Raw genomic sequence first — 55476 nt, 5'->3', positions numbered from 1 at the left:
CAAGACCGGGACCGTGACGTCCGGGCAGATGTCGCTGGCGCGCGTCGTCGCCGCCGAAGGCGAGGACGCGACCGAGGTGCTGCGGCTGGCCGGTGCGGTCGAGGACGCCTCCGAGCATCCGATCGCCAAGGCCATCGCTGCTGGGGCCCGCGCTCAGGCCGGGGCGCTGCCGGAGGTGGCGGACTTCGCCAACCTCGAAGGGCTCGGCGTGCAGGGCGTGGTCGACGGACGCGCGATGCTGGTCGGACGGGCCGCGCTGCTGGCGGAGTGGAGCGTCGAGCTGCCCGCGGAGCTGGCCGACGCGAAGGCGGCGGCCGAGTCCGAAGGCGCGACCGCGGTCGCGGTCGCGTGGGACGGCAGGGCGCGGGCCGTGCTGGTGGTGTCGGACACCGTCAAGCCGACCTCGGCGGAAGCGGTCGCGCAGCTGCGCGGCCTGGGGCTGACGCCGATCCTGCTGACCGGTGACAACGAGGCGGCGGCCCGCGCGGTGGCGGCGAAGGTCGGCATCGACGAGGTCATCGCCGAGGTGCTGCCCGCGGACAAGGTCGACGTGGTGTCCCGGTTGCAGGGCGAGGGCCGGGTGGTCGCGATGGTCGGCGACGGGGTCAACGACGCCGCCGCGCTGGTCAGGGCCGATCTCGGGCTGGCCATGGGCACCGGCACCGACGTCGCCATCGAGGCCGGGGACCTGACCCTGGTCCGTGGCGACCTGCGGGCGGCGGCCGACGCGATCCGGCTCTCCCGGCGCACGCTGGGCACCATCAAGGGCAACCTGTTCTGGGCCTTCGCCTACAACGTGGCCGCGCTGCCGCTGGCGGCGGCCGGCCTGCTCAACCCGATGATCGCGGGTGCGGCGATGGCGTTCAGCTCGGTGTTCGTGGTGTCCAACAGCCTCCGGCTGCGCGGGTTCCGCCCGGCCTGAGCGAGTGCTACGGCGGCCCGGATGTCCACTGTGGACATCCGGGCCATCGGAGCAGGTAGGAGCCGTACCGGCCCGTACGGCGGTATCGTATGCGGGCGGCTTTCGGCGCGGATGATCCAGGAGTTGAAGCAGATGCGTGGCTACACCGAGGACAAGGACGGCTACCTCAAGCGGTTGCGCCGCATCGAGGGTCAGATCCGCGGACTGCAGCGGATGATCGACGAGGACGAGTACTGCATCGACATCCTGACCCAGGTCGGGGCGGCGACCAAGGCGCTGCAGGCGGTCTCGCTCGGGCTGATCGAGCAGCACCTCGAACACTGCGTCGCCGAGGCGGTGGCCGAGGGTGGCGCGGTCGCCGAGGAGAAGCTGCGCGAGGCCAACGACGCCATCGTCCGGCTGGTCCGGTCATAGCCGGACCGGGCCGCCGCCGGTTCCGCGCGGGATCAGCGGCGCACGCCCTTCTCTGCGCGCGCCCGGAAGGGGCGGCGGGCACCCCCAGTGAGCCCGCGCCCGGGTCATCCGCACCCGGATGACCCGGGAACATGTCTAATCGATCTTCACCCCGATACCAAGCGGAGTCGACCAAGCTCACAGTGTGGCGAACCCGGTGCTGATCCCGGGGGCGATCCCAGCGCCGATCTCAGCCGCCCAGCAGCCGCTGCCACCAGCTCGCGCCCTGCTCGCCGTCGGCTTCGGCGTAGTCGGCCGGGAGCACGTCGGCGATGACGCAGGTGATGTTGTCCGGGCCGCCGCCCGCGTTGGCCAGCGCGATCAGCTGCTCGGCCGCCTCGGCGGGGTTCGCGATGCCGGCCAGGGCCTCCTGGACCTCGCCGGGGCCGAGCACCGCGGTCACGCCGTCGGAGCACAGCAGGTAGCGGTCGAAGGGCCGGACCTCCAGGTACGCCAGGTCCGGAACCGGCGACTCGCCGCTGCGCAGGGCCTGGGTGAGCAGCGAGCGGCGCGGGTGTTCGGCGGCCTGCTCCTCGGTGATGCGGCCGGCGTCGACCAGCTCCTGGACCATCGTGTGGTCGCGGGTCAGCTGCTGGAGCCTGCCCTCCCGGAGCAGGTAGCCGCGGGAGTCGCCGACGTGGCCGAGGGCGAACCGGGCGCCGTCCCAGACCAGCGCGGTCAGCGTGCTGCCCATGCCCTTGAGATCCGGGTTGCGCAGGGCCAGGGTGGTCAACCGGTGGCCGATCTCGGTGACCGAGTCGGACAGGGCGTCGAGCAGGTCCACCCGCGGGTCCAGATCGCGGTCGAGGTCGCCGATGACCTCGACGGCGACACCGCTGGCGACCTCACCGTGGGCGTGGCCGCCCATGCCGTCGGCGACGGCGAACACGCGGGGACTGGCGTAGGCGGAATCCTCGTTCGCCTGACGGCGGCGCCCCGGATCCGATCTACTGGCGTAGCGGAGCACCAACGAGTCGTCGTGTGTCATGGCTCCAGTGAATCACTAGTGAACTCAGTTCACAAGCACTTCGGTCGTGGACCCGATCTGTGAGCTCGTCTAGAGTGGTGCCGATGAGCTCGGATGCCACCGTGAACGCCGCCGACATCGCCAGGCTGGTCGATGTCGGCCGAGCCGCGGTGAGCAACTGGCGCCGCCGCTACGACGACTTCCCCCGCCCGGTCGGCGGCACCACGTCCAGCCCGCTGTTCTCGCTGCGCGAGGTCGAGGACTGGCTGCGCCGCAACGGCAAGACCTTCGAGGTCCCGCTCACCGAGCGGGTGTGGCAGCGGCTGCGCACCACCGCCGACGACCTCCACCTCGGCAGGCTCGTCGCCGCCGCCGGGCAGTTCCTGCTCGACGGCGAACCGCTCGACGACGCCGGGCTCGCACCGCTGCTGACCGAACTCACCGACGAGCTCGGCGGCGCCGAGGCGTTCGACTTCCTCTGCGAGCGCTACCTGGAAGCGCACTCGCGCCGGGTGTCGGCGACACCGCGACCGGTCGCGGAGCTGATGGCGCGGCTGTGCGAGACCACCGGGACCGTGCTCGACCCGGCCTGCGGCCTGGGCGGGCTGCTGCTCGCCGCCCCGGCGGCCCGGGTGCTCGGCCAGGAGCTCGACGACGCGCACGCGTCGATCGCCGCCACCCGGCTTCGCCTGCACGGCAGGGAAACCGAGCTCGTCGCGGGCGATTCGCTGCGGCAGGACGCCTTCGCCGACCGGGTCGCCGACGCCGTGCTGTGCGAGCCGCCGTTCAACGAGCGGTCGTGGGGGCACGGCGAGCTGACCGGCGATCCGCGCTGGGAGTACGGCGTGCCGCCGCGCGGGGAACCGGAGCTGGCGTGGGCGCAGCACTGCCTCGCGCACGTCCGGCCCGGCGGGCTGGTCGCGATCCTGATGCCGCCCGCCGCGGCGGGCAGGCGGCCGGGCAGGCGGATCCGCGGGAACCTGCTCCGGGCAGGCGCGCTGCGCGCGGTGGTGACGCTGCCCTCCGCCGGCCCGGACCTCTGGCTGCTGCGGCGGCCGAAGCGGGGGGAACGGCCGCCGTCGCACCTCCTGCTGCTGGCCGCCGAAGATCTGTCCACTGTGGAGCAGAGCTGGCTGGCGCACCTGGCCGATCCGGAGTCGAACGGCACCCGGATCATCGACCTGCTCGACGACGACATCGACCTGACCCCGGCGCTGCGCGGCTCGGACCGCTCCGGGCGGGACCTCCGGGGGGAGTACGGCGCGACGCTGGAGCAGCTGCGCGAGCTGTCGATCCCGTTGCCGGAGCTGGAAATCCTGCCGCAGCGGCGGGCGCTGCCGGTCACCACCATCGGCGAGCTGACCAAGGCCGGACTGGTCGCGGTCCGGCACTCCCCCGCCAAGCTGACCACCGGCAGTGGTGACGTCGCGGTGCTCACCGCCGACGACGTGGCGCACAACCGGTCCGCCTCCGGCTGGACCACGTCCGCGGACGGCCTGGTCGAGGTCGAGCCGGGCGATGTCGTCGCCGCGCCGACCGGCGCCGCGCGGGTGGTCACCGGCAGCGCGGTGCTCGGCCCGTACCTCACCCGCTACCGCGTCGACCCGCAGCACCTCGACGCCGAGTTCCTGGCGGGCGTGCTGCGCTCCGCCGACCCGCGCACCGGCCCCGGTTCCAGCCGGATCGACGCGCGGCGCACCCGGATTCCTCGGCTGCCGCTGGAAGAGCAGCGCGCGCACGGCGCGGCGTTCCGGCGGCTGGCCGAGCTGGCCGATGCCGCGCGGGAGACCGCGGAGCTGGCCGCGCGGCTCGCCCGGCTGGGCTGCGCGGGGCTGCTCGACGGCCAGCTCGAACCCGAAGCCGTGCGGTGAACCCGCGATTGGGAGGGCGAATGCGCATCGCCGACCGGTACGAGCTCGACGAGCTCCCCCTCGGCAAGGGCGGGATGGGAGCCGTGCACCGCGGGCACGACCTGCACCTGGACCGGCGGGTGGCGGTGAAGTTCCTGCACCTGCCCGGCGGTCCCGACGACGAGCTGGAGCACCGCTTCATCCGCGAGGCGCGGATCCTGGCCCGGCTGGAGCACGCGGGCGCGCCGACCCTCTACGACTTCGGCACCTTCGACCAGCGGCTGTTCCAGGTCATGCAGTTCATCGACGGCGTCACGGTGTCGGACCTGATCGGCGAGCACGGGCCGGTCCCGGTGCCGTGGGCGGCGGCGATCGCGGCGCAGTCCTGCGCGGTGCTGTCGGCGGCGCACTCGCTGTCGATCTGCCACCGGGATCTCAAGCCCACCAACCTGATGCTCTGCCCGGACGGCAGCGTGAAGGTCCTCGACTTCGGCCTGGCGATGCTGCGCGACACCGACGTCGCCCAGTTCACCCGGGCCGGGCAGATCGTCGGCACCCCGGCGTACATGGCGCCCGAGCAGATCCAGCACGGGGTCGCCGGGACGCGCAGCGACCTCTACGCCCTGGGGTGCGTGCTGCACGAGATGCTGACCGGGCGGCAGCTGTTCACCGGTCCGACCGCGTACGCGGTGTTCGAGAAGCAGGTCAAGCAGCCGCCGCCGACGCTGCACGGCGTTCCGTCCGAGCTCGACCGGCTGGTCCAGGACCTGCTGGAGAAGGCGCCGGAGAACCGGCCCGCCGACGCGAACGTGCTCTACGAGCGGTTGCAGCCGTTCGCGGTGGATCTGCCGATGCTGCCCGGTTTTCTCGACCCGGAGTGCACGCCGAGCCCCGGCCGGATGTACGCGCGCGTGATCGGCCGGGTGCGCGGGAACCCCGCTTGAAGCGGGGATTTCCGGGTGTGAAAGTTGCTAAAGTCCAAGGGGATGGCACTGCGGTGGCCATGAGCGGGGGTCCGTGGCGTTGGTGGACGGCAGCAGCGATTCCGATGGGAAGAAGGGTGAGTCCGGGGACCCGCCCTGGGTTCTGATGACCACCGTCGCCGCGTCGGTCGTGGCGATCCTGGGGTTCTTCGGGTTCTCCAACATCGGGCAGTTGTCCAGCGTGTTCTCCGAGGAGGGAACGCCGAGCACTTCGCCGGCCGAACCCTCGTACTCCTATTCCGCGACCACGGAGCCGGAAACCACCGAGCCCGAAAGCACGGAACCGGTGGAGTCCTCCGAGGAGATCACGCCGACCAGTGCCGAATTCGATCCCCGCTCGCTGGACGACATCTCCACTGACGAGACGCCGTTGACCGAGGACGCCCTGCTGCCCGACAGCTTCACCGACGGCAAGGGCGTTTACTACGAGCTGGTGGCGTCGGGTGTGCACGACTGCACCAGCGCGGCCCACATGAGCAGCAACGTCAAGGAAGCGCTGGGGAACAACGGCTGTTCCAGGAGCGTGACCGGGAACTACCGCCCTGGGAACGGCAGTGTCCTGATCTCGGTCCAGGTGCACCCGTTCGAAGACGCCTCGACCGCGCAGCAGGCGTTCGACGCCTTCGACCGGATGGAGACGGCCGACTACGGGATCTTCTGCCCGAAGAGCGGCAGCGGCAGCGACGCCTGCGACCGGTCGGACTTCCTGGACTCGGCGCGTTCCCAGTACCGCAACGTCGACCACCGGTACCTGGTGATGGCGACCGCTTTCTACACGAACCTGACTTCGGACGAGAGCGCCAAGGAGTGGACCGCGCCCGCCGCGAACTCGGCTTCCAGCGAGGCAGGGCCGGAGAACTACCTGGGGAACTAGACAGCACCGCCCGGGAACCCCGCTGTCCTGGCGCGCGACTTCCTCCTGAGAACACCAGGAGGCCAACGGATGCTCAAGCACATCGCGTGGGGCGTGGTGGCGGCGGTCGTCATCGTGGTCGCGCTCGTGTGGTCGGTCGGGGACGCGGCGTACTCCGCGCTCGGCTACCCCGATCCCGGCGCGGTGACCGCGGTCGGCGTGAACCTGCTGCGGATGACCGCCGACATCGCGGCTGCGGTGTGCCTGGGCTCCCTCGTCTTCTGCGCGTTCTTCACCTCGCCCCGCAAGACCGGGGGCGTGTCCGCGGACGGGTACGCGGCGCTGCGGAGCGCCGGGGCCGCCGGGTGGGCGTGGTTCGGCTCGGCCGTCGCGATGGTTCCCTTCGAGATGGCCGATTCCGCCGGGCAGTCGCTGGCCGAAGTTCTTTCCCCAAGCGGCTTTTCCGGTCTTCTGCACGCGATGGTCGAGCCGAAGGCGTGGGTGGCGACCGCGGTCGTCGCGTTGGTGGTCTCGGTCGGCTGCCACTTCGTCCTCGCCTGGCGGCCGGTGATGCTGCTGGCGGGGGTCGCCGCCGCCGGGCTGCTCCCGCCCGCGGTGGTCAGCCACTCCGCCTCCAACGCCGGGCACGACATCGCCACCAACGCGATGCTGCTGCACGTCGTCGCTGCTGCGTTGTGGCTCGGTGTGCTGGTCGCGGTTTGCGCGCACCTGCGTCGGAACGGCGGCCAGGAAGCGTTGGTGCTCCGGCGTTATCGGAAGCTCGCGCTCGGATGCTGGGTGGTGCTCGCGGTTTCCGGCATCGTCGACTCGCTGGTGCTGATCCCGCTTCCCCAGCTTTTCGGGACTTCCTACGGTGCGCTGGTGCTGGCGAAGGTCGGCTGCCTGCTGGTGCTCGGCGCCGCCTGCGTCGTCGTCCGGCGCCGGGCCGGTCGGCGGGTGCTCGGACCGGAGCTGGCGATCATGCTGGTCACGGTCGGCGTCTCGATGGGCATGGCGCACACGCCGCCGCCGAACCTGCTGGACCGCGAGGTCGGTCCCACGGCCACGGTGATCGGCTACGACCTGCCCTCTCCCCCGACGCTGCTCGGGCTGGTCACGACCTGGCGGTTCGACCTGATCCTCGGCACCGCGGCGGTGGTCCTGGCCGTCCTGTACCTGGCAGGCGTCCGCAGGCTGCGCAGGCGTGGCGACGGCTGGCCGGTCGGCCGCACCGCGGCCTGGCTCGGCGGGTGCGCGACGCTGCTGGTGGCGACATCGTCCGGTCTCGGCGTGTACTCGTCCGGGATGTTCAGCGCGCACATGCTCGTGCACATGGTCCTGAACATGCTCGTGCCCGTGCTGCTCGCGCTGGGTGGCCCGATCACGTTGGCACTGCGGGCGATTCCGCCGAGCGGTCGCGGAAACCCGCTCGGGCCGAGGGAATGGCTGCTCGCCGTCGTCCATTCCCCGCTCGCACGAGTGCTCGCCCACCCGGCGCTCGCCACGCTGCTGTTCGTCGGCTCCTTCTACGCCCTGTACTTCACGCCGCTGTTCGAGTCGGCGATGTCCCAGCACTGGGCGCACGAGCTGATGAACGCGCACTTCCTCCTCGTCGGCTACCTGTACTACTGGGCGGTGATCGGGGTCGATCCCGCGCCCAAGCCGCTGCCGCACCTGGCCCGGTTGGCGATGGTGTTCGCGGTCATGCCCTTCCACGCCTTCTTCGGCGTGATCGTCATGGGCATGTCCGGGGTGATCGCCGAGAACTTCTACCGCACCCTGGACCTGCCGTGGTCCCCTGACCTGCTCGCCGACCAGGCGCTCGGCGGCGGGATCGCGTGGGCCGGCGGCGAGATCCCGCTGGTGCTGGTCCTGATCGCGCTGCTGACCCAGTGGTACCGGCACGACCTGCGGGAGGGCCGCCGCACCAACCGCTCCGGCGACGACGAGCTGGCCGCCTACAACGCGATGCTCGCCGAACTCGCCCGTCAGCGGCGGTGAGGCCGGTACCGCCGCAGCCGGAGGCTGTTGGAGACCACGAAGAACGACGACAGCGCCATCGCGCCGCCCGCGATCAGCGGGTTGAGCAGGCCCAGTGCGGCGAGCGGGATCGCCGCGAGGTTGTAGCCGAAGGCCCACAGCAGGTTCCCCCGGATCGTGCGCAGGGTCGCCCGGGCCAGCCGGATCGCGTCCGGCACCACGGTCAGCTCGTCGCGCACCAGGATCAGGTCGGCCGCGTTGATCGCGACGTCGGTGCCGGTGCCGACCGCGAGCCCGAGGTCGGCGGCGGCCAACGCGGGGGCGTCGTTGACGCCGTCGCCGACCACGGCAACCACCCGGCCCTGTTCCCGCAACCGCCGCACGACGGCGACCTTGTCGTCCGGGAGCACTTCGGCGATGACCTCGCTGACGCCGATCTCCGCGGCGACGGCCTCCGCTGTCGCGGCGTTGTCCCCGGTCAGCAGCACCGTGCGGAGCCCGAGCCGGTGCAGTTCGCCGACGGCCGTCGCCGCCGAGGGCTTCACCACGTCGGCCAGCGCCAGGACCGCCACGGCTCGACCGGCTTCCCCGAACAGCACGGCGGTACGCCCCTGCCGTTCCCACTCGCGGCGCCTGGCGTCGAGCGAGTCCGGCACGTCCTCGAACAGCGCGGCCCGGCCGACCAGCACGTCATGCCCGTCGACCACTCCGACCGCGCCCATCCCGGGGAGATTGCGGAAGTCCTCCACAGTGGACAATTCGCCGAGCTCTTCCCGCGCCCTGGACGCGACAGCCCGGCCGACCGCGTGTTCGGAGGCGTCCTCCAGCGCACCCGCCAGGCGCAGCACTGACTCCCGGCCGGTTCCAGGCGCGCATTCCACGTCCACCAACGACATCCGGCCTTCGGTGACGGTTCCCGTCTTGTCCAGCACAACGGTGTCGATCGCCTTGGTCGACTCCAGCGCCGAGTAGCCCTTGATGAAGATCCCCAGCAGTGCGCCCCGCCCGGACGCGACCATCAGCGCGGTCGGCGTGGCCAGCCCCAAGGCGCAGGGGCACGCGATCACCAGAACCGCCAGCGCAGCGGTGAAAGCACGCTCACCGGAGCCGCCCGCCAGCAGCCAGGCGACCAAAGTGGACACCGAAAGGACCAGCACCGCGGGGACGAACCAGGCCGACACCCGGTCGGCCAGCCGCTGCACCGCCGCCTTGCCGGACTGCGCCTGCTCGACCAGCCGGACCATCGCGGCCAGCCGAGTCTCGCGGCCGACCCTGGTCGCCTCCACCACCAGCCTGCCGGTCAGCACCACCGTCGCACCGGTCACCTCGTCGCCCGCAGCGACCGCGACCGGTAGCGATTCGCCTGTCATGGCACCGCAGTCCAGGTCGGCGCGGCCCTCGCGGACCACGCCGTCGGTGGCGACGGTCTCGCCAGGGCGGACCACGAACCGGCTGCCCGCCCGCAGCTCGTCGACGTCCACCTCCGAACCGTCGTCGAGCACGACTGTCTTCGGCCGCAACCCCGCCAGCGCCCGCAACGCGTCCCCAGCCCGGCGCTGCGCACGGGCCTCGAAGTAGCGACCGGCGAGCACGAAGGTCGTGACCCCGGCCGCGACCTCCAGGTAGATCGCGCCGTCCGCGCGCAGCAGCTGCCAGAAACCGCCGCCGTCGAAGCGGTCGTCCTGGAAGAACATCGCGTACGCCGACCAGACGGCGGAGGCGGTGATCCCGATCGAAACCAGCGTGTCCATCGAGGACATGCCGTGCCGCGCGTTCTTCACCGCGGTCCGGTGCAGCGGGAACGCGGCCCAGAGCACCACCGGCGCGGCCAGCGCCACCAGCACCCACTGCCAGCCCGGGAAGCGGGTCGCGGGCTGCGCGGTGAACAACAGCGAGAGATCGCAGAGCGGGACGAACAGCAGCACCGAGACCAGCAGCCGCCGCCACAGCGCCCTGCCGGGGTCGTCGCCGGGCTCGGGCCGGACGGTGTCGGCGCCGTATCCCGCCTGCTGGACCGTTTCCAGCAGCTTCGCGTCGTCGATGCCGGACGAGATCGCGACGTTGGCCCGCGCGGTAGCGAAGTTCACACTCGCCCGCACGCCGTCGAGCTTGTTGAGCTTGCGCTCCACCCGCGTCGCGCACGCGGCGCAGGTCATGCCGCTGACGGACAGCTCCACCTCGCGTTCGGCGGGGCGTTCCAGCGTCGGGATCGTGGACATCGGGACCTTCCTGGTCGTGCTGTCCACGTAGTCGCGCGCCGGGGGCCGCCGGTTCCCGGGGGGTTTCCCGGGGCCGCGGTTGAAGTAGTGTCCCGGGGCGTGAGTCGATCCGCGTCCGATGACGCCCGGTTGACCGAGCTCGCGATGGCGGCCGGTGCCGGAAATCGTTCCGCGCTGGAGCAGTTCGTCCGCGCCACCCAACGCGACGTGTGGCGGTTCGTCGCGCACCTGGCCTCCGTCGACCAGGCCGATGACCTGACCCAGGAGACCTACCTGCGGGCCCTCAGGAGCCTCCCGCGGTTCGCGGGCCGGGCCTCGGCCCGCACCTGGCTGCTGTCCATCGCCCGCCGCGTCGTGGTCGACCAGGTGCGCTACGTGCGCAGCCGGCCGCGCACCACCGCCGCCGTCGACTGGACCAAAGCGGCCGACCGCCCGACCACCGGGTTCGAGGACGTGGTGGAGCTGAACATCCTGCTGGCCGGGCTGGACGGCCCGCGCCGGGAAGCGCTGCTGCTGACCCAGGTCCTCGGGCTGTCGTACCAGGAAACCGCGGAGATCTGCGGTTGCCCGGTCGGCACCGTCCGCTCGCGGGTCGCGCGGGCGCGCGAGGAGCTGATCGCAGGAACCCGCGAGGAGTCCGAGGAAACGGGCTAGGCGGGGTTCAAACAGGCTTGCACGGCAGAATTTCCTCTGCCGCTGCTTGTGAAACCGCTGGTAGCCCCTACCGCTTGTCGGCAGCGTCCAACAACAGCCGAGCCATCTCCCCCGCCCGCCGAGCGGGCTCCCGCGAGCGCTCCCGCAGGGCGGTCACGGTGGCGCCGTCGATGAGCTGCATGAACTGCTCGGCCAGAGCGCGGTGCTCGCGGTACCCGGCGGACTCCAGCAGCTCGTCCAGGTAGTCGATCACCACGACCTTGTTCTCCGCCGCCACCCGGTGCGCCGCGCTGGCCGGGTCGGCGGCCTCGACCATCGCGTTGATCGACGCGCAGCCCCGGAACTCCGGTGCCGCGTGCTGGTCGGCCAGCGCGTCGAAGACCGCCATCGGTTCGCCGCCCCGCGCGGCGACCTCGTCGGCCATCCACTGCTTCCACCGCGTGCCGTAGCCGCGCACGATCGTCACGACGAGGTCGTCCTTGCTGCTGAAGTGCCGGTAGAAGGACGCGCGCCCGACGCCGGATGCCGACAGCAGCCGCTCGACGCCGACCGCCCGGATCCCTTCGCTGTAGAACAGCTCCTCCGCAGCGCGCACGAGCCGGTCACGTGCCTGGGTCGCCATGTCACCAAGGTAATGCACGTTGACTTCCTTCGGTACCAGTCGGTACCGTCTCGCCAAACGGTACCGATCGGTACCAAATTGGGGAGAGGACGACGATGCAAGACCAAGCCCGATGGGGCGTGCCGACCCTGGCGTTCGGCACCTTCGCGGTCGGGACCTGCGAGTTCGTGCTGGCCGGAGTGCTGGGTCCGGTCAGCACCTCGCTGGAGGTGACGCTGGCCGCGGCCGGGCAGGTGGTGACCGCGTTCGCGCTGACCTGCGCGGTGCTCGCGCCGGTGCTGGCCACCGCGACCGCGTCCTGGCCGCGCCGCCGGGTCCTCGCGCTCGCGGTGCTGACCTACCTGCTCGGCGTGGTCGGGACCGCGCTCGCGCCGTCGTTCGCGGCCGTGCTCGTCGCCCAGGTGATCGCGGCGGCCGGGGCCGGGCTGTTCGTGCCGACGGCGGCCGTGACCGCCGCCGCGCTGGTGCCCGCCGAGCGCAGCGGGCGGGCCATCGCGGTCGTCACCACCGGCTTCACCGCGGCGACCGCGCTGGGCGCGCCGATCGGGACGGCGCTCGGCGGGCTGCTGGGCTGGCGGGCGACCATGTGGTTCGTCGCCGCGCTCGCGGTCCTCGGGCTGGCCGGCCTGTTCGCCCTGATCCCGCGGCACGTCGCCACACCCGCTCCCGTACCGCTGGCGCAACGGCTCGCCCCGCTGCGCAGCCGCCGGGTGCTCGCGGTGCTCACCACCACGCTGCTGGCGTTCACCGCGGTCTACATCCCGTACACGTACATGTCGGCGGTGTTCGCCCCGGCGACCGGCGGCAGCGGCGTCCGGCTGGCCGTGCTGATGTTCGTGATCGGCGTGGTCGGCACCCTGGGCAACCTGGGCGCGGGAGCGCTGGCCGACCGGTTCGGCGGGCACCGGGTCGTCGGGGTCGCGCTGACCGGGCTGACCGTCGTCCTGCTGGCGATCCCGCTGATCACCGGCTCCTTCCCGCTGTCGGTCCTGCTGATCGCGCTCTACGGCGCCATGGCCTTCGCCATCACGACCCCGCAGCAGCACCGGCTGATCACGCTGGAACCGGAGTCCGCGCCGGTGCTGGTGTCGCTCAACGCGGCCGTCCTCTACCTCGCGATCTCGCTGTCCGGAATCGTCGGCGCGATCGGCATCGACACCGTCGGGGCCAACCTGATCAGCGCCGTCGCGGCGGTGGTGGCGATCGGCGCACTCGCGCTGTCGGAGATCGCGCACCGCACGCGCCGACTGGAAGGAAGCCTCCGATGAGCAGGTACGCGCAGCTGGCCTACACCGACTCCGTCCAGCGGTTCCAGGCCGAGCAGGGCAGCGCGGCGGCCAACGCCCGCAGGCTGGGCGGCGACTCCGAACGCGACCTGATCACCGCGAACGAGGCCGCGTTCATCGAGTCGCGCGACGGGTTCTACCTCGGCAGCGTCAGCGAGACCGGTTGGCCCTACGTGCAGTTCCGGGGCGGGCCGCCGGGATTCGTGCACGTCCTCGACGAGCACCGGCTGGCCTTCGCCGAGGTGCGCGGGAACCGCCAGTACATCAGCGACGGCAACATCCGGGCCGACGGCAGGGTTTCGCTGTTCTTCATGGACTACGCCCGGCAGGCAAGGCTGAAGCTGTTCGGCCGGGCGTCCCTAATGGACACCTCCGACGAGCTGCACGAGCGGCTGATGTCCACGCGCACCGACGGCCGCGTGGAGCGGCTGGTGCTCATCGAGGTGGAGGCGTTCAACTGGAACTGCCCGCAGCACATCACGCCGCGGTTCACCGCCGACGAGGTGCGGCAGTACGTTTCCGCTCTGCACGCGGAGATCGCGTCCCTGCGGGAACAGCTCAAGGGGACGTGAGCCTGCCGTGCTCGAAAGGCATCAGCAGCGCCCGGCCGTGGCGCCCGTCAGCCCGCCGAGAGCCAGTCGCGAAGCGACGCGACAGCGGCCCGCCGCTGAGAAACGCCGAGCTTCTGCTCGGACGTCATCTCCGCGTACGTCAGCACGCCGCCCTCCGGCACGAAGATCGGGTCGTACCCGAACCCGTTGTCCCCGCGAGGTTCGGTCGCCACGGTTCCGCGCAGCGATCCGGTGAACACGCGCGCGCCCTTCTCGTCGGCGTAGCCGAGCGCGGTCGTCACGGTGCACGCGCGATCGGTCACCTGGGCCGCCATCTCCAGGATGCCCTGGACTCCGACCGAGCCCAGGAACCACGTCACGAGCGCTCCCGGAAGCCCGTTCCACGCGTCGAGCGCGAGGCCGGTGTCGTCGACCATGACCGGGCCGCGCAGCTTCGAATAGGCGTCGAGGGCCTTGTGCTTCACGACCTCGACGACGTCCAGGGACTGGATCTCGACCAGGTCCTCCTTGACCGCCGCGACCTCGAAGCCGAGCAGGCCCGAGTACTCGCGGGCCTTGCTCTCGTTCCCGGTGATCAGCGAGATGCTTTCGATCATTGCAACCTTCCGTGCAGGCATGCCATCAGTACCGGCGGTCATCGGCCCAGGATCGCCGAGACCACCGACGGAAACGAGTCGGCGAGGACGTCGGCGTCCGCCAGCTGCGCGGCCGAAGCGACCCCGTAGGTCACCCCGACCGACATCATCCCGGCCGCCTTCGCCATCCCGATGTCCGCCGCGGTGTCGCCGACGACCACGCAGTCCCCCGGCCGCAGCGCCAGCTCCCGCGCCGCGCGGAGCGCGCCGTCCGGCGCGGGCTTGCCGCGGGCGACCAGGTCGTGCCCCACGACCGCGTCGAAGGAACCGGCCGTCCCGGTCGCCCGCACCGTCCGCAGCGCGCCTTCCTGGAGCTTGGACGTGGCCACTCCGAGCCGCAGGCCCGATTTCCGCAGCACCGCAAGACCTTCGGCCACCCCCGGGTACAGCCGGACCTCCCCCTCCGCCAGCCGGGAGGCGAACGCGGACTTGAAGGTCTCGATCGCGGTCGGCACCTCCGGGTGGTCGCGCGGCACGTCGAAGAACCGCGCGAACGTCCGGTCGAGCGGTTTTCCCACCGCCGCGCGGATCTCCTCCGCACCGACCTCGATCCTGCGGTCCGCCAGGATCGAGGTCGTGATCGACACGATGACCTCCACGCTGTTCACCAGCGTGCCGTCCAGGTCGAAGACCACCCCGCGGACCTCGGTCACGCAAGCACCCCTGTTCTGCCCCGCAGGGCGACCAGGTACGCCACCGACGCCAGGGTCATGTGGCGGTGCCAGCCGGGGAACGAACGGCCCTTGAAGTCCCGGAAGCCGACCTGCTCCCCGGTCTCCACCAGGTCCTTCTCCACCCGGGCCGCGCTCTTCGCCAGCTGGAGCAGGTGTTCGGGCGTCTCCCGGCCCATGTCGGTGAGCCAGAAACCGCCCGGCCGCAGCTGACCCTCCGACCAGTCCGCGAGCAGCAGCAGCGGTTGCCCCGGCCGACCGGGTTCGTCCCCGATCAGCACCCACACCGCGACCACCAGCGCCGCGTTGTTCCGGGAACCCGGACCGCTCCACTCGACCCGCCGCGCCAGCCCCTTGACGGACGCGCTCAGCTCCGAGACCCGGACCGGACCGACGCCGTACCTGGGCACCTTCGGATCGTGCGGCAGGACGCGGAAGTCCTCCGGCACCCGCACCATCCAGGAGCTCCGCTCCGCGACCAGCTCGCGCAGCACCGACCGGGCGTCGAACTCGCGGGCGTCGACCAGGACCGGGAGGTGCTGCGACGGCCCGGCCCGGACGGTGTCCAGCGCGGCCCCGGCGAGCAGCCGGTCCGCGGCCGGGTTGTTCGCCGCCTCCGCGGTCCGGCCGCGGACCCGTTCGCCGCCCCACGCCTCCGGGACGAACAGCGTCCAGTCGACCGGCGCGCTCACCTCCTCGGTCGCGACCGAGGAGCAGAACGCCCGCTGGAAGTTGACCACCTTCCCGTACTCCGACAGGAACTCCCGGTTGACGCCGACCGAGTGCTCGCCCCACTTGGGGATCGTCACCGAGGTCACCACGGACACGGTCGGGCGCAGCACCTCGTCCAGGTAACCGGCGAGCGCTTCCCGGATGGGCCGCCAGTCCCAGGTGGAACTGCTGATGAAGTGGTGCATCGCCTGCTCGGGAGCGCGCCCGCCGAGCAGCTCGGCGATGTTGCTCATCGACTTGCGGCCCTCGGCCCGCAGGATCCCGCGCACGTAGTTGACGGCCTTCTCCCGCTGGTCCTTGCGGCGCAGCGTGGCGAACAGCCTGGGGCGCAGTTCGTCGATGACGTGGTCGAAATCGGGGATGTGGGACGGCGCAAGGGTGCCCGGACGCGACATCGCGCTCTCCTCTCCCGGACCGGCTCGCAGAGTTCCGGACTCGGCCCCGGATCGCGGGCCGGGCACGCCGCGCAGCGCGGTCGCCGGAACCGGCCGGCGACCGCGCGTGCGGGGAGTCATGGTGCCGTGGCCGGCCTGCCGAGGCCGAACAGCCGCTCGGCGTTCGTCCTGCCGATCTTCAGGCGGTCGTTCTCGCTGATCGGCACCCCCTCGAACCAGGGGACCATCTCGTCCATGGACTCGTACGGGTAGTCCACGGAGAACAGGACGCGGTCGGCGCCGACCTCCAGCAGGGTGCTCAGCAGCGTCTGCGGCCGGAGCACACCGCTGGTGGTGAGGTAGAAGTTGTTGCGCAGGTACTCGGTCGGCTCCTTCTCGTGCTTGCCGTAGGTGCCGTTGCGCTGGTGGCGCACCCGGTGTTCGAGCCGGGGCAGCGTGAACGGCAGCGCCTCGCCGAGGTGCCCGAGGATGACGTTGGCGCCGGGGTGCCGGTCGAACAGTCCACTGAGGATCAGCCGGACCGCGTGCGTGGCGGTCTCGAGGCCGAATCCCCACGGCGAACCGAGGATTCCCTCGTAGCCCTGGTAGATCCGCTGCTGGCTGGGCAGCGGTCGGCGCGGGTGCAGGTAGACCGGGACGCCCAGCTCCTCGACCTTCGCCCAGAACGGCTCGACCGCGGGCTCGTCGAGGTACTGCGCGGTGTCCTCGTCACCGATGTTGCTGTAGCCGTTGACCATCACGCCGAGGAACCCGAGGTCGCGGACGGCCCGCTCCACCTCCTCGGCGGCCTTCTCCGGGTCCTGCAACGGCACGGCGGCGAAGGCGCGCAGCCGGTCCGGGTACCTGCCGACGAGCTTCTCCGCGGCGTGGTCGTTCATCCTGCGGGCCGCGTCGACGGCCTTGGCGGGGTCGAGGACGGCCTCGATCCCGGGCTGGGTCAGCGAGAGGATCGAGATCCCGATCCCGTTGCGGTCCATGTCCGCCACCCGCTGGTCGACTTCCTCCAGGCGAAGCTGGACCCGCTCCACGTAACCGGAATCGGAGTAATGGCTTGCGGTGGCGTTGAACTCCGGGGAGTCCCAGTGTTCTTCCAGGGCGATCTTGTGCTGCATGCTGACCACTTCCTTGGGCGTGTGGTACCGCTCGGGACAGTCGATTCGTGGAGGCACACTCGTTGACGCCACCGAGTGCGGGCCGATTCCGCCGGCCCCGCGGACGTGTTCGGTGGCGGCTCAGGACCGCGCGGTGCGCGGGAGTTGATCCGCTCGGCTCGCCGCCGGGAGGCTGCCCCGCACCGGCTCCTGGCGAGCTCCGCAGCACTGCCGGGTGGCGGGTTTCCGGTGCGACCGCACCGGAAACCCGCTCAGCTGCCGGTCGGCCCGGCGCCGCGGCTCAGCCCAGCGCCTTGGCCTTGGCGGCGAGCCCGGTCAGCTCCTCCTTCAGCCAGCCCTCGTAGCCGCGGCCGAGGCCGGGGCCGAGGGAGACCCGGGTGACGCCGAGCTCGGCGAGCCGCTCGATGCTCGGGGCGACCGGGGTGGCCAGCACGTTGATCGGGCCCAGCTGCTCGACCAGCGAACCGATGATCTGCTCCTCGCTGGCCAGCAGCGGGTAAACGACGTCTGCGCCCGCGGCGAGGTACTCCTTGCCGCGCGCGACGGCCTCGTCGACCGCCGACGACTCGGCCGCGCCGGTGGTGACGGCGCGCAGGAACACGTCGGTCCGCGCGTTGATCACCAGCGGAACGCCGATCTTCTCGGCGGCCTCGCGGATCCCGGCGATGCGGCGGGCCTGGTCGGCGGGGTCGGCGAGCTTGTCCGCGCGGTAGTCGGTGTCCTCGATGTTGAGACCGGCGGCGCCGATCTTGACCAGGCGGGCCACCAGTTCCGCGGGCTCCAGCCCGTAGCCGGACTCCACGTCCACGGTCACCGGGACGGACACGGCCCCGGCGATGCGGGCGGCAGCGGCCAGCATCTCGTCGGCGGGCGCGGCCTCGAAGTCCTCGTAACCGAGCGAACGGGCCACCGTCTCGCTGGTGGTCGCCACTGCCGGGAAACCCGCCTCCTCGGCGGCGCGGGCGCCGAGGGCGTCCCAGATGTTGCCGAGCACGACCGGCGCACCCGGCTTGTGCAGCTCTCGGAAGGCTGCGGACTTTTCCTGAAGCACTGTTGGAGAAACCTTTCCCAGTTTGCCGGGGTGGCGGGCGGATGCGCGGTCGCCGGCCACCGCGGCGCGCGGCGGCCGACGACCCGGGGGTTCAGTCCTTGGCGGGCTGCATCCGGGTGGTGATCGCGACCCGGTTGAGGTTGTTCATCACGATGATCACCCAGATGAGCTGGCTCAGCTCGTCCTCGCTGAACTCCTTGGCCGCGAGGTCGTAGACGTCGTCGGCGACCTGGCCGTCGTGGACCAGCGTGATCGCCTCGGTCAGCTCCAGGGCGACGCGCTCGCGCTGGGTGAAGAACGGGGCCTCCCGCCAGGCGCTGAGCACGTAGAGCCGCTGCTCGGTCTCGCCCTTGGCCCTGGCCTCCTTCGAGTGCATGTCCAGGCAGAGCGTGCAGCCGTTGATCTGCGAGGCGCGCATGTTGACGAGGTCGATGAGCAGAGGTTCGATGCCGGCCTTCGTTGCACCGGCGACCACGGTGTCCTTGAGCTTCCGCATGGCGGCGTAGTTGTCCGGCGTCACCTTGGGGAGAACGACGCGCGAAGATCCGGTCACGGGGCTAACTTCCTTTCGATCTGACGTTGGTCGGCCAGTGCGTGCACTGCCGGTTCGGCGGTTCTGCAGCCGAAGTCGGGATGCGGCGATCTCCGGACCGCGCCGGTGCCGGACCGGTGCGGTCGGGGTCGACCGGGCGGGAGCGGGCAGGTCGTCGTTGATCGCAGACTAGCGTCATCCCGGGGCCGCCCGCGGCCGGCCGAACCGACTTCCGTGCGAAGTGGTAAACAGACCGCCCGACCGGTTCCGCGCACAATCCCGGCTTTTCCCTGTGGCATTTGCGGTGGCTAATTCACATTTCCCCAGCTTGATCTCGTAAACGCGAGCTGATCATGAGTTCGATACCACCGGCAAGGAACCATCTTGAAGTGTGGTCCAAATCACTGTAAATATGACGGTGACCACTTTTGGCTTCATCCTTCCGGCGGAGCGGCAGTGGAATTCATGTCTGTAACGTTCCACTTGTTCCCCTCCGTGGAGTCGAGCACGGGGGGCTGCTATCCGCTCTGGGGGAATGCCAAGGCGTGGTCACTCGATGATGCCGGGGCCATGTATCGATGATGTTGCGGCTATAAATCGATTCGCGGCTATGGATCGATGTCACCGGGGACATAAAGACCCATCGGGAACCTTCGCGCGTCAACTGCGTAAGAGGAAGGGTGTGGAATTCCCTTGCTGAGCCAGGTGCTGCATTCGTTCGAGTTCTCGCTCGGAACGATGTTCCACGAAGCGTCCATGCGACACGGGAAAACGCCTGTCGTGCTCGACCGGCCGCTGGCTTCGTTCGACTCCACGACGGACACCTACACGTTCTCCGAACTGGCCGCGCTGGTGGACGAGTTGTGCGCCCGGCTGTGGGCGGCGGGCCTGCGGGCGGGCCAGCAGGTCGCGGTCCACAAGACGGAGAACTTCGACCTGGCCCTGCTGACCTCCGCGGCCTCCCGGATCGGCGCGACCCCGGTGCTGCTGTCCCCCGGACTGGACGGCGGCGTGGTGGCCGCGCTGCTGGAGCGGCTGGGTGACCCGTGGCTGATCACCGACACCGCGAAGCTCGCCGGAGAACTCCGCGACCAGCCGATCGACGACCTGGTGGCGCACACCTTCGTCAGCGACGCGCAACCGAACGGTTCGCGCTCCGCCGATTTCCGGCCCACCCGCATCCATCCGCGGGAAGTCGCGCTGATCACCCACACCTCCGGGACGACCGGGATTCCCAAGTTCGTCGCCCACACGCCGAACGCGATGTGGTGGCGCCTGCTGCCCCAGATGGCCCTGGCGGCGCGCATCCCGCGCAGCGAGACGGCCGCTTTCTGCACCTCCTACGCGCACTCCCGCTCGTACCACTCGCTGGGTGTCGCGCTGCGCAAGGGAATGCCGCTGGTGCTGCTGTCGGATCCGGCCACCGACAACGCCGAGGAAATCCTCGCCCGCACCAAGCCCGCGCTGCTGGAGACCTATCCGAACAACTTCGTCATGTGGGAGTCCCTTGTGGACAGCAAGCGGCGCCCGCTGGCGAACGTCCGCTACTTCACCAGCACGTTCGACGCGATTCATCCGCGCACCGTCCAGCGGCTCCTGGACGGTTCCGCGCGGCGCGGACCGATGTACGTGCAGTTGTACGGCCAGAGCGAGACCGGCCCCATCACGGCGCGCAGGTACACCCGGAAGAGCGCCGCGTCGATCGACGGCCGGTGCGTCGGCCGTCCGCTGTGGCCGCTGACCGGCGTCCGCGCCGTCGACGCGCAGGGGCGGCCGCGACCGCGCGGCGAGGTCGGCTACGTCCAGGTGTTCACCCGCGGCCGGGCCAGGACCTACGTCGGCGAGCACGCCCGGTACGCCCGCCAGGTCGACGGCCGCTGGTGGCTCATGGGCGACATGGGCCAGGTGGACCGCTGGGGACGCCTGCACCTGCTGGACCGCGAGGTCGACCAGATCGACGCCGTGGACAGCAACCTGGAGCTGGAGGACAAGCTGCTGTCGCTGCTGGACGAGCTGTCCGAGGTCGTCGTGATCCCCGACGCCGAAGGCGCGCCGGTGCCGGTCGTCTGCGTGCACGGTGACGCGCCGCTGGACGCCGACCGGTGGAAGCGCGCGGTCGCGGACATGCCGTTCCTGCGCGACCCGATCCAGCTGCCCTTCACCGCCGTCCCGCGCACCGCGACCTGGAAGGTCAAGCGGCTGGAGCTGGCGGAGCGGATCAAAGCCGATCAGAACGCGTGAGCGGACCACCCGCGCGCGGGCGCCACCGCACCCGGGGCGACGCGCACCGATGCCGGGGCACCGGTCCGCCCCGGTTCGAACCGCACTTTCGGCTGTGACCCGGCGAGCCGACCCACGTCGACCACGTGGGCGGCAGTGCTGCCTTCGGAGGAACGATGCGCACTCTGCTGATCGACAACTACGACTCGTTCACCTACAACATCGCCCACTACCTCGCCGAGATCAGTGGTGAGGAACCGGTCGTGATCACCCACGACGACCCCGGCTGGACGCCCGGCAGGCTGGCCGAGTTCGACAACGTGGTGATCTCCCCCGGACCGGGCCGCCCGCAGCGGTCGCGGGACCTCGGGCTCAGCGCCGACGTGATCCGCCGGGCCGAGATCCCGGTGCTCGGGATCTGCCTGGGACACCAGGCCCTGTGCCACCTCGACGGCGGCGCCGTGGACAACGCGCCGGAGGTGCGGCACGGGCGGCTGTCCGCGGTCAGCCACGACGGAGCCGGCCTGTTCGAGGGGCTGCCGTCGCCGTTCAAGGTCGTGCGCTACCACTCGCTCGCGGTCAGCGAGCTGCCCGACTCGCTGGAGGCGGTCGCGTGGTCGGACGACGGGGTGCTCATGGGGGTGCGGCACCGGACCCGGCCCGCCTGGGGCGTCCAGTTCCACCCGGAGTCGATCTGCACCGAGCACGGCCACGACCTCCTGCGGAACTTCAACCGCCTGACGGCCGAGTGGCAGCGGACCAGGAGCCGCGCGACGAGCGCCGCGACCGCGGTGGGTCCGCGCGCCGCGGCGGAAACCGAAAAGGAGCCAACCCAGATGGAAGTCCTGCACCGACGGCTGGACGTCGAGGTCGACGCCGAGCGGGTCTTCACCGCGTTCCACGGCACCTCGGCGGACGCCTTCTGGCTGGACAGCTCCAAAGTGGACGGTGAGTTCGGGCGCTACTCCTTCATGGGCGACGCGGCGGGCCCGCGGTCGGCGGTCGCCACCGCCGACGTCGCCAACGGCGTCGTGACGGTCCGGTCCCGGTCCGGCGTGCAGCAGCTGGAGAGCGGCTTCTTCGACTGGATCGAGCGGGACCTGGCCCGGCGGCGGGTGCGCGTCCCGGAGCTGCCGTTCGAGTTCGCGCTCGGCTGGGTCGGGTACCTGGGCTACGAGCTGAAGGCCGAGTGCGGGGCGCGCGCCGCGCACGAGGCGGAGACCCCGGACGCGGCGATGGTCTTCGCCGACCGCGGCATCGTCTTCGACCACGTCGAACAGCAGGTGCACCTGCTCGTCCTGGCCGACCGCGGCGGCGACGAACGCGCCGCCCGCTGGCTCGACGAGACCGAGTCGGCGCTGCGCGCCCTGCACGCCGACCCCGGGCCCGCGGTGCCCGAACCGGAGCCGCAGCCGATCCGCGCTCCGCTCTCGCTGCGCCACGGCCGGGACGACTACCTCAAGCTCATCCAGGACAGCAAGGACGCGATCGACGCGGGCGAGACCTACGAGGTGTGCCTGACCAACATGGTCTCCACCCCCGAACGGCTCGACTCGTGGGAGGCGTACCGGTTCCTGCGCCGGACCAGCCCGGCGCCGTTCGCGGCGTTCCTGCGGTTCGACGACGTCGCCGTGCTCAGCACCTCGCCGGAGCGGTTCCTGAGCATCGACCGGAACCGGATCGTCGAGTCCAAGCCGATCAAGGGAACCCGCCCGCGCTCGGCGGACCCGGTGGAGGACGAGCGGCTGCGCCAGGAGCTCGCCACCAACGAGAAGGACCAGGCGGAGAACCTGATGATCGTCGACCTGGTGCGCAACGACCTCGGCCGCACCGCCGAGATCGGCTCGGTCAAGGTCGACAAGCTCTTCGACGTCGAGACCTACGCCAGGGTCCACCAGCTGGTGAGCACCGTCCGCGCCACGCTGCGCACCGACCGGTCGCCGGTCGCGTGCGTGCGGTCCAGCTTCCCCGGCGGCTCCATGACGGGTGCCCCCAAGATCCGGACCATGGAGATCATCGACGAGTTCGAGGCGGGTCCGCGCGGGGTCTACTCCGGAGCCATCGGGTACTTCTCCCTGTCCGGGGCGGCCGATTTCAGCATCGTCATCCGCACCCTGACGACGACGCCCAACGGCGCCCACTTCGGCGTCGGCGGCGCGATCATCGCGCTGTCCGACCCGGACGCGGAGTACGAGGAGACCGCGGTGAAGTCCGAGGCCATGCTCCGCCTGCTCGCAACGACCTTCCCGGACCGGGCGCGGTAGTCCCGGACTCCACGGCGAAACGAGGTAAACGTGGGCAAGCATGACCAACGCCCGGTGCTGATCGTGGGAGCCGGGCCCGTGGGGCTGACCGCCGCGCTGGCGGTCCGAGCCCAGGGGCTCCCGGCGGTGGTGCTGGAGGCGGACCCGGTGGACCGCGAACGCCCCGGCAGCCGGGCGCTCTTCGTGCACCGGGAATCGCTGCGGCACCTGGAGGAGATGAGCCCCGGGCTGGGCACCGAGATCAACGAGCACGGTGTGCTGTGGACGAGCCGGAGCACGTACTTCCGCGGCAGGCAGGTGTTCAGCCGGACCTACGCGGGGGCGGAGTTCGCCGGGTTCCCGCCGTTCACCAGCCTGCGCCAGGTCGACACCGAGCGGTTCCTGCGCAAGTACTGCCACGACGCGGGGGTGGAGTTCGTCTGGGACAGCCCAGTCACGTCGGTGCGGCCCCAGGACGACGGCGTGGAGGTCACCGTCGGCGACGGCGGCACGTGGTCGGCGGAGTACGTCATCGGCGCCGACGGGGCGCGCTCGGCGGTGCGCAAGTCCTTGGGGATCAAGCTGGAAGGCGACCGGGCGGAGGGTTTCCACGTCGTCGTGGACATCCGCGACGACTCGCCGTCCAGGTCGCTGGAGCGGGTGCTGCACTACGAGCACCCTGAGCTGGGCGGGCGCACCGTCCTGTTCGTGCCGTTCGCGGGCGGCTTCCAGGTGGACCTGCAGTGCCGGGAGTCCGACTCCGCCGAGGAGTTCGCCACCACCGGCGGCGTCCGGGAGTGGCTCGGGAAGGTGCTGCCCGAACGCCACCGCGACAACGTGCTCTGGGTTTCCAAGTACACGTTCCAGCAGGTCGTCGCGAACACCTTCACCGACGAGCACCGGCGGGTCCTGCTGGTCGGCGAGGCCGCCCACCTGTTCCCGCCGTTCGGCGCGCGGGGGCTCAACAGCGGCATCGCCGACGCCGCGGCGGCTGCCGGGGCGATCAGGGCGGGCCTGGACTCCGGGCGGCGGGACGCGGTGGCCGAGTTCGACCGGGACCGCCGGGACGCGGCCCTGTTCAACCGGGACGCTGCCGCCGAAGCCCTGCGCCAGCTGCGCCCGCAGCCCGGGCGGCGGTTCAAGCAGCTGGCCGCCGCCAGGTTCGCCCCGCTGTTGCCGTCCCTGGGGCGCTGGCTGGAGAACGCGCCGTACGGTGCGAAGACCGGCCGGGCGCAGAGCTCCAGGGGCCGGTACTGATGTCCGCCCCGGTGCTCACGCCCAGCGAGGGAACCGACGAGCTGGTCCTGGAATGGGACCAGAACACCGGTCAGCTGGTCCCCGCGGCGAACGCCGGCGGGACACTGCTGGTCGCCGAGTCCTGGCTCATCGACAACGGAGCGGTCCGCGCGATCGAACGGCACTGGCAGCGGTTCGCGCACGGCTGTGCCGAAGCGACGCACTTCGCGTCCGGCGCCCTCACCAAGTTCTGGACCCAGACGCTGGCCGCGATGCCGCGGGCAGGCCGCTGGTTCCCCCGGATCGAGGTCGCGCACGGCCCGGAGCAGCGGATGCGGCTCCGGCTGCGGCCCGCCCCGACCACCGCGGGCGACCTGCGGGTGTGGATCTCGGACTCCCCCGACCCGCGGCTGTTCCCGCAGCGGAAGGGGCCGGACCTCCAGCGCCTGCTGGACCTGCGGGAGCGCGCCGCCGAGCACGGCGCGGAGGAAGCGCTGATCACGACGCTGGAGGGCACCGTCATCGAGGGGGCGCGCTCCAGCGTCATGTGGTGGGAGGGGGACCGGCTGTGCTTCCCCGCCCGCGACCTCCCGCTGCTGCCCGCGGTCACCAGCAAGCTGGTGCGCGAGATCGCGGGCGTGCACGGCCATCCCGTCGCGTACCGGCGGGTCAATGTGTCCGATTTGGACGGACGCGAAGTGTGGTTCACCAGTGCTCTCAACGGAATCCGGCCGGTGACCGAATGGGTTGGCGCCCCGATCAAGGCGGGGGCGGCCGTTCGCGCCGAGCAGTGGAGGACGATCCTGGACCGGCTCGCCCTCCCGCTCCCCGAGACCAAGGCGGTGTGGCGATGAACTTCGTGGCAAGTGCGCTCAGGCAGGTGGACGAGCACGGCTGGCGGGACCGGCCCGCCTTCCACGCGGGCGGGTCCTGGTGGACCCACGGCGAGGTCCACGACCTGGCGGCCGGGCTCGCGGGCGAGCTGGCGGCCCGGTCGGTCTCGGCCGGACAGCGGGTCGTGGTGGCCCAGCGCGACGGGATCGGCCTGGTGGCGACCTTCCTGGCCGTCGCGCGGCTGGGCGCCACCGCGGTCCTGGCCAACCCGCTGCTGACCGCACCCGAGCACGGGCACATCGCCGCGGACAGCGGGGCGGTGCTCGCGGTTGCCGACGAGGACGTCGTCGCCCACTTCCCCGGAATCGGCGTGGACGCCGGCGAGGTGCTGGACGGCGCGCGAACCCGGGAACCGTTGCCGCCCAAGGACGTTCCGCCCGACGAACCGCTCTACATCCAGTACACCTCCGGAACGACCGGAACCCCCAAGGGCGTGGTGCACGCGCACGAGGATCCGGTGCTGTACCACCGGCTCGTCGGGGAAGGCGTCTTCCACGTCGGGCCCGACGACGTGCACCTGTCGCTGTCGAAGCTGTACTTCGCCTACGGCTTCGGCAACGCGCTGGCGTTCCCGCTGATGAGCGGGTCGTCGGCGGTGCTGATCCCGGAACGGCCGACGCCAGAGGACATCCGCGCGGCGGTCGAGCGGCACCGCGTGACGCTGCTGTACGCGGTCCCGTCCGCGTACGCGAAGCTGGTCCGCCAGGGCAATCCCGAGGAGTTCCGCAGCATCCGCGCGGCGGTGTCGGCGGGCGAACCGCTGACGCCCGAGCTCGGCGAGCGGGCCGGCGCGCTGCTGTCCGCACCGGTCCTCGACCAGCTCGGGTGCACCGAGGTCGGGCACGCCTTCTGCGCGAACACGGTCACCCACAACACACCCGGCTCGCTCGGCGTCGCGGTCCCGGGCTACGAGCTCGAAGTCCGCGACGAGAACGGCGAGGACGTCGGCCCCGGCGGGGAGGGCGAGCTGTGGGTGCGCGGACCGACGCTGCTGCGCGGTTACCTGAACCGCCCCGAGGCCACGGCCGAGGTCCTGGTCGACGGGTGGTTCAACACCAGGGACCGGGTGACCACCGACGAAGGCGGCCACGTCTGGTACCTCGGGCGCACCGACGACCTGGAGATGGTCGGCGGGATCACCGTGTCCCCGGTCGAAATCGAGATGATTCTCTCCCGCCACGGGGGAATAGCCGAGTGCGCCGTGATGTCGGTACCGGATGAGGACGGGGCGAGCAAACTGCGCGCCTTCGTCGTTCCCAAGGCGGATCAGGATCTGGGGGTCCTGGAAGAAGAACTCATCTCCGCGGCGCGGGCGGAGCTCGCGCCGTACAAGGTCCCGCGGAGCGTGACCGTCCTCGCGGAGGGACTTCCCCGCACCGACAACGGAAAACTGAGCAGAACGGAGTTGCGCGACCGAGTGCTGCGGGGCCCTCTATTGCCCAACTGACACATCTCTCATGAAAAACACGGATGCAACCAGCACAACTTAGACTCGTATTACTGGCTCTCGGGGCGTTCACGGTAGGAACGGACGCCTATCTCGTCGCGGGGCTGCTGCCGCAGATCGCGGAGGACCTCTCGGTGCCCGTCGCCACCGCCGGGCAACTGGTGAGCTTCTTCGCCATCGCCTACGCGGTGGCGGCCCCGCTGATGTCTTTCGCAACCCGCAGGTTCAACGCCAGGACCGTGCTCGTCGCCGCGCTCTGCGGAGTGGCGCTGACGGACCTGGCGCTCGTCGTGGCATCGACCTACCCGATGCTGGCCGTGGGACGCCTGGTGACGGCGTGCTTCGCGGCGGCCTTCACGCCGACGGCGGCCTCGGTCGCCGCTTCGCTGGTGCCGCCGGACCGGCAGGGCCGGGCACTGGCCTACGTCCCCGGCGGGATGACCCTGGCGACCGCCCTCGGCGTTCCGCTGGGATCGCTCATCGCCAACGTGGCCGGATGGCGCGGAGCTTTCGTCTTCGTGTCCGTCCTCAGTGGAATCGTCGCGCTGGGGCTGTGGCGCACGTTCGGCCACGTGCAACCGCAACAGCGCCCGGACCGCGGCGAACGGCTCGTGGTCCTGCGCAAACCGGCGATCTGGTCGATGGTGGGCATGACCGTCCTGTGGTTCACCGGCGGTTTCATGGCCTACACCTACATCAGCCAGATCGCGGCCGAGATCGCCAACGTGCACGGCGGCTGGCTGACCGCGGTGCTGCTCACCTTCGGCGTGGCCGCGATCGTCGGCGTCCGCCTGGGCGGGGTCGGCGCGGACCTCTGGGGGCCGCGGCGAACGCTCGTGGCCAGCGTCGGCGGCAAGGGAGTCGCCTTCCTCGCGCTGGCCGTGACCGGCTGGCTGGCGCCGGGACCGCTGAACGCGGTCGTGATCCTGTTCGTCGTCGTCGCGTTCTGGAGCGTCAGCGCGTGGGCGACGAACGCGCCGCAGCAGCGGATGTTCATCACGCGCGCTCCGGAGGACCGCGTGACCGCGCTGTCGCTGGCTTCCTCGGCCAACTACGCCGGGATCACGCTCGGCGCCAGCCTCGGGGGACTCGTCATCAGCTCCTACGGAGCGGGCCCGGTGCTGACCATCGCGGCGGGCATCGAGTTCTTCGTCGCCGCCGCGCTCATCACCGGCGGCATCGCCGCGCGCAGGCGCGCGGTGCGCGAGGTCGCTGCCCGGCAGGCCGAGCTCGCCGGTCCCAGGGAACTCGTCTGACCCACCGAGTGCGCCACCTTTCCCCGCGACCGGGGGAAGGTGGCGCCACGGCTGCTACTTGCGGCCCTTCGCCTGGGCGACCACGAAGAACGACGGGACGTTCACCCGGCGCTCGCCGACCGACACGGTGCCCTGGTAGTCGATGGGCCCGGTCGAGACGATGTCGAACCCGACGGCTTCGAGCTCCCGCTGCAACGCGCCCTCCTCCCGGGACTCGGGCAGCGGAACGCGGTCGAAGACGAACCGGAACTTGTCCGGCGGGGTGACACCGCGCTCGAGCAGGTCGAGGATGAACTCCCGGCTGCTCGGCGCCAGCTCGTAGAAGAACGCGCCGCCGGTGTCGCCTGCCAGGTTCGCCAGCGAGGCCGCGGCGAGCTTGAGCTCGTCGGGCTTGAAGGCGTGCAGGACCGTGCGGACGTACAGGCCGGCGTCGCCGATCCGGTCGTGCAGCGCGGCGGCCTGCTCGGGGTGCAGCAGGTCCAGCTGCTCGTAGGTGATCCCGGGGCCGGAGTTGAACTTCCTGGCCCGGTCCAGCGCGTGCGGCGCCGCGTCCACGCCGACCACCCGGTTGAAGTGCTTGGCGATGGCCACGGTCTGCCCGCCGTCACCGCACCCGACGTCGATCACGGGCTGGGACGGGTCGAGGACGCTGCCGAACAGGTGCAGGTGGGCGTGCGCCACGTAGTTCGGGTCCACGTCCCACGGCGAGGTGCCCGCGGCGTCGGGAAGGTCGGTCCAGAAGTGGTCCCACATGCCCTCGAAACGGCTCATTTGCTCTTCCTTCCAGTCGGCCCGCGGCCGAGCGCTGTGCTTGCCGCATTCGCGGCGATTTCCGGCAGCACCAATCGATTCTGCGGCGCAATCCCCCGCAGTCCGCCTCGATCGTCGCCGGGGCGGTCGGCGGTGTAAAGAAACGAGAACGGGGTTTGTCAGGTTCCCATTCCGGTGTTCGACTTGACAAAACCAACGGGAATCGATGGGACCCGAAGGGGCGCCAACGTACGCTCCAGAGCCGTGGGCAAAATAATTTCGATCAACACCGGAAAGTGCGTGGAGACCAACTGGGGCGCCCGCCGGAACGAGTCGGCGATCGAAAAGCTCCCGGTCACCACCAGCATTGCGGTGACCAAACTGGGTCTGGCCGGTGACGAACAGGCCGACGTCATCCACGGCGGCGCGGGCCAGGCGTTGTACGCATATGCGCGAGAGGACCTCGATTGGTGGTCCGAACGGCTGAACCGGCCCTTGCGCGACGGCATGTTCGGGGAAAATCTGACCCTTCGCGGATTCGACGTCAGCGGCGCGCTGCTGGCCGAGCGGTGGCGGATCGGCAACGTCCTCGCGGAGGTCACGGCGCCGCGCATGGCGTGCGGCACGTTCGGCGCGTGGATGCGCGAGAAGCAGTGGGGGCCGACCTTCAACGCGACCCGCCGACCCGGCGCCTACCTGCGCGTTCTCGAAGAAGGAGAGCTCAGCCCCGGCGACGGCGTCGAGGTCGTGTGGCGACCGGACGAGCACGTCACGGTGGCGGAGGGGGTGGCGGGGATCCTCGGCGACGAGGACGTCCTGCGACGCATCGCGGTCCTTTCCAAGCAGGTACCGGAATGGGATTTCGAAGCAGTGATGCTGCATGCCTGGAGGCGAGCCAAATCCGCCGCTCGGCGTAAACAGGAGGCGTTGTCCGGAACCGGCGGGGAAAAGACCCATGCTTGACTTGTTCGCGGACTTCAGTTCAAGTGATCCGACCCGTTCGATGGCGAAATCAGCGCAGGGCTGCCCGTACCAGTGGGACGCGGAGAAAAACGCCGTTTACGCACTCCGCGCGGACGATGTCAGAAACATGCTGCTCGACCCCGACTTCTGGAGTCAGCGCTCGTCGGACCCGAGGATCGGGCTGCTGGACGAACAGGACGCCGAGCGCCGGTCGGCACTCAAGGATTTCTTCTCGCACTGGCCGGTCTTCTCCGATGGCGACCACCACAAGCGAATGCGGCACGCCGCGCTGCGACTGCTCCGCGGAGTCGTCACACCGGAACTGACCGAAACGTGCCGGAAACTGGCGACCAGCCGGTTGGTCGAAGCGGGGGAATCGCCGTTCGACTGGATAGCGCGGATCGCGCGCCCGCTGGCGCGGGAGGCGGTGGCGGCGCTGACCGGACGCGCCGACGCCGACCGGCTGGTGGAACTGGGCAACGTCGTCATGGACGAGCTGGCCACCCCGCGGCTGGAGATGGACCGGGTGGACGCCGCCCTGGCGGCGATCGCCGAACTGCGCGAGTGGCTGCGCGGTGCGCGGGCCGAACCCGGGTCGGCGTTCGTCGCGGGGCTGGCGAAGCTGTGGGACGACGAGAGGTTCGGCCCGGACTCCGCGACGTCCCTGCTGACGCAGATCGTCACCGGCGCCTACGAGCCGACCGTCGCGAGCCTGGCGGTCGCCGGGGAGCGGGTGACCGGGCAGGTGCTGGCGAGCGTGCCGCCGCAGGCGGTCCGCGAGGAGGTGTTCCGGCTGGCGACGCCGTTCCGGTTCGCCAGCCGCTACGTCCGCCGCCCGGCGGCCGTCGGTCCGCACCAGCTCGACACCGGCGACCGGGTGGTGCTGTGCCTCGGCACGGCGAACCTGGACCCGGACCACTTCCCCGAGCCGCTGGAGATCCGGCACCGCAAGGGGCAGGCCCGCTCGCTCAGCTTCGGCGTCGGCCCGCACCACTGCCCCGGCGCACCGCTGGCGCGCGCGGTGGTGGAGGTCCTGCTCGGTTCGATGGCCGAGCTCGGCGTCCACTTCGTCGCCGACCGGGTGGAACGCGAGCCCGAGCTGCCGATGCTGCGCTACCGCAGGCTCGAAGGCAGGCTGGTGCATTCCGAGATCCCCGCGGAGGCCCCGAGATGAAGCGGATCCTGCTCGACTGCGACCCGGGAATCGACGACGCGCTCGCGATCGGTCTGGCGCACGGCAGCCCGGAACTGGAGATCGCCGGCCTGACCACGGTGGCGGGCAACGTCGAACTGGAGCACACCACCGCGAACGCCCTGAAGCTGGCGGACTTCTACGGCATCGACGCGCCGATCGCGGCGGGAGCCGACCGCCCGCTGGTCCGGGACCGGCTGACGGCCAAGCACGTGCACGGCCCGACCGGCCTCGGCGACGCGGTCCTGCCGGAACCCGAGTCGAAGCCGATCCCCGACCACGCGGTGGACTTCATCATCGACACCCTCGCGGAGGCCCCCGGGCAGATCAGCCTGGTGGCGGTCGGCCCGCTGACCAACATCGCGCTGGCCCTGCGCAAGGAACCCAGGATCGCGCGGTGGGCCAGGGAATTCGTGGTCATGGGCGGCTCGTACACCCGCGGCAACGTCACCCCGGCCGCGGAGTTCAACGTCCACGCCGACCCGGAAGCGGCGGCGGTCGCCCTGGGAGCACCGTGGGAGACCGTCCTAATAGGACTCGACCTGACCACCCAGGCCCGTGCCACCGGGGAGGTCCGCGCCCGGTTCGCCGCCCTGGGCCGCCTCGACCGAGACCTGCTCACGCCCTGCCTCGACGCCTTCGCGGGCCCGGACGCCCGCAGGCTGGGCCCGGCCCTGCACGACGCCTGCGCCGTGGCCTACGCGATCGCCCCGCACCTGTTCACCACCCGCCCGGCTCACGTGGACGTGGAGACGACGGGCCGCTTCACCGCAGGGATGACCGTCACGGACTTCAACGCCGCTGAGAAGACCACCCGCGTAGCCACCGAACTCGACCAGGCGCCTTTCTGGGACCTCGTCACCGACGCCCTGGGGCGCGTCGCGGAGCGACTTCCGGCGGGGTGATTTCCGGGTTCCGCCTCTTGACAGGACGGACGCCGCGGACCTGAACCTTTCTCCTATCATCCCGCCGGACTCGGCGATCCCGGCACCAACTCAACGGTTTCGTCGCCAAGCAATCGCAAAAAGGTTCCCGGCGAAATCTCCCTGCCGGGCACCGTTCGTCGGCGACGACAGGTGACCTGACTCGAATGGGGATGCTCGGTGACCTCAGCGGGTGACTGCATTGTCAAACGCCAGTGCGTGGTTTTCCTTTACGGTTCAGGCACATCATGGCCCTCGTCCGTCGTTCGGCACCGTCCTCCGTGGGGTGATTACCTCAGCGAGCAATCCGAACCGATGTGACGATCCTGGCCATGAAGATTTCTGCAGCACTAGTCGCTCTGGCCCTGTTCTTTTCCGGACCGGCGGCCGTAGCCGTACCGACAGCCGCATCGACCGTCGCGGCGCCGACCTGGTCGCCGCAGATCAACGACGTCAAGGAGAAATTGAAGACAGAATGTGACCAGGCGTGGTTCTGGTCCGGCACCGTCGACGGTCAAAGTGTGCAGCCCTACGCGGAAAGGCTGGCGAGCGAGAAACATGGGTTCACGCTCGCCGCCAAGCTCGCGGAACAGCATATACCCGAGCCAGACCCAAATGATCACGAGAAATGGAGGGAATACTCGCAGTACTTCGCGGAAGGAGCGAAGTGCAGCGCGCGGACCGTGCTCGGCGATACAGTGAGACCAGACAGCGTCTGGTATAACACCGAGTTCCCAGCACTGAAAAAGAACGTCGAAATCGATTCCGTGTGGCAGGTCGCCCCGAAAACAGGAGCCGAGTGGGAGATCTGGCACCGAAGCTGGGCGCACAACTACCGGACAACACATGTTACGCAGTAGCTCAGCCCCAGAAATAACATCGCAACTGAACTGATCGCGGAGATGCCGATCGAGATTCAGGCACTCACTTTGGAATGAATTTCACACTGCCGTCCGCCGAGTAGGGCAGACTTTGTGCTTGATTCAGGTCGAGAACGAGGACAAGATCCCTTTCCGCGCATCCCCGTCGGTTGTACACGTGGGCGCGCCGATTGGTCTCGTTACGCAGTTGGTTGTTCTTGGCCCAGTCGACGGGATAGCAAGCGTAGTCGAGGGGTTCCATCAGAATCGGAACGTTGTTCACCCAAAAAGTGCCCTGGGCGGCGGCTGCCGTGGCGGGGGTGGAGAAGGCCATCACCAGGGCCGTACCCACTGCCGCCGCCCTACCGATCACGCATCGTGCGGACATCGCAGGTGCTCCTTTCGCGCGTGTGGCGCTAATTGTGTTCAACACTCCAAGACCTACCTGCCACTGCCGTCTTCCGCCCCTCCGAGCACACGGCCTTCCTTCGATGGAGGGCAAGGGTTCATCCATTCCAGGACACCTCTCTCCCGCCCGATTAACGAGGACCAGAAGACGATCTGGACGCCCGCCCAAGTCGCACCGCATCCTCGGGTCGCCCGCCGTGGTGACAAGCGTGCCGATCGGACTGTTCGGACAGCCAGTCGGTGATGCGGCAGCACGGTCAAGTTCGCAGGGAAGTCGGCCGTCGGCGGCGCTGGAGATGGTCGACCAAGTCCGTCAAGCCGTGCTGATCACGTTTCTCCGTCGCGGGCACCGTCCATCGATGTCACCGATGTCGTTGAGACATCGCAGCCAGGTAGGCGTTCTTGTTTAAGACCAGCACTCCGGGCCTTGTTACCCCGTTCGTTTGCCCTCGATTACCAACGGTGCCGCCTTCAAGGTGCTGCCACCCGGTCGCTATTACCCGTCCGCGATGGCGAGCACGAAGGACTTACCATAATTGACCAACAACGCCGGTCAACCCAATGGTTGACATTATTGCACCTTCAGCCACCCCTGGTTACCCTCATAATTGCTCCACTCGCAGCGAAATTATCATAGGAGTCGCAATGGTGGAATATCACCCCAACATCATCATTCCGCAGCCCGACGTAGATGAAATGTACAATAATAATTATTCCCTATATATGATGCGGGCCGTAGAAGCCACGAGCACCGATCAAGCGAAGCCCGCAGTTTGGCGGTCATACGACAGAAGTCATATCACGCATCAAATGGACCCGTGGTGGACGGAGACCTACAACCTCTACACTCGCCCAAAGGTGGTTCCAGAAGTGGGCCAGGGAATTGACAACTACACTCCGTACACCAAGCTGAACTTGAAGGACTTGCTGAGAATTTTCCGCGAAAACGCGACCGGAGACATCTATTCAGGACAGGCGCCGGACGGATCGCTCACCGTCGACAACGAGGTGAGGGAAAGCAAATTCTCGTGCGGCCTGTGCACGCTGGACGAGGCCGGCGAAGTTAAGCCTTACAACGCATTTCCGAGCAACGGGATCTCCGCTATCACCTTTACGCCGATCGTCAAGTTCATCGCCTTTTTCGCAACGGAGACGATAAATGAGGGAACCGTGCTGGTGACGACGAACACCGGTGGAGCGATCATCGATTTCACCGGCTCCAAAGTCACCAAGCACATCGCAAACTTCTCCCTCGGAGACGGCTGGTCGCCCGATAAGACGGATCCGGGAAACTGGCTAACGCCCATCCCGGCTGGTGACGTCACCAAGTATCTCATCGTCAGGACCAATGCAGGTTGAGATGCTCCTCCCATCTCCTTGATGGGCGTCAAGCGATGAGAAGGGTGATCCTGGATGGCATGGGTACTTGCAATCACGTCGGCACTGCTTGTGTCCTTTATGCCGATATCGACGCCCGGAGCAAACGCCGCAGATTCTCCTGGGTCATCCTTCTCCGCGCCACAAGTCGAGCCGCCTTTCCTCGGTGGAGCATGGCGAATCGAGAACGAAAGGGCGGAAGAAGTGCAGGTCGACTCGACCGATGTGACATGCGTCTACCACGACCAAGGAGGCTCCAGCGTGCCGTCAGGGACGGTCACGCCCGAAGGAAGCCTTCCGCCGGGGCCTGACGCGTGGTATTACATCGAGAAGATCGGCACAGGATCCTGCGCCCAGGTCGCCGGAACGCTTACCGTGCACTTCAGCACGCACTCCGAATCCGGTATTCGCAGGGTAATCGGTCATATTCAAGTCGAATGCAGTGCGACCGGCACTTGGACAATTCCCTTCAACAGCAATCCGAACTACATCAAGGCGAACGTGCACAACGGTAAGAGAATCAGCATCATAGTCCTTTGACTGCTTGAAGTCCCTGTAGTGTTCAGCGCGGCGGAGGTCGTGCTGTCACAACCAGCTCCGTTCGCCCCACGTGTCACCAGCTGCCACGCGCAGTTCGCTTTGTCGCCACAACATGTGCGTCGTAGCCTCGTCGAGGGTGACGATGCGCCATGCCGCAGTCTTCAACACGCGGGCAAGCTGCGATACGGAATAGGTCATAGCAGGGGGAGTCGGCGCCCCGCCTTGGCCAGGGCAGCCGCGAAAATCTCGAAACTTTCACGAGTGTGCTGCCCACACCACAGCATCTGATCAGCCAGTGGCCACGCGACGAGGTCTGCCCTTTAGCTGACCTGCACGAATCTTTGGTGCGCGATACTGGGATTGAACCAGTGACCTCTACCGTGTCAAGGTAGCGCTCTCCCACTGAGCTAATCGCGCCTGTTCTGCGCCTATTCTGCGCCTATTCAGTTGTGCCGGGCGGCGACCGCCGGCTCCGCCAAGGGTAGCGGAGCGGTGATCGCCGCCCGGCACCCGGGGTCAGGCCGGGCGCTCGAACGTCACGAGCAGGCCCTCGACGCCGCCGGGGCCGAGGCGGCCCTTGACGTCGGCGCCGGTGATCGCCTTGAGCTGCCAGCCCTGCGCGGCGTGTTCGTTGAGCACCCGTTCGAGCTTCTCGCCGGACATCTTGCCGCCGAGCCACTTCTCCCGGAGCTCCACGACCTTGTACTGGTAGGGCATCGAATTCCCCCGATTCCGCGCGGTTGGTCTTCCGCCCGGGCAAACGAACCGGGCCGGAGCGCGGTTCCGGCGGTCAGCAGCTGCTGCCCGGCGCCGGGGTGACGAACTCGTCGGACACCCAGCGGCCGCCGCCGAGGTCGCGGAAGCCGTCGACCACGGTCGCCGTGCCGGTGACCTGCTCGCCGCCGGTGAGCGAGCCGACCTGGGGCTCGCCGACCGCCGGCCCGCCGCGGACGTTGAGCACGTCGGCGGTCACCTGGAACCGGCAGGGCTCCGGCCGCTTCAGGAACCCGCCCGCGTGGCCGCTGGTCAGCCAGACGAACACCAGCACCGCGCCAATCCCGTACAACACCGGCTTTCCCAGACCGAACATGATGTTCCTCCTGGTCATGAGGCACATCCAGCTTCACCGGCCGGGATCCGCGCCGGAAGGCCCGCGCCCCCGGTTCAGCGCGTCGGGGGTCGCCCACACGCGCGGGGTGTGCGGTCGGTCAGCACCCGGTTCGAACGCACCGCCGATGTCACCTTTCGCGGCCGCGAGCCCTGTTACACGTGAAGTGCTCGCAACCGGGAAGGGAACAACGATGCAGGAGTTGGTCGAACTCTCCTCGGCGGTGGCTGCGGTGCTGGCGCTCCGCGCGGTCCTCGTGCACCACGCGCGGATCTCCTCCGAGCGCGAGCGGCGGAAAACGATCACTGCGGCACTGAACGGGATGCCGAGCGGAGGAGAGATCGTCGCGTGGGGAGCCGAGGAGCCAGTGCTCGTGGTGCGCACGGGGTGCGAGCCGCCGAGGAATCGTTCGAGCAGTTCTACCGGGACTGCCGCCCCAGGATCTGCGCGGTCCTGGCGTCGATGACCGACGACACCAGGTACGTCGAGGACGCCGCGCAGGAAGCCCTGGTGAAGACGCGCGAACTGTGGTCCAGGATCCGGGGCTACGACAAGCCCGAGGCGTGGACGATCAAGGTGGCCGTGCGGCTCATGCGAGCCTGGCAGGCACGCGACCTGCGCCAGACCGCACTCACCGAAGACGCGGGCTCGCACCGCGGCCCGGCCGAGGAGGCCGCGGGCCGCCTCGACCTGCACGCGGCGATCCGGCGGCTGTCGGACGGCAACGCCGCAGCGGTCAACCTGCACCTGCTCGGCTACTCCACAGCGGAGATCGCCGGGATCCTCTGCGTGGAGGTCGACGCGGTCAAGACTCGGCTCAGCCGGTCGCGGAAGGCACTGAAGGCCCTGCTCAGCGAGGAGGAGTGATGAGCGACGAGGTCCTGCGCCTGCTCGCCGCGGACGAGCTCGCCTACCTGGCCGGGGAGAAGTACGAACGCCTGGGCGACCTCCGCGGCGCGGCGAGCCAGTTCCGCATCGCCGCCGAGAACGGTCTCGGCGACGCCGCCGACCGGCTCGCCCGGCTCCACCGCAAGAGGCTCCCGAGCCGGGACGACGACGAGGAACGGCGCGCACAACGGCGTTTCCTCGCCCACGCCGCAGCCGCGACCATGGGCGTGCAGTTCGAGTCGGAGGGCCCGTGGCTGCCGCCCTCGGATCTGCATCCGCTGCCGGTGACCGAAGAGGACGTGGCGGATCTGGAGAAAGCGGCGTCGCTGCTGGCCGAAGTGGTCGCGGCCGACGGCTGGCGGGCGGTCGTCGTGGCCGAGGTCAGCTGGGGCGAGCACCTGATCGGATCCGACGGCGCGGACGAACACGGCCGTCGCCTGCTCGCCGTGGTGGGGGAACTGCACAACCTCGCCGGGTGGGCGGCCTTCGACGACGGGGAGCTGGCTTCCACTCGGGCGCACTTCCTGCGAGCGATCAGCCTGGCCCACCAGAGCGGTTACTCCTACCTGCTCCTCAGCGTGCTCTACCGGATGGGCCGGGTGTACTTGTACGTGCAAGTCCCGCACGAGTCGCTCAAGTGCTTCCAGCTCGCGCAGATCATCGGCCAGGAGCTGGACTGCCCGGTCGAGCTGGCCATAATCAACTGCAACGAGGCATGGGCCTACGGTCAGCTCGGACATCCCGACCAGGTCACCAAGATGATCCGGCGCATGCACGACGAGTTGGAGCGCCTGGCGTTCGACGGCGACGCGTTCCGCACAGCGTTGCGCCGTCTCTCACCTGGCGAACACACCGACGCCGGCTCCCTGGCCGAGCTGCTGGCCTGCTCCTGAAACGCGAAAACGCCGCCCCCAGCGGGTGGGAGCGGCGTCAGCGTCGGCTTGGACCGGGGTCAGCGGTCGGCCATCTTCTTCTGCAGGTTCTCGTCCAGCGTGGCCAGGAACTCCTCGGTGGTCTGGAAGCCCTGGTCGCCACCGACCAGCAGCGCGAGGTCCTTGGTCATCCTGCCGCTCTCGACGGTCTCGATGACGACCTGCTCCAGCGCCTCGGCGAAGCCGACGACCTCGGGGGTCGAGTCCAGCTTGCCGCGGTGCTGCAGACCGCGGGTCCAGGCGAAGATCGAGGCGATCGGGTTGGTCGAGGTCGGCTTGCCCTGCTGGTGCTGGCGGTAGTGCCGGGTGACCGTGCCGTGCGCGGCCTCGGCCTCCACCTTGCCGTCCTCGGTCATCAGCACCGAGGTCATCAGGCCCAGCGAGCCGAAGCCCTGCGCGACCGTGTCGGACTGGACGTCACCGTCGTAGTTCTTGCACGCCCAGACGTAGCCGCCCTCCCACTTCATCGCGGTGGCGACCATGTCGTCGATGAGCCGGTGCTCGTAGGTCAGGCCCTTGGCGTCGAAGTCGGCCTTGTACTCGTTCTCGAAGACCTCTTCGAACACGTCCTTGAACACGCCGTCGTAGGCCTTGAGGATCGTGTTCTTGGTGGACATGTACACCGGGTAGCCGCGCTCCAGGCCGTAGCGGAACGAGGCGCGGGCGAACTCCTCGATGGAGCGCTTGTAGTTGTACATGGCCATCGCCACGCCGCCGTCCTCGCCGAACTTGGCGACCTCGAACTCCAGCGGCTCGCCGCCGTCGTCCGGGGTGTAGGTGACGGTCACGGTGCCCGGGCCGGGGACCTTGAAGTCGGTGGCCTTGTACTGGTCGCCGTGGGCGTGACGGCCGATGACGATCGGCTTGGTCCAGGTCGGTACGTACCGCGGGATGTTGGAGATGACGATCGGCTCGCGGAAGATGACACCACCGAGGATGTTGCGGATGGTCCCGTTCGGGCTCCGCCACATCTTCTTCAGGCCGAACTCCTCCACCCGGGCCTCGTCCGGGGTGATGGTGGCGCACTTCACGCCCACGCCGTGCTTGGCGATGGCGTTCGCGGCGTCGACGGTGACCTGGTCGTCGGTGGCGTCACGGTGCTCGATGCCGAGGTCGTAGTAGTCGAGGTTGATGTCCAGATAGGGGTGGATCAGCTTGTCCTTGATGAAGGACCAGATGATCCGCGTCATCTCGTCGCCGTCGAGCTCGGCGACGGTGCCCTGGACCTTGATCTTGCTCATGTGGCGGGGTGCTCCTCTCGCGAGAATGCAAGCGGTACAAGCGTACTGCTAACGGGGTCGATTCTCCCACCCGGTCGTGGCGGAACGTGGCGAATCACGCGGTCCCGCCGAACGGCCGGATCACGCGGCCCCGCCGAACCGCCCAGAAACCCGGACCGACCGCACCCGGCCCCACCGCGCCTCCCTCACACGGGAAGATCTTCTTCTACGCTCGACCCTCGAACAGGTGATCGGAGGAGGGCCCATGGCGACGGGACCAACGCATGCGATGAGCGGGCTGGCCGCGTGGGCGGCGGTGACCACGCTCGCAGACACCCATGCGATCGGCCAGTTAACCCCCAAGACCTGGGTCGTCGGCGCGACCCTGTCGGCCGGGGCCGCGCTGCTGCCCGACATCGACCACCCCAAGTCGACGGTGGCCAGCACCTTCGGCGCGGTCTCGCGCGGCGTCTCGGCCGCCATCAGCGGCTTCAGCGGGTTCACCTACCGCCTCACCCGCACCAAGCGCGACAGCGACCGGGACGGCACCCACCGCGGCTTCACCCACACCATCGTCTTCGCCGTGCTCGCCGGGCTGCTCACCACCGCGATCGTGCAGTCCAGCGCCGGGACCGCGCTGGCCGTCCTGATGTTCTTCTTCGCCGGCCTGGCGGTGCGCGGCCTCATGCACAACTGGAGCTCGCGCAAGGACGCGATCCTGATCACCGCCGCCTCGCTGGTGCTGACCCTGGCCTGCTGGGCGTGGGCCGGGGACCAGCCGACCAACGCCGCCGCGTTCGGGGTCGCGGTGATGATCGGCTGCGTGGCGCACTTCATCGGCGACGCCATCACCGAGCAGGGCTGCCCGATGCTGTGGCCGGTCCCGCTCGGCGGCAAGACCTGGTACCCGGTGGCTCCGCCGAAGGCACTGCGCATGCGCACCGGCGGCAGGGTGGAGATGGTGCTGGTCGGCCCCGGTCTGACCATCGTGGCGGTGGTGCTCAGCTCGGTCGTGCTCTACCGGGTGGGGGCCGCGCCCTGGCTCGCCCAGCTGGACCTGCCGCCCGAGGTGATGGCCTGGATCAACCCGGCACCGGAGTGATGATCCGGCAAAACGCCCATCCGGGCCGCGAGTGCCGATAGGGTGACGAAAGTCGGAAGCACCAGGCGCCGACTTCGCAGACCGGAGGAACGATGCGAGCCCGAATCAGGTTGGCGGTGGCGGCGGTCGCGCTGCCGCTGCTGGGCGCTCTGGCCGCGTGCGGCGAGCTCCAGCAGGGGGCGCAGGAGGCCCAGGACGGGATCCAGCAGGCGCAGGAGGACCTGGACGCCGGAGCCGCGTGCGTGCAGGCGATCAACATCGCGAGCTTCATGCCCAACTTCGCCGACCCGCAGCAGGCCCAGGCCGACGCCCAGGCCAAGGTCGAGGAGATCCGCAAGCTCGCGGAGCAGACCAGCGACCAGGCCCTCAAGCAGAACCTGATCGACGTGCAGTCTTCGGTGGAGCGCGTCGCCAACGGCGAGGTGACCCTGGAGTCCAGCGCCCAGTGGATCGGCACCCAGCTGGAGAAGTACGAGCAGGTCACCACCACCTGCTCCAAGGTCGGCGGCTGACGACCGCTGCGCGATGTGGTGCCGGTCACTTAGCCTGGTGGCGCGGAGGTGATGGCCATGAAGGCTGCTGTTGGTGACCGGCTGCACGTGCACAGCAAGCACATCGACGAGGCCGACCAGACCGGCGTGATCAAGGAAGTGCGCGGACCGGACGGTGCGCCGCCGTACGTCGTCCGCTTCAAGGACGGGCACGAGAGCCTCGTCTACCCCGGCGGCGACTGCGAGATCGAGAAGCCCCAGGAGCAGGCGTGACCTTCCGGCCCGCGGGCCGGTCTCATTCCCAGGGCTGGTGGAGCAGGTTTTCGATCTCCGATCGGTACAGCGGCTCCGGCGAGACGCCCATGCCGCCGAACTGACCCGCGACTTCCAGGCTCACCAGCCCGTGCAGCCTCGTCCACGCCAGCACGGCGCGGCGCAGGACCGCGGGCGGTGCCGGCGGCTCGCCGCGCCGCTCCCGCCAGGCCACCAGCTCGCGGTCCGGCGCCGCGCGCCCCGACGGCAGGTCGGCAGGCGCGAGCGCCACGACCGCCTCCAGGATCGTCCGCATCGACCGGTCGGCCAGTTCGAAGGTCAGCTCCGGGGCACGGTAACCGGGAACCGGCGTCCCGAACAGCAGCAGGTACCGGTGCGGCTGCTCCAGCGCCCACGCCCGGAACCGCAGCGCCACCTCGCGGAAGCGGGTGGCCGGCGCCTTGCGGCGGTGGGCGTGCGCCGCCGCCTCCAGCGCTTCGGCGAGGTCCCGGTAGCCGTCCGTGACCAGTTCGGTGAGCAGCGCGTCCCGGCCCTCGAAGTACCGGTAGAGGGCGGGACCGGTCACGCCCATCCGCTTGGCGATCGCGTTCACCGAGATCCCGGACGGCCCTGACTCCGCGAGCTGTTCGAGCGCGACCCGCTTCGCCTCGTTCCTGGTCTGCTCCCGGAACCGCTCGCGCGGACTGCGCGGTGCCTCGTTCATCCGGCGCTCCCTCCGCTTGACACCGCCACCGTAACAGCTCCATATTTGAGTTAGAATATCTAACACTCGTAACTGCTTCTCATGAGGAGTTGCCATGCCGACCGAGATCGTCCTCACCGGCCTGGGCGGGCCCGAGGTCGTCACCGCCCGCGAGGCCGCCGAGCCGGTGCCGGGACCGCACGGGGTCGTGGTGCGGACCGAGGCGGCCGGGGTCGCCTTCGCCGAGGTCCAGATGCTGCGGGGCCGCTACCCCGCCCAGCCGAAGTTCCCGTTCGTGCCGGGTTACGACCTGGTCGGCGAGGTCGTCGCGGTCGGCGGCGCGGTGACGTCGGTCCGGGTCGGCCAGCGCGTCGCCGCGATGCCGCGCACCGGGGCGTGGGCGGACTACGTCGAGGTCCGGGACCGCGACGTGGTCCCGGTGCCGGACGACGTCGACGCCGCCGAAGCGGTCGCCGTGGTGCTCAACGGCGTCACCGCCTGGCAGCTGCTGCACCGCGCCGCGAAAGTTCACAGTGGACAAACGGTGCTGGTGCACGGCGTCGGCGGTGGTGTCGGGACGCTGCTCGCCCAGCTCGGCGCGCTGGCGGGCGTCCGCGTCATCGGCACCGCTTCGGCCTCCCGGCACAAGGTGCTGCGCCCGCTCGGCGCGGAACTCGTCGACCACCGCACCGAAGACGTCCCGGCCCGCGTCCGCGAACTGGCTCCGCGCGGTGTCGACGCGGTCTTCGACCCGCTCGGCGCCGAGAGCCTGGACCGGTCCTGGGAACTGCTCGCCCCGGGCGGAACCCTGGTCAGCTACGGCAGTTCGGCCACCATGCACGACGAGGGCCCGTGGTGGACGCCCTACCTCCGCGTGGTCCGGCGTCTCGCGGTGTGGGAGCTGCTCCGGCTGCTCGGCCGGACAGGTGGAAGGCGTGCCCGCATGTACTACGTCCGGACGAACCCTGACTACACGAAAGACCTCTCCGAGCTGCTCCGGCTCGTCTCCAGTGGACGGTTGCGCCCGCTGATCGGACGCCGGATGGCGTTGCGGGACGCGGCAGAAGCCCTGGCCACGCACATGTCGGGGCGGGTGACCGGCCGGATCGTGCTGGTGCCCGACCACTCCGGTGCGCCAAGCTGATCAGCGCGAGCCCGCGCGGATGCCGCGGCGGACAGCTCCCTAAAGTGGGCGGCGAGCGGTCGGCGAGGAGGCGGTGAAATGTTGCGAGAAGACTGGCACGCGGGGTCGGCGGCCGATCTGCCCGCCGTTTTCGGCATCGGGGGCGCGCTGTCGGTCCCGCTGCCGCCCGGCGAGATCCTCACCGACCAGTCGCCCGGCCAGGACGAACCCGCCCCGCTGTGCTGGATCAGCACCGAACCGCCGTCCCCGCACCTGCTCGCCGCGCTGCGCACCGACCACGAGCGCACCGGGCTGTGGCCGCTGCTGCTGTGCGACAGCAACGAGGTCTACGGCGACCGCTGCACCGTCGGGATCGTGCCGCCGGAGCCCGCCGAGCACATCGAGCGCTGGCACGCCGCCGACGTCATGGCCCGGATCTGGGACGGCCTGGTGCAGGCCGAGGACGACCTCGGGCCCGCCTACGAGCTGGAGGTGCTGGAGCCGTTCGGCTACGACTGCCCCGGCCCGGCCCCGTCCGGGAACCTGCTGGCGGACCCGGACATCCTGGCCAACCAGCAGGTTCCGAGGTTCGTCGACGACGAGACCAGGCTGGCCCTGGTGCCGGTGCCGCGCGGGGCGGACGTGCTGGCCACGCTCGGCTGGTCCGGCGCGGCCAACCACGTCTCGCGCACCGCGGGCCTGGCCGCGATGGCCCGCAGCTGGGAGGAGCGCTTCGGCGTCCGCCTGCTCCGGCTGGGCCCGGACCGGCTGGACCTCAGCGTCGCCGCACCCCCGCAGGAGCACGACCACGCGACGGCGGTCGCGGCCGAGCACTGGGCGTTCTGCCCGGACCGCATCCTCCAGGAGTCCGGCAGCATAGCCGCCTACGCCCGCGAGATTCGGGGTCGTAGGACTTGGTCGTTTTGGTGGGACTGAAGGCGCCAGATGGCGCCTTCAGCGGCCGAAGGCCATCCGCCCCCAGGCGGATCATCTTTAAACCCGCCCCCGCCCACTCACCCCACTCTCCCCCCCACTCACCTCAACAACCGCCGCAACCAAACAGCCAGCAGCTCGACGACGAGCACAACGGCGAAGGTGAGCAGCAGAACCGTTGTCACGACGCCGAATTCGAGCACCCGCGACGCGTTGAGCAGGTAGTACCCGATCCCGCCGGCGCCGACGAGCCCGAGCAGCGTCGCGGACCGGATGTTGGTGTCGAGCTGGTACAGCACGTGCGCGACGAAGGCGGGCGCGGCCTGCGGCAGCGTCGCGGCGAAGAAGACCTGGACCCGGCTCGCGCCGGTGGCCCGCAGCGCGCGTTCCTTGCCGCGGTCGACCTCCTCCAGCGAGTCCGCGACCAGTTTCCCGAGCAGTCCCACCGATCCGACGCCGAGCGCGAGCGCGCCTGCGACCGGGCCGAGTCCGGTGATCACCACGAACACGATCGCCAGCACCAGTTCCGGCACGCCCCGGACCAGCAGCACCACCCCGCGGAAGAACTTCGCCACCAGCGGTGACGGAGCGACGTTGGCCGCCGCGAGCGCGCCGACCGGCAGCGAGAGGACCGCGCCGATCAGCGTCGCCGCCAGCGCGATCTGCACCGTCACGAGCAGTTCGGACAGCAGTTCCGGCAGGATGCCGCCGGTTTCCGGCGGCAGGAACAACGCCAGCGTGGGGCCGAACTCCGCGATCCCGCGCACCAGCTGTCCCGGCGACAGCTCCGCGCCCCAGATCGAGGCCGCCACGACCAGCGCCGTGATCAGCCAGTACACCGCCCGCCGAACCCGCGCGAACGTCCACGGTGGACTGATGCGCCCGGCCGACGGCACCGGGCGGCGCCGCACCCGGACGCGGCGGCGGTCCTCGCTTCGCCCGATCAGCGCGGTGCGGATGCCACCGGAGACGATCTCGACCGCCACGCACAGGCCGAAGACCACCGACGCCAACGCGATTCCGCGCTGGTAGTCCAGGGTGCGCAGGGAGTCGGCGATGGCCTGGCCGAGCCCGCCGACGCCGACGAATCCCAGCACGACCGAGACCCGCAGGTTGATGTCGAGCCGGTGCAGGGAGGTCGCCACGAACGACGGCAGCACCTGCGGGAGCACCCCGCTGACCAGTTGCTGGAACCGCGAGCCGCCCGCCGCTCGGATCGCGGTGCGCGGCCCCTCGTCGATCTGCTCGACGGCGTCGGCGTAGAGCTTGCCGATCATGCCGATCGAGTGCAGGCCCATCGCGAGCACACCGGTCAGGCCGCCGAAGCCGAACAGCCGGAAGAACACGATCGCCAGCACCACGTCCGGCACCGCGCGGGCCAGCACGACCACCGCCCGCGCGCCGTAGCGGCTGCTCGCGCCCAGCGCGGTGTTGCTCGCCGCCAGCACCGCCACCGGAACGCTGATCAGCGAAGACAGCAGCGTCGCGCACACCACGATCGCCAGCGTCTGCCCGGACAGCGCGAGCAGTTCGGCCATCGGCGGGAAGTCCAGCGGGAAGGTGCGGGAGGCGAAGTCCGCCGCGTTCCCGACGCCGTCCACGAAGGTCGCGACGTTGAGCCGCAGGTCGGCGAACGACCAGACCGCCGCGGCCTGCAGCGCGAGCGCCACCAGCCCCGCCGCCGTGCCACGCGCGCTCGGGCGCGCCAGCGTCCGGGGCCGGGTGGTCCGCTCAGGCCCGGCGCGCGCGATGTCCACTGTGGTCGTCACGGCCCCACCCCCGAGAGCTCGCTGCCGACCTTGGAGTAGATCGACATCGCCTCCTCGCGGCTGAGCCCGTGCACCGGCGTGTCCAGCACGACCCGGCCCGAGCGCAGGCCGACGATCCGGTGTCCCCAGCTCAGCGCCAGGTCGACCTGGTGCAGGCTGCACACCACGGTCAGCCCGTCCTCCCGGCCGATCTCGGCGATCAGGTTCATCACCTGCGCCGCCGAGTCCGGGTCCAGCGAGGCCACCGGTTCGTCGGCGAGCAGGATCTCCGGGCGCTGCAACAGCGCCCGCGCGACCGCGACCCGCTGCTGCTGCCCGCCGGAGAGGGTGTCGGCCCGCTGCATGGCCTGGTCGGCGAGCCCGACGCGTTCGAGCCGTTCCATCGCCGCGTGCCGGACGCGCCTGGGGTAGGTGAACAGCCCCAGGCGCGGGCCGCGCAGCGTGCCGAGCGCGCCGGTGCAGACGTTCTCCAGCACGGTCAGCGAGCCGACGAGGTGGAACTGCTGGAACACGAACCCGACCCGCCGCCGCAGCGACCGCAGCTCCGAGCCGCGCAGCCGCCCGACGTCGCGGCCGAGCACCGTGACGGTGCCGGAGGTCGCGCGCTGGAGGCCGTCGACGTGCCGCAGCAGCGTCGACTTGCCCGAGCCGGAAAGCCCCAGCAGGACCAGCAGCTCGCCGGCGCCGACCCGCAGCGACACCTCGTCGAGCGCCCGCACGCCGCCGTCGAACGCCTTGCTCACCCGGTCGAAACCGACGACGGGCTCCTCGCTCACTGGCACTGCTTGTCCCTCGTCGCTTCGCAGACGTTGCGGATGCCGTTGTAGAAGGCGTCGTCCACCGGCGCGTAGCCGAAGCCGCCGATGTCACCGATCTTGCAGTCGCCCTGGCAGAACCCGTTGGCGCGCAGGTAGTCGGCGTTGGCCTTGTCCCGCAGCGCGGCGGTGATCTTGTCCCGCAGCTGCGGTTCGAGCTCGTCGCTGATCGCGATCGGCGAGCCAGGCACGGTCTCGGACTTCCAGACCGTGCGCAGCTCGCCCGGCTTGAGCTGGCCCTTCTCGATCAGCTGGGTGTCCACTGTGGCGTTCTGCGCGAAGCCGGCGTCGCAGTCGCCCTTGGCCACCGCCAGCGCCGACGAGTCGTGGCCGCCCGCGAAGACCGGCTGGATGTCGGTGTCCGGGTTGATGCCCGCCCTGAGCAGGCCGGCCTTCGGGTACAGGTAGCCGGAGGTGGAGGTCGGGTCGACGAAGCAGACCTTCTTGCCGCGCAGGTCGGCGAGCCCGTTGATGCCGGAGTCCGGTCGGGTGATGCCGTAGGAGAAGTACCCGGGCTCCTCGCCCTTCTCCTCGACCTGGCCGGCGACCGCGGTCGTGGCGACGCCCTTGGTCCTGGCCAGCACGTAGGAGAACGGCCCGTACTGGGCGATGTCGATCTTCCCGGCGCGCTGGCCCTCGATGACGGCGGCGTAGTCGGTGGCCTGCTGGAACCGGACCGTGCGGCCGGTCTCCTTCGACAGCATGTCCAGCACCGGCTGGTAGCCGGCCTGCAGGCTGGTGGACTCCTCGCTGGGGATGGAGGCGAAGACGAGCTCGCCGGAGTCCGCACCGCCCTGGTCGGCCGCGCTCGGGCCGCAGCCCGAGAGCAGCAGGGCCACCGCGGCGAATCCGGCCATTCGGCTGAGGCGCATGGCAGAGGTTCTCCTGATCATTTTCAGTCCTGAGTGGACAGGATTCCGGGGAGGTCGCGGATGGATTCGATGACGTGGGTGGCACCGGCCTCGGCGAACTCGCCTCGTCCGTGCGCACCGGTGAGCACCCCTGCGACGACCGAAGCCCCGGCGCGGAGCCCGGCGCGGACGTCGTAGGCGGTGTCCCCGACGACGGCGACTTCGCGCACGTCGTCGATGCCCTGCCGCAGCAGCGCGGTGAGCACCATGTCCGGGTGGGGCCTGCCCCGCCCGGCCTGGGCGGGGGTCAGCGTCAGGTCGGACAGGTCGCGCCAGCCCAGCGCGTCGAGGATCTGCCGCTGGGTGGTCTCGGAGAAGCCGGTGGTCAGCGCGACCTTCACCCCGGCGTCGCGCAGCGCGCGGATGGTGGCGGCGGCGCCGTCGATCTCGGTGCACTGGCCGACCCGCTCGGCGTAGGCGCGCTCGAAGGCCGCATTCGCTTGCTGCGCGCGGGATTCGTCGTCGTCCAGCAGGGTGCGGAACACCGAGATCTTGGACTCGCCCATGGTGCGGCGGACGTGGTCGAGCATCCCCGGGAACGCGGGGTCGGACTCGGCGACGCCGACCTGCGCGACGGCTTCGGTGAACGCCAGCTCCACCAGACCGTCGTCGGCGACCGTGGTTCCGGCCATGTCGAGCACCGCGAGCCGGATCATGCGGCCGGACCGATCTCGCGCAGGGTGTCCTCGGCGATCGCCGGCGAACCGGTCATCCCGCGACCGCCCGGACCGGTCACCAGCCAGACCCCGGGCAGGACCTCCTCGCGGTGCACGACCCGCGAGGAGTCCGCGGTCTGCGCGTAGACCCCGGCCCAGCGGCGGACCACGCGCGGGACCGGCCGCCCGAGCAGTTCTCCGACCCGCTGGACGAGGTGGTCGTACGGGGCCTCCCGCACGTCGAACGAGAACGGCTCGGCGTACTCGTGGGTGTCGCCGATGGTCAGCCCGCCGTCGAGGCGCTGGACCATGAGCAGCTGCATCCCGTTCTCGGCCGCGACCGGCGGCTGCGGCTCGGCGCGGTTCAGCTCGTCGAGCGCGGCGCCCCGGTACGCCGGGTAGTAGCGGAGGCTGTCGCCGTCGGCGATCGAGGTCGGCAGGGTCTCGCCGAGCGGTTCGGTCTGCATCATCTGGAGCCGCACCCGGCGCACCGGCAGCTCCGGCCGGAGCTCGCGCACGAGACCGGACAGCGCCGCGCCCGTGCACAGGATCGTGACGTCGCCTTCGTGGCGTTCGCCGCGGTCGTCGCGGACCCAGCCCTCGCCGACCTCGCGGATCTCCCTGCCGGGAAGCCAGGTGTAGCGCCCGGTCTTCGCGAGGTGCGCGCGGAGCGCGGGCTGCGCGGTTCGCGGTTCGACCGCTCCATCGCGCTCGCACCACAGCGCGGCCTTGAAGTCGCCGCGCAGCACGGGGTTCAGCGCTCGGGTTTCCGCCGCGTCGAGCAACTTCGTGCCGCGTGCGGACAGGTCCGTCATGCCTTCGGCAACAGCGACCTCGGCGTCGGTGCGCAGCAGCGTCAGCGAGCCGTTCGGGCGGAAGCCGACATCGGGCACGTCCGCACCGATGCGCTCCCACGCTTCGCGGGCCCGCAGCGCGAGGTCCAGGTCCTCGCCCGGCTCCCGGCCGCTGACCCACACCAGGCCGAAGTTGCGGACCGACGCGCCCCGCGCTTCCGGCTCCCGCTCGATTTGCACCACGTCGTGGCCGTTTTCCAGGGCGCGCAGCGCGTGCATGGTGCCCAGCACGCCGCCGCCGACAATCAGAACTCGCACGGCGCATACCGTCACCGGCTCCGGCGAACGGCCCGTGCAAGCCGTACGAATCGGAAGTGAACAGGGAACTAAGGACTAGATCAGTTATCTGTTCGTAACTTTTTGGGGACGACGCTTGCGGCAGCAGCTCAGCCGCGGGCTCTGAGGCGGGTGGCGAAGCTGAAGCGGTCACCCCGGTAAAGCGAGCGCACCCGCTCGATCGGCTCGCCCTCGGGCGTCCAGGAAACGCGGTGCAGCAGGATCATCGGCGTCGCCGGGTTCGTGCCGATCAGCAGCGCCTCGCGGGGCGTGGCCAGGACCGTCTCGATCCGCTCCTCGGCCTCGCCGAACACCACGCCCAGCTTCTCCCGCAGGAACGCGTACAGCGAACCGCTCGCGTCGAACTCCCCCAGCAGTTCCGGGAACCGCTCCCGCGGCAGGTAGCTCGACTCCAGCCCGACGCGCTCGCCGTCGGCCAGCAGCACCCGTTCCAGGTGCACCACCTCGCCGCCGGGTTCCAGCCCCAGGTCCTCGGCGAGCTGCGCGTCGGCGGGCATCGGTTCGGCGGTGATCACCGTCCGGCCGGGCTCGATGCCCTGCGCCCGCATCCCCTCGGTGTAGCTGACCAGCGCCAGCGGTTGCAGCAGCTTCGGCGGGGCGACCACGGTCCGGCTGCCGTGCCTGCGGATGAGCCTGCCCTCCAGGACAAGCTCGCCGACGGCCTGCCGCAGCGTCACCCGCGACACCCCGTAGCGCTCGGCCAGCTCCCGTTCGGCAGGCAGCGGCGCGCCTTCGCCGAGCTCCTCGATCAACGCCAGCAGTTCGGTCTTCGCCGCGTAGTAGCGCGGAATCCGGCCGTGCTCGGGGATGCCCGCCCGCACCGGCTCACCCGCCCGATGCGGCGGAACTTCTTCGTGCACGGGGAGAAAGCCTATGCCGCTACACCGGACCGCGGGTAATCGTCATCGCCACCAGGACGATCATCACGCCGAACCCGCTGTAGAGCAGGATGTCGACCGCCCGGCTGCGGATCGCCAGCAGACCGGCCTGCTCGGTGGTGAGCAGCACCCGCAGCGCCGCCGCGATCAGCAGCGCGCCGCCGATGAGCACCGACCCCTGTCGCCAGTGCTGCATCGCGATGCGCAGGAACCCGATCAGCGCCACCAGCACGATCACCGCGAACGGCCAGTGCACGGACAGCCGCGAATTCCCACCGGACCGTCCGGTCATCGGTGTCACCCCTCGTCCTCGGCGGCTTCGACGACGTTGGTCAGCAGCATCGCCCGGGTCATCGGGCCGATCCCGCCCGGGTTGGGCGACAGGAAACCCGCCACCTCGGCGACGTCCGGGTGCACGTCCCCGGCCAGCCCGGAGTCGGTGCGCGTCACGCCGACGTCGAGCACCGCCGCGCCCGGCCGCACCATGTCGGCGGTGATCAGGTGCGGCTTCCCGGCCGCCGCGACCACGATGTCGGCGCGGCGGACCTCCTCGGCGAGGTCCTTCGTCCCGGTGTGGCACAGCGTCACGGTCGCGTTCTCGCTGCGCCGCGTCAGCAGCAGGCCGATCGGGCGGCCGACGGTGATGCCGCGGCCCACGACTGCCACCCGCGCTCCGGCGAGCGGCACGTCGTAGCGGCGGAGCAGCTCGACGATGCCGCGCGGCGTGCAGGGCAGCGGGGCCGGTTCGCCGAGCACCAGCCTGCCGAGGCTGGTCGGGTGCAGGCCGTCGGCGTCCTTCGCCGGTGCGATCCGCTCCAGCACCGGGCCCGCGTCGAGGTGGTCCGGCAGCGGGAGCTGCACGATGTAGCCGGTGCAGGCGGGGTCCGCGTTCAGCTCGTCGATGACCGACTCGACGTCGGCCTGGGTCGCGTCGGCGGGCAGGTCTCGGCGGATCGAGGTGATGCCGACCTTCGCGCAGTCGTTGTGCTTGGCGCGCACGTACGAGCGGGACGCCGGGTCGTCACCGACCAGCACCGTCGCCAGACCCGGTGTCCGGCCGCGCTCGGCGAGCCGGGCGACCCGGGGCCGGAGCTCCTCGTAGATCGCGTCCTTGGTGGCCTTGCCGTCCAGAATCGTCGCGCTCACGACTGCTCATCGTGGCAGATCGCGCGGGGGCCGCAGCTTCCGGTCCGGCATCGCGGCGACGCCGACCGCGACGAGCGTGAGCCCCACGCCGACCACCGTCGACACCGGCACGGTCGTACCCGGCGACGGCACGACGACGTCGAGCAGCAGCGCCCCGACCAGCTGCCCGGCGATCATGCCCAGGGCGAGCACCAGCACCCCGGTGTAGCGCACGAGCGCGACCGAGCCACCGATGACGAAGATCCCCAGGAATCCGCCGACGTAGAGCCAAGGTTCGGGCGGCAGCTCGGCGGGCAGCCCGCGCACCGCGACCTCGACGGCGAACGCAAGCAGCAACGCGCAGGTCCCGATTCCGAAGTTCACGGTCGAGGCCAGCACCGACGACCGCGCGGTCTGGCGCACCCGCCCGTTGACCGCCGCCTGCCAGCTCAGCCCGATCCCGGCCAGCGCGGGCAGCAGCACCAGCCAGTCCGCCCGCGAGGTGCCCAGCTGCGCCGACACCGCGATCAGCACGGCCACGACCGCCAGCGCCGCACCGAGCAGCCGGGGCGTCGTCACGCGCTGCGGCCCGGCGGGCCCGAGCCCGAGCCGGTCGACGACCAGCCCGCTGCCGACCTGCCCGGCCACCACGGTGATCGTGAACAGCGCGACGCCCAGCACCTGCGCGGTCATGCTCTGCGTGAACACGAGGTAGCCGCCGCACACCCCACCGAGGCACTGCCACCAGCGCAACCCCTGGTCCGACCGGATCTGCGCGACCACCCGCCGCGCCCCGAGCCGCGCCGACGGGATCGCGGTGGCACACCCGACCAGCACGACCAGCCCGGCACCGAAGGACACGACCGCGGCCGCGATCGGATCGTCCAGGCGCGCCCCGAGCGCGCCGTTGATCCGGGCCTGGATGGAAAGCAGCACCCCCACCGCGGTCGCGCCGGCCATGCCGAGGATCCGGTGCAGCGGGTTGACCGCCTGCGTCGTGGTCGTCACGTGCGGGCAGTCTCCTCCGGCCTGCCCGCCGCGCGCGATCCTCGGACGCTGTGACGTGCGACAAGTCCGACCGCGAGCAGCGCGGCCACGCCGCCGATCGCCGCGGAGGCGGCCGGTCCGGACGAATCGAGCATCCAGCCCGAAACCGGCGAGGCCACCGTGACTCCTGCCGTGGTCGCGGTGGTGAACCAGCCGAACGCCTCCGACCGGCGGTCGGCGGGCGCGAGCTCGGCCAGCGTGCCGTTGATCGCGGCGAGCAGCGGCGCGATCGCCATGCCGCCGAGCAGCAGGATCGCGCCGACCAGCCACGGGGACGCCGGGTCGCTGACCGGCGGCAGCGCGGGCACCAGCGCGAGGATGCCGATCGCGGTCAGCAGCCCGCGGACCCACACGCGCGGGCGACCCGCGACGGCACCCATCAGCAGCCCGCCCACCAGCGACCCGATCGCCCAGGCCGCGGCCAGCACGCCCGCCAGTTCCGGTGTTCCGCGGTCGCGGGACCAGCCGACCAGCAGCAGGTCGACCGACACCAGCGCGCCCACCACGACCGCGCCGAACCCGAGCAGCGGCACGAATCCCGGCAACCTGAACAGCGATCCGCCGCTCTGGCCGTCGCCCCCGGTCCGCTCGGGCGCGTTCCGCAGCCCCGCCCGCCACAGCACGGCGGCGAAGATCGCGGGCCCGATCACCGACATGGCCGCGCACAGCAGCGTCGCGACCACCGGGCTCCAGAAGGCGACCGCCGAAGCGGCGAGGATCGGCGCCACCACGAACAGCAACTCCTGCAGGGTCGCCTCGACGGCGTAGGCCGCCTCGCGGGCAGGGCCGTCGGTGATCCGGGGCCACATCCCCCGGCCGATCTGGGTGACCGGCGGGTGCGCGAGCCCGGTCAGCAGGCCGATCGGCAGCAGCAGCCACCACAGCGACGGGTCGAGCGGGCCGTCCTTCCTGCCCAGCAGCGCGATCAGCACCAGGCCGGTCCCGTACAGCGCGCCGGTGGTCAGCAGCAGCTTCGGCGCGGAACTGCGGTCGGCGGCCCGGCCGCGCACCGGACCGGCGACGCTCTGCCCGACGGTGAGCGCCGCGCTTACCACGCCGCCCGCGGTGTAGGAACCGGTCCAGTCGGCGATCAGGAAGGTCATCACCATCGCGATCGCCGGCATGTGCAGCCTGCCGAGCAGGCTGGACAACATCAGGGCGGAGGCGTGGGGGACGGCCGCGAGCAGCCGGTAGGGGCGCAGCACGGACTCACTCTGCCTTCTGGGACGGGCGTGCCGCTACCGCGTTTCGCGGGGGTGGGCCATCCGGCCGAACCCGGTGGTCAGACCGCTCGTCGCGCGCCGCCGACCGGCCGCGGAATCCCACCTGGTGGTGTGATGTCGCCGGAGCCGCCGCACCGGCAGGCTTGGACGTCGCCGAGAACCGAAGTTGATCTCGACCGCCGTTCGTGTGCTGGGACAACGGAACGGAACTGGTACAGCGAACCCACGGGGCGCACCCCGTCGAGTAGCGTCTGGTGCGGGGTGGGGTCGGTGGGCCCGGTCGAGAGGGGGAGGATGTCACCCATGTCGCGTCCGACAGCGATCAGTCCGGAAGAGCAGGAGCAGGCAGCCCGCAGGATCGGGGTGCTGTTGTTACAGGCCGCTCCTGAGGACTGGCAGGAGATCACGGTGGAGTACCGCGCCACCGGTGAGTACCACGACCTGCTGGGTGAGGTCGTCACGCCGGATGGCACCGGCCGGTCCTGGGAACCGCCGGACGAGCTGCGCGAGGTCTTCGAGCAGCTTCGCGACGGCATGTACCGGCCCGAGGTCGGGACCTGGCTCAGCGCGCTCTACGTGGTCGAACGCCCGTCCAGCTACCGAATCGACATCAACTTCGACGCCGAGCCCCGGTGGCAGCGCCCGCTGCCGCGCGCCGCGTACGTCGACGAGCTCCGCCGCTACCCGCGCACGGACGAGAACGTGCCGGACTGGCTGCGGGAGAAGATCGACGGCCGGGACAAGCCGGAAGCCGCGGCTCCCGCCGAGAGCGAAGCACCGGCGGGCTTCCACCCCGCCGAGCCCGGGGTTCCCGAGTCCCCTGCCCGCGAGGCGTCGGGCGCCGGGACGGGCTTCCGCACCGCTGACACGTTCGACGACTTCGACGAGCAGGGCCGCCCGCTGGTCGCGACCCGGACCCCGGTGCCGCCGGAGGAGATCGGGCCGCTGCGCCAGTACCTGGAGAACGCGCCGATCGTGCTCGCCTCCAGGGACAACGAGGAGGACCTGCTCGCACCCGACCGCGCGACCGCGGTCCCGGGCACCTGGCACACCGACGGCGAGTGGCTGTGGCAGGGCGCGGTGGCCTACTACCTCGCGCAGTACGGGGTGCCGCCGGAAGCCGGTCTCGTCGAGCACATCCGGTCCCGCCGGTTCACGCTCTCCGAGGTCAGCGACGAGGTCCGCGACGCCGCGGTGAGCGAGCTGCTCGACCAGCCCGACCACGACGAGCACGACCACGCGGAGCCCGCGCCGGTGACCGAGGAGGGCCCGGCCGAGCCGGTCGTGGAGGAGCTCGAAGCGGCCGAGGGCTCGTGGACCGACGAGCCGGAGCCCGCGGCAGGGCCCGACCCGCAGGAGGTCTTCGCCCGCCTGCACGACAAGTTCGGCGAGTTCGCCGTGGACGGCGACAGCTACCGGATCGGCAGCCACAGCAGCAGCGTCCGCTCGCTGGTGCAGGAGGGCCCGGACTGGATCGTCACGGCGGGCGCCGACGACGAGTTCGGTTCGGACGTCCGGTTCTCCCGGCCCGACCAGGCCGCCGCGTACCTGCTCGGCAGCCTGCTGCTGTCGCGGCCGGTCGCGGCCGACCGCGGTTCTTCGGGTTTCGACGGGCCTTCCGAGCGAGGCGGGCCTTCGGGACTCGGGGGTGCTTCCGATCTCGGCGGGCCCTCCGATCTCGGCGGGTCTTCTGATCTCGGCAGGTCTTCCGAGGACCGCGGATTCGACGGGTCTGAGGACCGTGGGTTCAGCGGCTCCGAGGACCGTGGTTTCGGTGGATCCGAGGACCGCGGCTTCAGCGGGTCCGAGGACCGAAGCTTCGGTGGATCCGAGGACCGCGGTTTCGGCGACTCCGAGGACCGCAGCGCGGTCGAAGCAGGCGGAGCCGCCCACCGTCCCGCCGAGAACGCCCCCGCTGCAGCCGCCGAGGACCGGACCTCGATCACCGAGCCGCCGGTGGCACAGCCCCCGGCGCCCGAACAGCCCCAGTTCGCCGAACAGCCTCAGGTCGCCGAGCAGCCCCAGTTCGCCGAACAGGCCCAGTTCGCCGAGCAGGCCGAACCGCAGAGCAGGGAAGAAGCCGAACCGCGCCGGATCGAGCAGAGCGCGGGCGGCCACTTCCTGTTCACCGCCAATCAGGACAAGGACGCGGCACCGGCCACGGAAAGCACGCCTCCGGCAGAGGAGCCGACCCGGTTCCAGCCCGCTCCGCGGCTGGCCCGCCCGGCGCCGTCGGGCCCGCCGCCTTCGCCGCCCGGAGGGATGCCCGCTCAGGGCGGCCCGCGTCCCGGTGGTCCGGGCGGACCGGCCGGACCCCCCGCGGGCGGTCCGGGCCAGGGCCCGCCGCCGCT

The 55476-nt window shown here is 70.5% G+C and carries 53 protein-coding genes, 1 tRNA gene and 1 pseudogene (1 of these 55 only partly in view); 29 read left to right on the top strand and 26 right to left on the bottom strand.

The window, feature by feature from the left end; translation table 11 throughout:
* Both ABD691_RS06545 and ABD691_RS06540 read left to right on the top strand, forming a co-directional pair.
* Positions 1–922 carry the 3' end of a heavy metal translocating P-type ATPase gene (locus ABD691_RS06545; protein WP_344678526.1) on the top strand. 1313 nt of this gene lie to the left of the window's left edge, so the window shows 922 of its 2235 coding nt (coding positions 1314–2235); its start codon lies beyond the left edge, outside the window; it ends in the stop codon at positions 920–922.
* Positions 923–1054: 132 nt separating this feature from the next.
* Positions 1055–1336, top strand: coding sequence for a metal-sensitive transcriptional regulator (locus tag ABD691_RS06540; RefSeq protein ID WP_344678525.1), 282 nt, complete (start codon positions 1055–1057; stop codon positions 1334–1336).
* Between the two features lie 229 nt (positions 1337–1565).
* Here ABD691_RS06540 and ABD691_RS06535 read toward each other — a convergent pair whose 3' ends face one another.
* Positions 1566–2363, bottom strand: coding sequence for a PP2C family protein-serine/threonine phosphatase (locus tag ABD691_RS06535; protein WP_344678524.1), 798 nt, complete (start codon positions 2361–2363; stop codon positions 1566–1568).
* A gap of 83 nt (positions 2364–2446) precedes the next feature.
* On the opposite strand from ABD691_RS06535, the gene ABD691_RS06530 reads away from it, so the two are divergent.
* From ABD691_RS06530 to ABD691_RS06515, 4 genes are all read left to right on the top strand, one after another.
* Positions 2447–4213 carry an N-6 DNA methylase gene (locus ABD691_RS06530; protein WP_344678523.1) on the top strand — a complete coding sequence of 589 codons (1767 nt, stop codon included), beginning with the start codon at positions 2447–2449 and terminating at the stop codon, positions 4211–4213.
* Between the two features lie 20 nt (positions 4214–4233).
* Positions 4234–5136 (top strand): serine/threonine-protein kinase, encoded by a 903-nt coding sequence (locus ABD691_RS06525; protein ID WP_344678522.1) that lies wholly within the window; start codon positions 4234–4236, stop codon positions 5134–5136.
* Positions 5137–5281: 145 nt separating this feature from the next.
* Positions 5282–6049 (top strand): hypothetical protein, encoded by a 768-nt coding sequence (locus ABD691_RS06520; protein ID WP_344678521.1) that lies wholly within the window; start codon positions 5282–5284, stop codon positions 6047–6049.
* Positions 6050–6118: 69 nt separating this feature from the next.
* A complete protein-coding gene (locus ABD691_RS06515) occupies positions 6119–8029 on the top strand; it encodes a bifunctional copper resistance protein CopD/cytochrome c oxidase assembly protein (protein ID WP_344678520.1) in 1911 nt (636 codons plus the stop codon).
* Here the strand turns inward: ABD691_RS06515 and ABD691_RS06510 are convergent.
* Positions 8017–10227: a heavy metal translocating P-type ATPase gene (locus tag ABD691_RS06510; RefSeq protein WP_344678519.1), complete on the bottom strand. Its 2211-nt coding sequence runs from the start codon at positions 10225–10227 to the stop codon at positions 8017–8019. The genes ABD691_RS06515 and ABD691_RS06510 overlap by 13 nt on opposite strands.
* 99 nt (positions 10228–10326) lie before the next feature.
* On the opposite strand from ABD691_RS06510, the gene sigC reads away from it, so the two are divergent.
* A complete protein-coding gene (sigC, locus tag ABD691_RS06505) occupies positions 10327–10881 on the top strand; it encodes an RNA polymerase sigma factor SigC (RefSeq protein ID WP_344678518.1) in 555 nt (184 codons plus the stop codon).
* Positions 10882–10948: 67 nt separating this feature from the next.
* On the opposite strand, the gene ABD691_RS06500 is transcribed toward sigC, so the two are convergent.
* On the bottom strand, positions 10949–11503 hold the full coding sequence (locus ABD691_RS06500) for a TetR/AcrR family transcriptional regulator (RefSeq protein WP_344678517.1): 555 nt from the start codon (positions 11501–11503) through the stop codon (positions 10949–10951).
* A 95-nt stretch (positions 11504–11598) separates the two neighbouring features.
* Between ABD691_RS06500 and ABD691_RS06495 the strand changes: the two genes are divergently transcribed.
* Positions 11599–12771, top strand: a complete 1173-nt coding sequence (locus ABD691_RS06495; protein WP_344678516.1) for an MFS transporter — start codon at positions 11599–11601, stop codon at positions 12769–12771.
* Positions 12768–13361, top strand: coding sequence for a pyridoxamine 5'-phosphate oxidase family protein (locus ABD691_RS06490; RefSeq protein WP_344678515.1), 594 nt, complete (start codon positions 12768–12770; stop codon positions 13359–13361). Before ABD691_RS06495 ends, ABD691_RS06490 begins: the two co-directional genes overlap by 4 nt.
* A gap of 47 nt (positions 13362–13408) precedes the next feature.
* Here the strand turns inward: ABD691_RS06490 and ABD691_RS06485 are convergent, their stop codons facing one another.
* The 6 genes from ABD691_RS06485 to ABD691_RS06460 all read right to left on the bottom strand — a co-directional run bounded on the left by ABD691_RS06485 (position 13409) and on the right by ABD691_RS06460 (position 18510).
* Positions 13409–13957, bottom strand: coding sequence for a non-canonical purine NTP pyrophosphatase (locus ABD691_RS06485; RefSeq protein ID WP_344678513.1), 549 nt, complete (start codon positions 13955–13957; stop codon positions 13409–13411).
* Positions 13958–13995: 38 nt separating this feature from the next.
* Positions 13996–14649: an HAD family hydrolase gene (locus ABD691_RS06480; protein WP_344678512.1), complete on the bottom strand. Its 654-nt coding sequence runs from the start codon at positions 14647–14649 to the stop codon at positions 13996–13998.
* Positions 14646–15794, bottom strand: coding sequence for an IS701 family transposase (locus ABD691_RS06475; protein ID WP_344678511.1), 1149 nt, complete (start codon positions 15792–15794; stop codon positions 14646–14648). The genes ABD691_RS06480 and ABD691_RS06475 overlap by 4 nt, the downstream gene beginning before the upstream one ends.
* Before the next feature lie 116 nt (positions 15795–15910).
* Positions 15911–16906: an amidohydrolase family protein gene (locus ABD691_RS06470; RefSeq protein WP_344678510.1), complete on the bottom strand. Its 996-nt coding sequence runs from the start codon at positions 16904–16906 to the stop codon at positions 15911–15913.
* Positions 16907–17186: 280 nt separating this feature from the next.
* Complete coding sequence (locus ABD691_RS06465; RefSeq protein ID WP_344678509.1) at positions 17187–17957, bottom strand: isocitrate lyase/PEP mutase family protein; 771 nt, start codon at positions 17955–17957, stop codon at positions 17187–17189.
* Positions 17958–18048: 91 nt separating this feature from the next.
* Positions 18049–18510: a carboxymuconolactone decarboxylase family protein gene (locus tag ABD691_RS06460; protein WP_344678508.1), complete on the bottom strand. Its 462-nt coding sequence runs from the start codon at positions 18508–18510 to the stop codon at positions 18049–18051.
* A gap of 735 nt (positions 18511–19245) precedes the next feature.
* On the opposite strand from ABD691_RS06460, the gene ABD691_RS06455 reads away from it, so the two are divergent.
* From ABD691_RS06455 to ABD691_RS06430, 6 genes are all read left to right on the top strand, one after another.
* On the top strand, positions 19246–20730 hold the full coding sequence (locus ABD691_RS06455) for a class I adenylate-forming enzyme family protein (RefSeq protein ID WP_344678506.1): 1485 nt from the start codon (positions 19246–19248) through the stop codon (positions 20728–20730).
* Between the two features lie 155 nt (positions 20731–20885).
* Positions 20886–22973 (top strand): aminodeoxychorismate synthase component I, encoded by a 2088-nt coding sequence (pabB, locus tag ABD691_RS06450; RefSeq protein ID WP_344678505.1) that lies wholly within the window; start codon positions 20886–20888, stop codon positions 22971–22973.
* Between the two features lie 30 nt (positions 22974–23003).
* Entirely contained in the window at positions 23004–24209 is a 1206-nt protein-coding gene (locus ABD691_RS06445) for an FAD-dependent oxidoreductase (RefSeq protein ID WP_344678504.1), read from the top strand.
* A complete protein-coding gene (locus ABD691_RS06440; RefSeq protein ID WP_344678502.1) occupies positions 24209–25042 on the top strand; it encodes an aminotransferase class IV in 834 nt (277 codons plus the stop codon). Before ABD691_RS06445 ends, ABD691_RS06440 begins: the two co-directional genes overlap by 1 nt.
* Positions 25039–26529, top strand: coding sequence for an AMP-binding protein (locus ABD691_RS06435; RefSeq protein WP_344678500.1), 1491 nt, complete (start codon positions 25039–25041; stop codon positions 26527–26529). Before ABD691_RS06440 ends, ABD691_RS06435 begins: the two co-directional genes overlap by 4 nt.
* 23 nt (positions 26530–26552) lie before the next feature.
* The gene (locus ABD691_RS06430; protein ID WP_344678499.1) at positions 26553–27785 is read left to right on the top strand and encodes an MFS transporter; all 1233 of its coding nucleotides are present in this window, start codon (positions 26553–26555) and stop codon (positions 27783–27785) included.
* 54 nt (positions 27786–27839) lie between these two features.
* Here the strand turns inward: ABD691_RS06430 and ABD691_RS06425 are convergent, their stop codons facing one another.
* The gene (locus tag ABD691_RS06425) at positions 27840–28556 is read right to left on the bottom strand and encodes a class I SAM-dependent methyltransferase (RefSeq protein WP_344678498.1); all 717 of its coding nucleotides are present in this window, start codon (positions 28554–28556) and stop codon (positions 27840–27842) included.
* 279 nt (positions 28557–28835) lie between these two features.
* On the opposite strand from ABD691_RS06425, the gene ABD691_RS06420 reads away from it, so the two are divergent.
* From ABD691_RS06420 to ABD691_RS06405, 4 genes are all read left to right on the top strand, one after another.
* Positions 28836–29498, top strand: a complete 663-nt coding sequence (locus ABD691_RS06420; RefSeq protein WP_344678496.1) for an MOSC domain-containing protein — start codon at positions 28836–28838, stop codon at positions 29496–29498.
* Positions 29499–29625: 127 nt separating this feature from the next.
* A complete protein-coding gene (locus ABD691_RS06415; RefSeq protein ID WP_344678495.1) occupies positions 29626–30672 on the top strand; it encodes a cytochrome P450 in 1047 nt (348 codons plus the stop codon).
* Positions 30669–31595, top strand: coding sequence for a nucleoside hydrolase (locus ABD691_RS06410; protein ID WP_344678494.1), 927 nt, complete (start codon positions 30669–30671; stop codon positions 31593–31595). The genes ABD691_RS06415 and ABD691_RS06410 overlap by 4 nt, the downstream gene beginning before the upstream one ends.
* 350 nt (positions 31596–31945) lie before the next feature.
* Entirely contained in the window at positions 31946–32473 is a 528-nt protein-coding gene (locus ABD691_RS06405) for a hypothetical protein (protein ID WP_344678493.1), read from the top strand.
* A gap of 64 nt (positions 32474–32537) precedes the next feature.
* Here ABD691_RS06405 and ABD691_RS06400 read toward each other — a convergent pair whose 3' ends face one another.
* Complete coding sequence (locus ABD691_RS06400; RefSeq protein WP_344678492.1) at positions 32538–32861, bottom strand: hypothetical protein; 324 nt, start codon at positions 32859–32861, stop codon at positions 32538–32540.
* 665 nt (positions 32862–33526) lie between these two features.
* On the opposite strand from ABD691_RS06400, the gene ABD691_RS06395 reads away from it, so the two are divergent.
* Both ABD691_RS06395 and ABD691_RS06390 read left to right on the top strand, forming a co-directional pair.
* Entirely contained in the window at positions 33527–34240 is a 714-nt protein-coding gene (locus tag ABD691_RS06395; RefSeq protein WP_344678491.1) for a hypothetical protein, read from the top strand.
* Positions 34241–34294: 54 nt separating this feature from the next.
* The gene (locus ABD691_RS06390) at positions 34295–34798 is read left to right on the top strand and encodes a hypothetical protein (RefSeq protein ID WP_344678489.1); all 504 of its coding nucleotides are present in this window, start codon (positions 34295–34297) and stop codon (positions 34796–34798) included.
* A gap of 342 nt (positions 34799–35140) precedes the next feature.
* Here ABD691_RS06390 and ABD691_RS06385 read toward each other — a convergent pair.
* From ABD691_RS06385 to ABD691_RS06375, 3 genes are all read right to left on the bottom strand, one after another.
* Positions 35141–35215: transfer RNA gene (locus ABD691_RS06385), tRNA-Val, on the bottom strand.
* Positions 35216–35314: 99 nt separating this feature from the next.
* A complete protein-coding gene (locus tag ABD691_RS06380) occupies positions 35315–35515 on the bottom strand; it encodes a DUF4177 domain-containing protein (RefSeq protein WP_344678487.1) in 201 nt (66 codons plus the stop codon).
* Positions 35516–35588: 73 nt separating this feature from the next.
* Positions 35589–35888 (bottom strand): SH3 domain-containing protein, encoded by a 300-nt coding sequence (locus tag ABD691_RS06375; RefSeq protein WP_344678486.1) that lies wholly within the window; start codon positions 35886–35888, stop codon positions 35589–35591.
* Between the two features lie 366 nt (positions 35889–36254).
* Between ABD691_RS06375 and ABD691_RS06370 the strand changes: the two genes are divergently transcribed.
* Positions 36255–36773: a sigma-70 family RNA polymerase sigma factor gene (locus ABD691_RS06370; RefSeq protein WP_344678485.1), complete on the top strand. Its 519-nt coding sequence runs from the start codon at positions 36255–36257 to the stop codon at positions 36771–36773.
* The gene (locus ABD691_RS06365) at positions 36773–37687 is read left to right on the top strand and encodes an NsdA family TPR-like regulatory protein (RefSeq protein WP_344678484.1); all 915 of its coding nucleotides are present in this window, start codon (positions 36773–36775) and stop codon (positions 37685–37687) included. The genes ABD691_RS06370 and ABD691_RS06365 overlap by 1 nt, the downstream gene beginning before the upstream one ends.
* Before the next feature lie 59 nt (positions 37688–37746).
* Here ABD691_RS06365 and ABD691_RS06360 read toward each other — a convergent pair whose 3' ends face one another.
* The gene (locus ABD691_RS06360) at positions 37747–38967 is read right to left on the bottom strand and encodes an NADP-dependent isocitrate dehydrogenase (protein ID WP_344678483.1); all 1221 of its coding nucleotides are present in this window, start codon (positions 38965–38967) and stop codon (positions 37747–37749) included.
* A 244-nt stretch (positions 38968–39211) separates the two neighbouring features.
* Here ABD691_RS06360 and ABD691_RS06355 point away from each other — a divergent pair, with 244 nt between their 5' ends.
* The 3 genes from ABD691_RS06355 to ABD691_RS06345 all read left to right on the top strand — a co-directional run bounded on the left by ABD691_RS06355 (position 39212) and on the right by ABD691_RS06345 (position 40812).
* Positions 39212–40048 (top strand): metal-dependent hydrolase, encoded by an 837-nt coding sequence (locus tag ABD691_RS06355; protein ID WP_344678482.1) that lies wholly within the window; start codon positions 39212–39214, stop codon positions 40046–40048.
* A gap of 92 nt (positions 40049–40140) precedes the next feature.
* Positions 40141–40560, top strand: a complete 420-nt coding sequence (locus ABD691_RS06350) for a hypothetical protein (RefSeq protein ID WP_344678481.1) — start codon at positions 40141–40143, stop codon at positions 40558–40560.
* 57 nt (positions 40561–40617) lie between these two features.
* Positions 40618–40812, top strand: coding sequence for a DUF1918 domain-containing protein (locus tag ABD691_RS06345; protein WP_344678480.1), 195 nt, complete (start codon positions 40618–40620; stop codon positions 40810–40812).
* Positions 40813–40834: 22 nt separating this feature from the next.
* Here ABD691_RS06345 and ABD691_RS06340 read toward each other — a convergent pair whose 3' ends face one another.
* Positions 40835–41515 carry a TetR/AcrR family transcriptional regulator gene (locus tag ABD691_RS06340; protein WP_344678479.1) on the bottom strand — a complete coding sequence of 227 codons (681 nt, stop codon included), beginning with the start codon at positions 41513–41515 and terminating at the stop codon, positions 40835–40837.
* Positions 41516–41609: 94 nt separating this feature from the next.
* Here ABD691_RS06340 and ABD691_RS06335 point away from each other — a divergent pair, with 94 nt between their 5' ends.
* Both ABD691_RS06335 and ABD691_RS06330 read left to right on the top strand, forming a co-directional pair.
* Positions 41610–42638, top strand: a complete 1029-nt coding sequence (locus ABD691_RS06335; protein WP_344678478.1) for a zinc-binding dehydrogenase — start codon at positions 41610–41612, stop codon at positions 42636–42638.
* A 78-nt stretch (positions 42639–42716) separates the two neighbouring features.
* On the top strand, positions 42717–43553 hold the full coding sequence (locus ABD691_RS06330) for a DUF4253 domain-containing protein (RefSeq protein ID WP_344678477.1): 837 nt from the start codon (positions 42717–42719) through the stop codon (positions 43551–43553).
* A 98-nt stretch (positions 43554–43651) separates the two neighbouring features.
* Here ABD691_RS06330 and phnE read toward each other — a convergent pair whose 3' ends face one another.
* From phnE to ABD691_RS06280, 10 genes are all read right to left on the bottom strand, one after another.
* Positions 43652–45319, bottom strand: a complete 1668-nt coding sequence (gene phnE / locus ABD691_RS06325; RefSeq protein ID WP_344678476.1) for a phosphonate ABC transporter, permease protein PhnE — start codon at positions 45317–45319, stop codon at positions 43652–43654.
* A complete protein-coding gene (phnC, locus tag ABD691_RS06320) occupies positions 45316–46095 on the bottom strand; it encodes a phosphonate ABC transporter ATP-binding protein (protein ID WP_344678474.1) in 780 nt (259 codons plus the stop codon). Before phnC ends, phnE begins: the two co-directional genes overlap by 4 nt.
* The gene (locus ABD691_RS06315; protein WP_344678473.1) at positions 46092–47006 is read right to left on the bottom strand and encodes a phosphate/phosphite/phosphonate ABC transporter substrate-binding protein; all 915 of its coding nucleotides are present in this window, start codon (positions 47004–47006) and stop codon (positions 46092–46094) included. Before ABD691_RS06315 ends, phnC begins: the two co-directional genes overlap by 4 nt.
* 23 nt (positions 47007–47029) lie before the next feature.
* The gene (locus ABD691_RS06310) at positions 47030–47701 is read right to left on the bottom strand and encodes a phosphonatase-like hydrolase (RefSeq protein WP_344678472.1); all 672 of its coding nucleotides are present in this window, start codon (positions 47699–47701) and stop codon (positions 47030–47032) included.
* Positions 47698–48813: a TIGR03364 family FAD-dependent oxidoreductase gene (locus ABD691_RS06305; RefSeq protein WP_344678471.1), complete on the bottom strand. Its 1116-nt coding sequence runs from the start codon at positions 48811–48813 to the stop codon at positions 47698–47700. The genes ABD691_RS06310 and ABD691_RS06305 overlap by 4 nt, the downstream gene beginning before the upstream one ends.
* 128 nt (positions 48814–48941) lie before the next feature.
* Positions 48942–49712, bottom strand: a complete 771-nt coding sequence (locus ABD691_RS06300; RefSeq protein ID WP_344678470.1) for a GntR family transcriptional regulator — start codon at positions 49710–49712, stop codon at positions 48942–48944.
* 19 nt (positions 49713–49731) lie between these two features.
* Complete coding sequence (locus ABD691_RS06295; protein WP_344678469.1) at positions 49732–50022, bottom strand: DUF3017 domain-containing protein; 291 nt, start codon at positions 50020–50022, stop codon at positions 49732–49734.
* A gap of 5 nt (positions 50023–50027) precedes the next feature.
* Positions 50028–50876 (bottom strand): bifunctional methylenetetrahydrofolate dehydrogenase/methenyltetrahydrofolate cyclohydrolase, encoded by an 849-nt coding sequence (locus ABD691_RS06290; protein ID WP_344678468.1) that lies wholly within the window; start codon positions 50874–50876, stop codon positions 50028–50030.
* Positions 50877–50882: 6 nt separating this feature from the next.
* Positions 50883–51863 (bottom strand): DMT family transporter, encoded by a 981-nt coding sequence (locus ABD691_RS06285; RefSeq protein ID WP_344678467.1) that lies wholly within the window; start codon positions 51861–51863, stop codon positions 50883–50885.
* A complete protein-coding gene (locus ABD691_RS06280) occupies positions 51860–53107 on the bottom strand; it encodes an MFS transporter (protein WP_344678466.1) in 1248 nt (415 codons plus the stop codon). Before ABD691_RS06280 ends, ABD691_RS06285 begins: the two co-directional genes overlap by 4 nt.
* Before the next feature lie 321 nt (positions 53108–53428).
* On the opposite strand from ABD691_RS06280, the pseudogene ABD691_RS06275 reads away from it, so the two are divergent.
* Positions 53429–55476, top strand: a pseudogene (locus ABD691_RS06275) (hypothetical protein); the annotation flags it as partial.

It is taken from the genome of Saccharopolyspora taberi (assembly GCF_039534165.1).
Lineage (GTDB): Bacteria > Actinomycetota > Actinomycetes > Mycobacteriales > Pseudonocardiaceae > Saccharopolyspora_D > Saccharopolyspora_D taberi.
Note: the sequence above shows the minus strand (reverse complement) of the source record. Positions and strands in the feature narration are given on the sequence as shown.

What these genes read in the sequence shown, in the direction of transcription:
- ABD691_RS06520 (WP_344678521.1), top strand. Translation starts at nt 5,282, where the DNA reads ATGACCACCGTCGCCGCGTCGGTCGTGGCGATCCTGGGGTTCTTCGGG.
- ABD691_RS06525 (WP_344678522.1), top strand. Translation starts at nt 4,234, where the DNA reads ATGCGCATCGCCGACCGGTACGAGCTCGACGAGCTCCCCCTCGGCAAG.
- ABD691_RS06390 (WP_344678489.1), top strand. Translation starts at nt 34,295, where the DNA reads ATGGCATGGGTACTTGCAATCACGTCGGCACTGCTTGTGTCCTTTATG.
- ABD691_RS06315 (WP_344678473.1), bottom strand. Translation starts at nt 47,006, where the DNA reads ATGCGCCTCAGCCGAATGGCCGGATTCGCCGCGGTGGCCCTGCTGCTC.
- pabB (WP_344678505.1), top strand. Translation starts at nt 20,886, where the DNA reads ATGCGCACTCTGCTGATCGACAACTACGACTCGTTCACCTACAACATC.
- ABD691_RS06360 (WP_344678483.1), bottom strand. Translation starts at nt 38,967, where the DNA reads ATGAGCAAGATCAAGGTCCAGGGCACCGTCGCCGAGCTCGACGGCGAC.
- ABD691_RS06470 (WP_344678510.1), bottom strand. Translation starts at nt 16,906, where the DNA reads ATGCAGCACAAGATCGCCCTGGAAGAACACTGGGACTCCCCGGAGTTC.
- ABD691_RS06295 (WP_344678469.1), bottom strand. Translation starts at nt 50,022, where the DNA reads ATGACCGGACGGTCCGGTGGGAATTCGCGGCTGTCCGTGCACTGGCCG.
- ABD691_RS06475 (WP_344678511.1), bottom strand. Translation starts at nt 15,794, where the DNA reads ATGTCGCGTCCGGGCACCCTTGCGCCGTCCCACATCCCCGATTTCGAC.
- ABD691_RS06335 (WP_344678478.1), top strand. Translation starts at nt 41,610, where the DNA reads ATGCCGACCGAGATCGTCCTCACCGGCCTGGGCGGGCCCGAGGTCGTC.
- ABD691_RS06515 (WP_344678520.1), top strand. Translation starts at nt 6,119, where the DNA reads ATGCTCAAGCACATCGCGTGGGGCGTGGTGGCGGCGGTCGTCATCGTG.
- ABD691_RS06405 (WP_344678493.1), top strand. Translation starts at nt 31,946, where the DNA reads ATGAAGATTTCTGCAGCACTAGTCGCTCTGGCCCTGTTCTTTTCCGGA.
- ABD691_RS06425 (WP_344678498.1), bottom strand. Translation starts at nt 28,556, where the DNA reads ATGAGCCGTTTCGAGGGCATGTGGGACCACTTCTGGACCGACCTTCCC.
- ABD691_RS06410 (WP_344678494.1), top strand. Translation starts at nt 30,669, where the DNA reads ATGAAGCGGATCCTGCTCGACTGCGACCCGGGAATCGACGACGCGCTC.
- ABD691_RS06485 (WP_344678513.1), bottom strand. Translation starts at nt 13,957, where the DNA reads ATGATCGAAAGCATCTCGCTGATCACCGGGAACGAGAGCAAGGCCCGC.
- ABD691_RS06530 (WP_344678523.1), top strand. Translation starts at nt 2,447, where the DNA reads ATGAGCTCGGATGCCACCGTGAACGCCGCCGACATCGCCAGGCTGGTC.
- ABD691_RS06510 (WP_344678519.1), bottom strand. Translation starts at nt 10,227, where the DNA reads ATGTCCACGATCCCGACGCTGGAACGCCCCGCCGAACGCGAGGTGGAG.
- ABD691_RS06440 (WP_344678502.1), top strand. Translation starts at nt 24,209, where the DNA reads ATGTCCGCCCCGGTGCTCACGCCCAGCGAGGGAACCGACGAGCTGGTC.
- ABD691_RS06345 (WP_344678480.1), top strand. Translation starts at nt 40,618, where the DNA reads ATGAAGGCTGCTGTTGGTGACCGGCTGCACGTGCACAGCAAGCACATC.
- ABD691_RS06435 (WP_344678500.1), top strand. Translation starts at nt 25,039, where the DNA reads ATGAACTTCGTGGCAAGTGCGCTCAGGCAGGTGGACGAGCACGGCTGG.
- ABD691_RS06535 (WP_344678524.1), bottom strand. Translation starts at nt 2,363, where the DNA reads ATGACACACGACGACTCGTTGGTGCTCCGCTACGCCAGTAGATCGGAT.
- ABD691_RS06380 (WP_344678487.1), bottom strand. Translation starts at nt 35,515, where the DNA reads ATGCCCTACCAGTACAAGGTCGTGGAGCTCCGGGAGAAGTGGCTCGGC.
- ABD691_RS06310 (WP_344678472.1), bottom strand. Translation starts at nt 47,701, where the DNA reads ATGATCCGGCTCGCGGTGCTCGACATGGCCGGAACCACGGTCGCCGAC.
- ABD691_RS06355 (WP_344678482.1), top strand. Translation starts at nt 39,212, where the DNA reads ATGGCGACGGGACCAACGCATGCGATGAGCGGGCTGGCCGCGTGGGCG.
- ABD691_RS06500 (WP_344678517.1), bottom strand. Translation starts at nt 11,503, where the DNA reads ATGGCGACCCAGGCACGTGACCGGCTCGTGCGCGCTGCGGAGGAGCTG.
- ABD691_RS06415 (WP_344678495.1), top strand. Translation starts at nt 29,626, where the DNA reads ATGCTGCTCGACCCCGACTTCTGGAGTCAGCGCTCGTCGGACCCGAGG.
- ABD691_RS06340 (WP_344678479.1), bottom strand. Translation starts at nt 41,515, where the DNA reads ATGAACGAGGCACCGCGCAGTCCGCGCGAGCGGTTCCGGGAGCAGACC.
- ABD691_RS06540 (WP_344678525.1), top strand. Translation starts at nt 1,055, where the DNA reads ATGCGTGGCTACACCGAGGACAAGGACGGCTACCTCAAGCGGTTGCGC.
- ABD691_RS06395 (WP_344678491.1), top strand. Translation starts at nt 33,527, where the DNA reads ATGGTGGAATATCACCCCAACATCATCATTCCGCAGCCCGACGTAGAT.
- ABD691_RS06455 (WP_344678506.1), top strand. Translation starts at nt 19,246, where the DNA reads ATGCGACACGGGAAAACGCCTGTCGTGCTCGACCGGCCGCTGGCTTCG.
- ABD691_RS06375 (WP_344678486.1), bottom strand. Translation starts at nt 35,888, where the DNA reads ATGTTCGGTCTGGGAAAGCCGGTGTTGTACGGGATTGGCGCGGTGCTG.
- ABD691_RS06330 (WP_344678477.1), top strand. Translation starts at nt 42,717, where the DNA reads ATGTTGCGAGAAGACTGGCACGCGGGGTCGGCGGCCGATCTGCCCGCC.
- ABD691_RS06430 (WP_344678499.1), top strand. Translation starts at nt 26,553, where the DNA reads ATGCAACCAGCACAACTTAGACTCGTATTACTGGCTCTCGGGGCGTTC.
- ABD691_RS06365 (WP_344678484.1), top strand. Translation starts at nt 36,773, where the DNA reads ATGAGCGACGAGGTCCTGCGCCTGCTCGCCGCGGACGAGCTCGCCTAC.
- ABD691_RS06350 (WP_344678481.1), top strand. Translation starts at nt 40,141, where the DNA reads ATGCGAGCCCGAATCAGGTTGGCGGTGGCGGCGGTCGCGCTGCCGCTG.
- ABD691_RS06495 (WP_344678516.1), top strand. Translation starts at nt 11,599, where the DNA reads ATGCAAGACCAAGCCCGATGGGGCGTGCCGACCCTGGCGTTCGGCACC.
- ABD691_RS06400 (WP_344678492.1), bottom strand. Translation starts at nt 32,861, where the DNA reads ATGTCCGCACGATGCGTGATCGGTAGGGCGGCGGCAGTGGGTACGGCC.
- ABD691_RS06490 (WP_344678515.1), top strand. Translation starts at nt 12,768, where the DNA reads ATGAGCAGGTACGCGCAGCTGGCCTACACCGACTCCGTCCAGCGGTTC.